Source organism: Nonomuraea sp. NPDC051941 (assembly GCF_044593615.1).
The window spans coordinates 56,548-114,218 of the sequence record NZ_JBIUCF010000047.1; the positions used below are offsets into that span (position 1 = coordinate 56,548).

Sequence of the window (57,671 nt, forward strand, 5' to 3'; positions counted from 1 at the left end):
CGGGCGCGGCACCCCTGGCCGGGGCCCCGAGTTCGAGCGGTCCGTGCTGAACGACCTGGCGACCCCCGCGCTCGACGACCAGATCGACGCCCTGCAGGGGGTGGCCGAGCAGTATCCCGACGATCTCGACCTGACGAGGGTGGCCATTCGCGGCTGGTCGTTCGGCGGCTTCCTGGCCGCGCTGGCGGTGCTGCGGCGACCGGACGTGTTCCACGCGGCGGTGGCGGGGGCGCCGGTGACCGACTGGCGGCTGTACGACACGTGCTACACCGAGCGATACCTGGGCCATCCGGACGAGCAGCCCGAGGTGTACGAGAACTCTTCGCTGTTCGCGGACGCGCCCAAGCTCGAACGCCCGCTGCTGCTGATCCACGGCCTGGCCGACGACAACGTGGTGGCCGCTCACACGCTGCGCCTGTCATCCGCCCTGCTCGCGGCGGGCCGGCAGCACAGCGTGCTCCCGCTCTCCGGGGTGACGCACATGACGCCCCAGGAGGTCGTGGCAGAGAACCTGCTGCTGCTCCAGGTCGACTTCCTGAAGAAGTCGCTGGGCTGACCCACTGACGCGGGAGCTTCACTGGCTCGGGACTTCACTGGCTCGGGGCTACCGACACCGTGCTCTACCGGCGCGGGCTCTACCGGCGCGGGCTCTACCGGCGCGGGCTCTACCGGCGCGGGCTCTCCAGCACAGGGCTTCACCGACGTAAGGCTTCACCAGCACGAGGCGTTGCCGGGACGGCGCGTTGCCGAGACGGCGCCTTACCGGCACGGGGCTTCACTGACGTAAGGCGTCGAGCGCTCGGGACACGGCCAGGCCGGCGATCACGACGCCACCCAGGACGATCATGATGACGTACGTGGGGACCGCCAGCAGGGTGAGCTCACCCTGCACGATCGCCAGGATGAGCACGGCGAGCAGGGTGCCGGCGACGCCCCCACGTCCCCCGTCGGCCACCGTGCTCACCGCGCCGGTGCCGTTCAAAGGGCTCGAAAGGCTCGGAAGGCCCGTGCCTCCCAGGAGAACGGCCGCCAGCGCGAACACCATGGTGAACAGTCCCTGAGAGCCCGGCTGCGCCGCTCCCAGCCGCAGCAGCAGCACGAACCCACCCAAAGCAGCGAGCACGCAGGATCCGGCCAACCCGACGAGAGGGCCGGCCCACCCCTTGGTCAGCCACTGCCGGAACTCCCGCCGGGCCCACAACAGCCCGCCCGCCACCGAGACGACGGCGAACACCGCGAACCCCACCACGGGCGAGAGCGACGGCGCCACTGGCAGGAGGATCGTCCTGGCCTGGGTGAACGCGAGCGACAACGCGTCGCAGACCACGGCGGCGGCGAGCGTGACCGCCCAGGCCGGCGCCTCCAGCAGCACCGTGAACGCCCCCATGACCAGCCCCGAGAGCGCGGCGAGCAGGATGACGAGGAGCACCCCGACGACCAGCGGCATGCCGAGGACGACCACGACGGAGGCGATGAGCACTCCGGACAGCGCGGCGACCGAGCCCACGGCCAGGTTGGGCGTGCCGACGCGCATCGACAAGGAGAGCGCCACGGCGACCAGGCCGAGCGGCGCGGAGGACGCGAGGATGTTCAGCAGGTGCCCGCCGGGAGCGGTGAACAGGACCATCCCCAGCCCCAGCACCGTGACGACCCCGAGCGCGCCTTCCCAGACCCACTGCCATCTGCCCACGCCGTCGATCGTGACAACGCCACCCCACCACCGCAAGACCCACCCCACCACCGCAAGGGCCCGTCTTGGCCGCCTTCGACTCCAGGCCGAGCCCGGCGGGCGCTGGGTCGAGCGTCCCCACAGACCCTCTCCAACCGGTCGGGGCGTGCAGCAGTCTGACAACCCCTGGTAGGACCCGCACCCCCAAAAGACCAAACCCTGGTCCGACGCGCTTCCACCTCCCCCTCCGGCATCGTGAACGCCATGCTCAAGCCCCTCACCATCACCCTGGCCTTGCTGGGCATGGGGACCTTGCCGACCACCTCGGCGTCCGCGGCGGCCATCGCCGGCGGGCCGCAGCAGTGGCAGACCTGCCCCAATGACAAGATCGGCATGGAGTGCAGCGACCTCCAGGTCCCGGCCGACTGGCAGAAGCCGGACGGCCGCAAGATCACCCTCAAGCTGGGCCGGCTGAAGGCCACCGGCAAGTCCGAAGGCTCGGTCCTGATCGCCTACGGCGGCCCCGGCGGCCCCGGCATCGGCATCACGCAGTCCGCCTCCGACTGGTGGACCAAGCTCCGCGAACGCATGGACATCGTCACGTGGGACACCCGCGGCTACGGCGAGCAGTTCGTGGGCCTCAGCACGGGCCTGCAGTGCGCCTGGACCCGCGTCCCCATCCCCGACTCACCCCGCGACGACGCCGACTTCGGCCGCCTGTCCGACACCAACCGCGGCTACGCCGAGGCCTGCCGGCTCAAGGACCCCGAGCTGTTCGCCAACATGAGCTCGGCAGACCAGGCCAGAGACATGGAGGCCATCAGAAAGGCCCTCGGCGACGACAAGCTCAACTACTACGGCGCCTCCTATGCGGGCTTCTACGGCCAGGACTACGCCCGCCTCTTCCCGGACCGGATCCGCACGATGGTCCTCGACGGCACGTGGAGCCACAGCGCCGCCGACTGGGAGCGTGAGCTGGAGGAGATGGCCAAGTCCAACGAGCAGTTCCTGCGACGCTTCTTCACCTGGTGCGCCTCCAACGACTGCGCGGACGTCCCCGCCCTCTGGCGCACACTGATCGCCCGAGCCGACCGCACCCCCATCCCCACGAAGACCGCCAACGTCGCCTACAAGACACGCGACCTCCAGAGCTTCGCCCTGGGCCTGGCCCGCCAGGGCACCGCCGCCTGGCCCAAGCTGGCCCAGGCGATCCGCAAGGCCGCCGACGGCGACGCCTCCGACTTCGTCCCGCAACGCGGCGCCCGCTACCCCGACCAGGCCACCGGCGTCACCGAATGCGCCGACTGGCCCCGCTTCGCCAACCGCAAGGAGATGACCGCCGCCATCAAGCGCCTGCAACGCGTGGCCCCCAACACCGGCACGGCCAACACCCTCGCCTCAGCGACCCTGGGCTGCATCGGCTGGCCCCAGCCGGTCACCAACCCGCCCACCCCTCTCCCCAAGGGCCTCCCACCCATGCTGGGAGCAGGAGCCTGGGGCGAGTCCGACGCGGTGACCCGCGTCCTCTCCCAGGTGCCCGGCAGCGCCACCATCCGCCACAACGGCCCCGGCCACACGCTCTACGGCGCCAACCCCTGCGCCCGCGACCACATCAACCGCTACTTCACCGACCGCACCATGCCCCCCACCAAAACAGAATGCTGACCACATAACCCTGACCCCACAACCGGACGCCCTCGTGGCGGTTGGGATAACTCGAGCAGGCAGCACGCCAGCTGGGCCGCACGCTCAGCGGTTAGGACAACTCGGACAGGCGACCTGCCAGCTGGGCCGCCTGCGCGGTGGTTGGGACGACGCGGGTGCGTAACGCGTCGAGGCGGACGTCAACCGGAGGGGGAGTTGCTCCGGCTATCGCGCCACCCGCTTATCGCACCACCCGCGTGAGGAGGTCGTTGAGGGCGGCCTGCTCTTCCGAAGTGAGCCGGGCCAAGGGTGAGGCCTCGGTGAGCAGGTCGATCAGTCGCTCGCGGAGTGCGACGCCTTCGGAGGTCAGGACGAGTTGCTTGGCCCGGCGGTCACCGGGATGAGGGCGCCGTTCGACGATGCCCTGCTCCTCCAGCCGATCGACGACGAAGGTGGCGTTCGACGGCTCGCAACTCATCCGATCGGCCAGGTCGCGCATGGTCATCGGGCCGGTGAGTTCGCGCAGCGCCACCGCCTGGGCCGCCGTCAGGTCCAGCGCGGCCGCCCGCTCCCTGATATGGCCCTCGATCTGCTTGGCCAACGCACCGACGAGGCCACACAGGTTCCGCTCGGCAAGGGCACGCTCCGCGCTGCCGGCAGCGCCACCACTGGTGGCATCCACACGCGTGACACCCGCACCGGTAGCGCCACCGCTGGCGGTGGCAAGCCCGGTGGCGCCACCGCTCGTAGCGTCACCGCCGGCGGTGGCAAGCCTGGTGGCGCCACCGCTGGCGGAGTCACTGCTCGTGGTGGCAGGGCTGGCGGCGTCACCGCTCGTGGCGGCAGGGCTGGCAGTCGTGGCGGACTCGGGCGACTTCACAGGGACAGAATAGCTCAAGCATGCATATTTGCAGCTTTAATAGTTCTAGTTGTAAGTTTCTCTGCCATGAACAGCTACGAAGAGCGTCTGCGTCGGCCGTCCTCTGTCCGTTCACTGCAGCTCGGCGAACTCAAGATCAGCTATGTGCCTGACGGCGCGGTGCAGCTCAAGCCGTACGGGTGGCTGCTTGAGACGACAGAGCAGGATTGGAAGGACAACGCCGCCTTCCTCGACCACACGGGGAACCTCGTGGGCAGCATCGGTGCGCTGTTGGTGGAGTACGGCGAGAGGGCCTTGTTGATCGACGCCGGAGTGGGGCCGGTGTCCGTACCCGACGATCCGGAGAACCCGAAGATCGGCTCCATCCGTGGTGGCGAGTTGCTCGACAACCTCGCCAAGCTGGGTCGGCGGCCCAACGAGATCGAGGCGGTGGCCTTCACTCACCTGCACCTCGACCACCTCGGCTGGGCCTGGCACCCCGCACCCGGCAGCCACCGTCCAGCGTTCACCGAGGCCGACTACCTGATCTCCGAGCCCGAATGGGAGCAGCGGCAGCTGAGCCTCGAGCAGGGGACGACCGACGAGATGCTCGCCGCGCTGGCGCCCCGGGTCCGTACCGTCCGGGACGACGAGGAGATCTTCCCGGGGGTGCGGGTGGCGCTGGCTCCCGGGCATACGTTCGGGCACGCCACGTACACGATCACGTCCGGCGGCCAGCGGTTGATCGCGTTCGGCGATGCTCTGCACTCCTCAGCCCAGATCCGGCATCCCGACTGGTTCGCCGGTTCGGACCTGGACTCCGTGGAGTCGACGGTGCACCGGCACCGGCTGGTCAACGAGCTGCAACGTCCGGACACGATCGGCTTCGGCGTGCACTTCGCCGACGTGGTGTTCGGCCGCGTCGACCACACCGCCGACGACGACGGCCCGACCTGGGTGCCCGTAGCATGACCCCCCATTTGCCCAACACCCGCGCGTCGCCATCTGACGCCGCCGGTGCAGCGCCTGGACCACCTCACCGCCCGATGTCCCGGCGCGGCGCGTAGCCCCCACCACCCGACACCCGAGTGCAACGCGAACACCGCCACACCACCCGACATCCAACGCAGCACCACCCAACGTCCCGGCACGGCGCATAGGCCTAACCACTAAAGTCCCGGCGTCGCGCTCAGACCCCCGCCACACGTGTACGTCGCCGGGAGGGTTATGGCTTCACGAGATGCTCCAGGCTGAGGGCCGGTGGGGGCGCAGCAACCGTGCTCTCTGCTCCGTTGGTGTGGCGCGATGGCCCATGTACGCCCGCGTCCTTGAGGGGGCCATACGTGCGCCAAGCGAGGTCGTCGCCTTCGTTGGCCGAATACAGCAGCAGCGTCGGGCCGCCAGGGGTGAGTTTGTCGGCTACCGGGAAACCCACGGACGCTTGGCTCTGCGGTCATCGCGCCTTGAGGGCTTGAGGGGTGGCGCACACCGTCCGGCTCTCGGTGCGTTCGCTGAGCACCTCCACCGACACACCTTGCCGGCGGGCGACCAGCACCGTTGTCGCGGCGTCCGACGTCTCCCGAACCAGCGGCCCCCACCCGATCAGCCGTCGACGATGAGACAACCGGCGCCGACGCCAGCAGGAACGGAGCCACCAAAGAAGAAATGACCGCTGGGATGCCACGCCGGCGTACGGCATCCGGCAAGGACGCATAACGGCGGCGATGAGATCAGACGAATCCGTCATCCCTGATGACCGGCGCCCGCCCCGAACCCGAGGATCTGGGCGAGTACGCCGTCCCCGCACGTCGCGTCGTTCCCTTTGTCACGAAGTAGCCCGCGCCACCACGCCCCGTTCGATCTCACGTCACCGGCATTGACCGGGGAGAACGAGCGCGCGGTCCTCGAAGGAGTCACTGCGGGCTTTGCGCGGGCTTTCACCGCTGGACGTGGCGCTATCAACAGAAAGATCCACATCTTGCGGCATTCGCGTTGACAACGGCTTTGTTTCGACCGATGCTTTCTTCGCTGCACGCCCACTTTTTGACCATCACGCCCAATATTTGGGCATCCGGAGAAGCCGACGCCGTGTTCGCGATGCATCGCTTGAAACCCGAGTTCGGACGCGCCGCAGCCGCCGCAAGGCGGCCCATGCAGGGCGGCGTGGGATCGGAAGCGTCCGACGACAGGAACGTCACGCAATGCCCTGGTGGCGTATTGACCTGTCATTTACCGCCAATCACAGCGGGGGCGCCGTGAATGTCGCCACCGAACTTCAGAGCCGGCTGCTCTCCCGCTGGTGCGATCTGCCGCGCTCGCCGATCGCGTCATCCATCGCCCGCCGCTGGGTGTCGACGATGCTCGCCTCCTGGGATCTGCCTCTCTCTCCCGCGCATGAGGCGACGATCGCCGAACTGACCAGCGAGCTGGTCACAAATGCAGTCCAACACGCGGTCCCGCCCGCTTGCGGATCTCCCGACATAAGGATCAACGTTCGAGTGGGGGGCGCCACGATCTGGCTGGCGGTATGCGACCACGATCCGACCCTCCCGACGCGGCGTGCCCCTGACTTCCTCGCCGAAAGCGGGCGTGGGCTGTTCCTGGTTGAGGCGCAGGCCGACCAGTGGGGCACCGTCCAGCATGCAAGCGGCAAGTACGTCTGGTTCAGCCTGGACTGCGTCGGCGGCACCGGACGTGCGGGTGAGATGCCGCCCGCCACGGCATCCGGCGACTGCTCCGCATCCGACGCCACGAACGCTAAGGAGAATCCGTCATGTCCCCCGTCGTCCTTCCCCATGACGTCCTCGGTTCCGGGCCCCACCGCGTGATCGCGTTGCATGGCTGGTTCGGAGATCGCGGCTCCTTCGGGAAGATTCAGCCCTACCTGAACGGCGAGGCCTTCACCTACGCCTTCCCCGACTACCGGGGGTACGGCGAGGCTCGCGATCTCACTGGTGAATACACTCTCGCTGAGATCGCCGCCGATGTGACGGCGCTCGCCGACAAGCTGGAGTGGGAGACCTTCTCCTTGATCGGTCACTCGATGGGCGGGACGGCGATGCAGCGGGTGATGCTGGACGCGCCCGGCCGGGTCCGCAAGCTCGTGGGCATCTCTCCGGTGCCGGCCTCGGGCGTGCCGTTCGACAACGAGGGGTGGGCGCTGTTCTCCGGCTCCGCCGAGGAGCCCGCCAACCGTCGCGCGATCATCGATCTGACCACCGGCAACCGGCTTCCGGATGCCTGGCTCGACGAGATGGTCGACAACTCGCTGCGGACGTCCACGGTGACCGCTTACCGGGCCTACCTGGACGCCTGGGCCCGCACCGACTTCCACTCCGAGGTGGTCGGAGCCACCACGCCAGTGTTCGTCGTCGCCGGCGAACACGACCCCGCGCTGTCCGCCGATGTCATGCGGGGCACATGGCTGCAGTGGTACCCGAACGCCGAACTGCTGACATTCGCGGACGCCGGCCACTACGCGATGGACGAGACGCCGTTGGCTCTGGTTTCCGCCATCGAACGCTTCCTGGCCGCCTGACGATCTCTTGGAGGGGCTGCCCGTGACCGGCATGAGTACGACGGCCAACGTGTTCGACCCGCGTATCTACGCACAGGGCATCCCGCACGAGACGTATCGCCGGCTGCGTGACCACGACCCCGTGCGCTGGCAGGAGGAGCACCAGGTTGGGAACTGGCCGGCGGGGCCCGGTTTCTGGGCGGTGACCCGTCACGCGGATGTCGTGCGCGTACTTCGCACGCCGACCGAGTTCAGCTCCTGGCTCGGCGCCACCCAGATCCGCGACCCGGACCCCGCCGACCTGTCGTTCATCCGGCAGATGATGCTCAACCTTGATCCGCCGGACCACGGCTGGCTCCGGCGGATCGTCTCCGGCGTGTTCACCGCCAGGCGCATCGAACGCTTCACCACCGGTATCGCGGCACGAGCACGGCTGCTCATCGACGAGATCGCCGAGCGAGGCGAGTGCGACCTGCCGGCGGACGTGACCGATGACTACCCGATCCACAACCTCGCGGATCTCCTCGGCATCCCGTCCGAGGATCGCGGCCGGATCCTGGAGTGGACGAACCGCGTGATCGGCTACCAGGATCCCGATCACGCAAGCGCCGTCCACGGCCCGGATGGCAAACCGGTCAATCCACGATCCCCCGCCATGCTCACCGACATGTTCGAGTACGCTCACTCACTCGCCGCCTACAAACGCCGGAATCCGGCAAGCGACGTCATGACCGCGCTCGCCACGGCCGAGGTGGACGGGCGGCGTCTCACCGATCCCGAATTGTCGATGTTCTTCTTTCTCCTGGTGATCGCGGGCAACGACACCGTACGTTCGGCTCTGCCAGGCGGGATACTCGCCCTGCTCGACCACCCTGACCAGCATCGTCGCCTGCTGGACCACCCCGATCTCCTCGACTCGGCCATCGAGGAGATGCTGCGCTGGCATCCCCCCGTCCTCAGCTTCCGCCGCACCGCCGTACACGACACCGTCCTGGCCGAACGGCGCATCGCCGCAGGCGACAAGGTCGTCGTCTTCCATGCTGCCGCCAACTTCGACGAGCGCCGCTTCCCCGACCCGACGCGTTTCGACATCGCGCGCTCGCCCAATGACCACGTGTCGTTCGGCGACGGACCGCACGTGTGCCTCGGCTCCCGTTTCGCCCGGCTGCAACTCCGCGTGTTCTACCGGGAGCTGCTCTGGCGGCTGCCGGACGTGCAACTCGCCGGGCCGCCCGTCCGGCTGGTGTCGAACTTCATCGGCGGCATCAAGCACCTGCCCCTGCGCTACACCCCCGCACCTTCCCTAGGCATCGAATGACCCCTGACCAGCAAGACCCGGCCCCTGACCAGCAAGGCCCGGCTGCCTCCACGACCGGCTCGAAAACGATCGACACCGGCCTGCGACTCCTGGAGATTCTCAAGGACCATCCGGACGGGTTGACGATCACCGAACTCGCCCAGCTCGCCCGGATCCATCGCAACGCCGTCTCCCGTCACTTGACAGCGCTCGGCAACCACAGGCTGACCGCCCGGGTCGGCACCCGCTTCACCCTCGGCCTCGGCATCGTCGAACTCAACGCCGCCGTCCAGCACAGGCTCCGCAGCGCGGCCTCCGCAGCACTCCAGGTGCTCGCCGACGCCTGCAACGCCACCGCTTTCATCACGGTGCTCGACATCGACGAGAGCCAGGCGGTCGTTCTGACCGTGACCGAGCCGCGCGTCTCGCAGATCCACGTCAGCTATCGCGCCGGCACTCGGCATCCGGCGAACCGCGGCGCCTCAGGGATCGCCATCCTGGCCGGCCGCCCGCCCCTCCCCGGGGAGCGCTCGGAGATAACGCAGGCCCGCGCCACCGGCTACTCGGTCACGGCAGGGGAGCTACAGCCAGGGGCATGGGGCATCGCTGCCCCGATCGTCGCAGCAGGGCGCCCGGCCGACGCAAGCGTGGGCGTGGTGACCATCGGGACGCGGGACGAGAACGAGATCGCCCCACGCGTACGGCTCGCCGCAACCGAGATCGCGCGGCTCCTCTGACTTCCTCGCCTGCGGACGCCAAGCCGGGGAGCCGACGTGACGATCCTCGTTCAGGAGCGGGTGGTGGTCGGAGTGCCGTGCCAGCTGGTCCAGAGGGCGGCATAGGAGCCGCCCTCCGCCACCAGGTCATCGTGGGAGCCCAGCTCGCTGATCCGGCCGTCCTCCACGACCGCCACCCGGTCGGCGTCGTGGGCCGTGTAGAGGCGGTGGGCGATCGCGATCACGGTGCGGCCGTCGAGGACGGCGGCCAGCGAGCGTTCGAGGTGGCGGGCAGCGCGGGGGTCGATGAGGGAGGTGGCCTCGTCCAGGACCAGGGTGTGCGGGTCGGCGAGCACCAGGCGGGCCAGGGCGAGTTGCTGCGCCTGGGCGGGTGACACCGCCAGGCCGCCGGAGCCCACCTCCGTCTCCAGGCCCTCAGGCAGGGCGAGGACCCAGCCCAGGGCGTCCACTGCTTCGAGCGCCTGGCGTACGGCCGCGTCGGAGGCGTCCGGGCGGGCGATCAGCAGGTTGTCGCGCAGCGAGCCCTTGAACACGTGGTGCTCCTGCGTCACCAGCGCCACGTGCCCCCGCAGTTCGTCCAGCGGCAGGTCCACGAGCGGGACCCGGCCCACGGACACCGAGCCGGTACGCGGCCCGTGGATGCCCGCCAGCAGCCGGCCCAGCGTGGACTTTCCGGCCCCCGAAGGGCCCACCATGGCGAGTCGTTCGCCGGGCCGGACAGTCAGGGACACGCCGTGCAGCACGTCCCGGCCCTCCCGGTACGCGTACCGGACGTCGGACGCCTCCAGCAGTTCGCCCGAGGGACGCGTGGAGCCGGCCGCACGGTCGTCGGGGACGTTGGCCACGCCCAGGAGCCGGGCCATGGACGCCCCGCCCACCTGCAGCTCATCGATCCACATCAGGAACCTGTCCAGCGGGTCGATCAGCTGCTGCGCGTAGAGCGTGGCGGTGGCCACCTGGGAGAGCGCCACCCAGCCGTTGGTGTAGAACAGGCCCCCGACCAGCAGCGTGGCCACGACGGGGATCACGTAGCCGAGCTCGACGGCGGGGAACCACACCGTGCGGAGCCCGAGCGTGTAGCGCTCGGCGGCGAAGGAGCGGCTGATGTCGTCGTCGGTACGCGATCGGCGGCGCGCCTGCAGGCCGAGCGCCTCCACGGCACGGGCGCCCTCGACGGTTTCGGCCAGCCCTTCCGTCATGTCGGCATAGGCGGCGTTCTCGCGGAGATAGCCGTCTCGTGCCCGCTTCAGGTACCAGCGCGTGGAGACCCAGATCACCGGCCCGGCGATCAGCATCGGCAGCATCAGCAGGGGGCTGACCAGCAGCAGCGCGCCGATCGTGATCAGGAAGGTGACCAGGGCGATCAGCGTCTCCGGGACGGCGTTCCGTACGGTGCGGGACAGTGAGTCCACGTCGCGGGAGGTACGGGTGATCAGATCGCCGGACCCGGCCCGCTCGACGGTGGACAGCGGCAGCCCGAGCACCCGGTCCACGAACTCCTCGCGCAGCTCCGCCAGCACCTTCTCGCCGAGCTTGGCGGAGGCCAGCACCGCGAACCGCATGAGCGCACCCTGCAGCAGCAGGAAGCCTCCGATGGCGGCGGCCACCACGGCGACGTTGACCTCGACGCCGTACTGGACGTCCTCCACCAGCCCGCCGAGCTGCCACGGCACCGCCAGCCCCGCGACGGCCGCCAGACCGTGCAGGGTCAGCGCGATCGTGAGCTGTCGCGGGTAGCGGAGGGTGAGCCGCCTGGCGTAGGCACGCACCTGTTTTCGATCGGCGACCGGCAAGATCTCGCGGGCCATCCTGCTTCACCCCTTCCGAACGAACGAGCGAGCGAGCATTCCGAATGTGCACCGTGCCCGTCGGTGGTCCCATCCGTCCCGGAGTCGAGAGCCGAGGGTGGGCAGGGGGCAGCGCTTCGCGTGGGTCCGGGGCATGAGGTCAGTCCTCTCCGCGGGTCACGGTGGCGGCGTAATGTGGCGAGCTGTCCAGCAGCTGCCGGTGCGTGCCCTCGGCGAGCACCCGCCCGTCCTGCACATAGACGACGTGGTCGGTACGGTCGAGCACCAGCGGGCTGGTCGTGCAGATCAGTGTGGTCTTGCCGACCCGGGCCTTGGCGAGGCGTTCGGCGATGCGGGCCTCGCTGTGGGCGTCGACGGCGCTGGTGGGTTCGACCAGGATGAGCACCTCCGGGTCGGCCAGCAGCGCCCGGGCCAGGCGCAGCCGCTGCTGCTGCCCGCCCGAGAACTCCCGCCCCGCCTCGGCCACCGTGGCGGACAGCCCGTCGGGCAGCGCCTCCACGATGTCCTCGGCGCAGGCCGCGTGCAGGGCCTCGCGCAGTTGCGCGTCGGAGGCCTCGCCGCGCACGTCGAGCTCGTCGCGCAGGCGGCCGGTGAACAGCCGGGCGCCGTTGTCGGCGACCAGGATGCGGGCGCGGACCTCGTCGATGGGCAGCGTGGACAGGTCGACCGGGCCGAACGTGACGTCGCCGTCGGCGTAGCGGCCGAGCCGGTCGGCGATGGCGATGGCGTCATCGGGGGTGTCCGCCGCGACCGCCGTGAGGCAGCCGGGCTGGAGGGTCACGCCACTGTACGAGTCGCGCAGGACGCCGCCCGCGCTGGTGCCGGTGCCGCCGGTGACCTCGGGCTGGATGGCCAGGATCCGGATCACGCGTCCGGCTGCCACGTGGCCCTTGGTGAGCTTGTCGGCGGCCTCGGTGAGCGTCCGCATGGGGCCGATCAGGAAGACCGCGTAGAGGTAGAACGCGACGAGCTGCCCGGTGGGAATCTCCCCGGCGACGGCGAACGAGGCGCCGACGCCGGTGACGGCCGCGATGAGCAGGCCGGGCAGCACGATCTGGGCGCCTTCGAGCACGGACTCGACCCCGGCCACGCTCACCCCGGCCCGCCGGACCCGCTGCGACTCGGCCCGGTAGCGGTCGGCGAAGACCTGCTCCCCGCCGATCCCGCGCAGCACCCGCAGGCCCGCCACGATGTCGGCGGCCCTGGTGGACAGGTCGCCGGACAGCTCGCGCTGCCTGGCCTGGCGCCTGTGCAGAGGCCTGAGCAGCGGCCCGACGGCCGCGGTCATGAGCGGCACGCCGAACAGGACCAGCAGCCCGAGCGGCAGCGAGGTCGAGATGAGGATCACCGTGACGGTGACGATGGCCACGATGGAGCCGGTGCCGCGCAGCAGGATGTCGATGGAGTTGCCGATGTGGGCGATGTCGGAGTTGCCGACGCTGACGATCTCACCGGTCGAGAGCCGCTTCGGCAGCGTGGCGCCCAGCCTGGCGGACTGCCTGGCGGTCAGCTGCACGGTGCGGTACGCGGCGGCCAGCCAGTTGTAGACGGCCATCCGGTGCCGCATGATCCCGGTGAACGCCTGCATCAGCCCCAGGCCGAACAGGACCGAAGCCCAGAGCAGCAGCCCCCCGGTGTCCTTGGCGGTGACGGCGTCGATGCCCTTCCCGAGCGCCGCCGGCATCAGCGCCTGCACCAGCCACCACAGGGTGGCGAAGCCGATGCCCACGAGAAGGTGTGCCGACTGCCGCCGCGCGTTCCACCACAGGTAGCGGAACGGGCTGCGAATGTCGGGCACGCCGGGATCGGCTTCAGGAAGGGATCGCATGGCCTGACAAGGTTGACAAGGCGCACCCCGGCTCGGCAAACGGTTTTCGAGCAGCTGGAACGTACGAAAACCCGCCACTAGAGCGTCCGGAATGCCCGGTATGTGTACGTGAGCGCCGCCAGCGCAGTCACCGCCAGCAGCAAATACCCCACCGTGTACGCCCCCGTAGCGGTGAAGACGACCCCCATCACCAGGGGCGGGAAGTACCCGCCCAGCCCTCCGGCGGCCCCGACGAGCCCGGTCACCGTCCCCACCCTGGACGCCTCGACCAGCCTGGCCACCAGCGCGAACACGCCGCCGGTCCCGAGGCCCAGGAAGGACGCCATGAGCACGAAGCTCACCCCGGCGGGCACCTCCGGGGGCGGCCTCAGGGCCAGCACCAGCGCCATCACCACGGTCCCGCCGAGCGCGACGAACAGCACCCTGACCGGCCCGATCCGGTCGGAGAGCGCCCCGCCCAGCGGTCTCGACAGCACGGCCGCGATCGAGAACCCGGCCGTACGCAGCCCGGCGTCGGTCTGAGCGAAGCGGTACACGTTCTGCAGCAATGTCGGGAGATAGGTGGAAAAGGCTACGAAGCCGCCAAAAGTCACCGCATAAAGGAATGCGCACTGCCAGGTCGCCTTGATCCGCACCGCCTCCCGCATCCCACGCACCGCGGCCGCCCCCGCGACCGATCCGGCCGGCGCCCCCGCGACCGACCCCGCTGACACCCCTGCGGAGGACCCCGCAGGCGACCACGCGGGCGAGTCCCGGCTGCCGCCCAGCATGATCACCCCCATCAGCGCCAGCACCGCCGCCATCAGCACATGAGCCCCCGCCCGCCCGACCTCCTCCACCAGCCGCGGCGTGCAGAACGAGGACAGCGCCGTGCCACCCATGCCCGCCCCGAAGACCCCGGTCGCGAACCCCCGGCGCGCGGGCTCGTACCAGGCGTTCACGAACGGGATGCCGACCGCGAACGACGTCCCCGGAATCCCCAGCAGGAACCCCCAGAACAGCAGCCACGCGTACGAACCGGACCACCCGACGAACAGCACCGGCACGATCGACACGAAGCAGACGGCCGCGAACATCCGCCGCCCGCCGAGCCGGTCGGTGAGCACCCCCACCGGGATCCGCCCCAGCGCCCCCACCACCACCGGGATCGCCACCAACAGCGAGGTCTGGGTCGGCGACAGCCCCAACTGCCTGCTGTAGCTCCCGGACAGGGGCCCGATGAGGTTCCACGCCCAGAACGTCACCGCGAACGCCGCAGTGGCCAGGGCCAGGTTCGACACCTGACCTTTACGAAGCTCACCCATACACCCTGTGTAACAGAGAGTCACTATGTGTGATGAAGTGGGGGTATGAGTGTGGAGGAGCTCCTGCTGAAGACCGGTCGCTATCTGCGCAGGTCGGCCACCAGCACCGATCTGCACACCCTCTACCTGAAAGGCGGCGTCGAAGGAGACACCTTCTACCGTGACCGGTGGAGTCACGACAAGGTGGTCCGCTCCACGCACGGCGTGAACTGCACGGGTTCGTGCTCGTGGAAGGTGTTCGTCAAGGACGGCATCATCACCTGGGAGGCGCAGGAGACCGACTACCCGAGCGTGGGTCCCGACCGCCCCGAGTACGAGCCGCGCGGCTGCCCGCGCGGCGCCGCCTTCTCCTGGTACACCTACTCGCCGACCCGGGTCCGCTACCCGTACGCCCGACGCGTCCTCGTCGAGATGTACCTGGAAGCGAAGAAACGCCTGAACGGCGACCCCGTGGACGCGTGGGCATATGTCGTGAAAAACCCGTTGAAAAGGCGTCGCTACCAGTCCGCCCGAGGCACCGGCGGCCTCGTCCGCGTCACCTGGGACCTCGCCACCGAGATGATCGCCGCCGCCCACGTCTACACCATCCAGCGGTACGGCCCCGACCGGATCGCCGGCTTCTCCCCCATCCCCGCCATGTCGATGGTCTCCCAGGCGGTCGGCTCGCGGTTCCTGTCGCTGATCGGCGGCGCCATGCTCTCCTTCTACGACTGGTACGCCGATCTGCCCGTGGCCTCCCCCCAGGTGTTCGGCGACCAGACCGACGTGCCGGAGTCGGCCGACTGGTGGGACGCCGCGTACCTGATCATGTGGGGCGCGAACGTCCCGGTCACCCGCACCCCCGACGCGCACTGGATGGCCGAGGCCCGCTACCGGGGCCAGAAGGTCGTCGTGGTCTCCCCCGACTACAGCGACGCCGCCAAGTTCGCCGACGAGTTCGTCAGCGTGCGGCCCGGCACGGACGGCGCGCTGGCCATGGCCATGGGGCACGTGCTGCTGAAGGAGTTCTTCGTCGAGCGCGCGACGCCGTACTTCACCGACTACGTCAAGCGCTTCACCGACCTGCCCTTCCTCGTCCGGCTCGAGGAGCGTGCGGGCGCGTACGTGCCCGGCAGGTTCCTCACCGCCAAGGACCTGGGCTCCCAGGAGGAGGCGGCCGAGTGGAAGACCGTGCTCATGTCGGAGGCCGGCGAGCCCGTCGTGCCGAACGGCTCGGCCGGCTTCCGCTGGACCGAGTCCGGCAAGGGCCGCTGGAACCTCGACCTCGGCACCGACCCCAAGCTCACCCTGTACGGGGGCGAGCCGGCCGAGGTCCTGCTGCCCCGCTTCGACGGCGGCGGTCCGGTACGCAGGGGCGTCCCGGTGACCAGGGTCGGGGAACACCTGGTGACCACGGTGTTCGACCTGCTGCTGGCCCAGTACGGGGTGGCGCGCGACGGGCTCCCGGGTGTCTGGCCGGCGGGCTACGAGGACGCCGGGGAGCCGTACACGCCGGCCTGGCAGGAGGGGATCACGGGCGTGCCCGCCGGGAGGGCGGTGAAGATCGCCAGAGAGTTCGCGAGGACGGCCGAGTCGACCCGGGGCAGATGCATGATCATCCTCGGGGCGGGCACCACGCAGTGGTTCCACGGCGACACGATCTACCGGGCGTTCCTGTCGCTCCTCCTGCTGACCGGCTGCCAGGGCCGCAACGGCGGCGGGTGGGCGCACTACGTGGGCCAGGAGAAGTGCCGGCCGCTGGGCGGCTGGGCGCTGCTGGCGGGCGCCCTCGACTGGGCGCGGCCGCCGCGGCAGGTCCCGGGCACGCCGTACTGGTACCTGCACACCGACCAGTGGCGCTACGACCACTTCGACGCGGGCGACCTGGCCTCGCCCCTCGGCCCCGGCACGTTCCGCGGCAAGCGCACCGCGGACCTGGTGGCGGAGGCCGTCAGGAACGGCTGGATGCCGATGGCCCCGACGTTCGACCGCAACCCCCTGGAGCTGGGTGACGCCGACGACCCCATCGCGTACACGCGCGAGGAGCTCCGCTCGGGCCGGCTCGGCTACGCCGCCGAACGCCCGGACGACCCGCGCAACTGGCCCCGCGTGCTCACGCTCTGGCGCTCGAACCTCCTCGGCTCCTCCGCCAAGGGCAGCGAGTACTTCCAGCACCACCTGCTCGGCGCCATCTCGAACCTGGAGGACCCCGACAACCGGGCCCCGAGCGGCAAGCTGGACCTCCTGGTCACGCTCGACTTCAGGATGACGTCCTCGACGATCTTCTCCGACATCGTGCTCCCGGCCGCCACCTGGTACGAGAAGCACGACCTGTCGTCCACGGACATGCACCCGTTCGTGCACGCGTTCAACCCGGCGATCAGCCCACCCTGGGAGACGAAGACCGATTTTTCGGCCTTTCATGCCATCGCTCGCACCTTCAGCAAGCTCGGCGAGAAGCACCTCGGCATCCGCAGGGACGTGGTCGCGACGGCGTACCAGCACGACACCCCGGGCGAGCTCGCGATGGGCGGCGGGCCCGAGCTCAAGGTGGTCGAGCGCGACTACGGCGCCATCGCCGAGAAGCTGGCGGCGCTCGGCCCCCTCACGGAGAGGCTGGGGATCCCGGTCAAGGGCGTGACGTTCATGCCCGACGAGGAGGTGGCCTGGCTGGGCCAGGCGTGCGGCCTGGTGCCGCGCGGCGCGGCCAAGGGCCGGCCCGAGCTCGACACCGACGCCAAGGCGTGCGAGGCGATCCTGGCGCTGTCGGGTGTCAGCAACGGCAGGCTGGCCGCGCAGGGCTTCAGGCAGCTCGCCGAGCGTACGGGCACCGACTTCGAGGACCTGGTCAACGTGTGGCACCGGATCGTCTTCTCCGACACCCAGGCCAGGCCGGTGCAGGTCACCGCCAGCCCCGAGTGGTCGGGCAAGGAGTCACACGAGCGCCGCTACTCCCCTTTCACGATCAACGTCGAGAACGGCAAGCCCTGGCACACGCTCACCGGCCGCATGCACTTCTTCCTCGACCACGACTGGATGCACGAGTACGGCGAGTCGCTGCCGATCTACCGCCCGCCGCTGGACCTGGCGGCGCTGTTCGGCGAGGCCGGCACGCTGCGCTACCTGACCCCGCACAGCAAGTGGTCGATCCACTCCGAGTTCCAGGACAACCTGCTCATGCTGTCGCTGTCGAGGGGCGGCCCGACGATCTGGATGTCGGTCGAGGACGCGGCCGGGCTCGGGATCGCGGACAACGACTGGATCGAGGCGGTCAACCGCAACGGCGTGGTCGTGGCCAGGGCGATCGTCTCGCACCGCATGCCGAAGGGCACGGTGTACATGTACCACGCGCAGGAGCGCCTGATCGACGTGCCCAAGTCGGAGGCGACCGGCCGCAGGGGCGGCATCCACAACGCGCTGACGAGGGTGCTCATCAAGCCCACCCACATGATCGGCGGCTACGCCCAGCTCTCGTACGGCTTCAACTACTTCGGCCCCACCGGCAACCAGCGCGACGAGATCACCACCATCCGCCGCAGATCACAGGAGGTGCGCTTCTGATGGCCACGATCATGGCCCAGATCGCCATGGTGATGAACCTGGACAAGTGCATCGGCTGCCACACCTGCTCGGTCACCTGCAAGCAGACCTGGACCAACCGGGCGGGCGTCGAGTACGTCTGGTTCAACAACGTCGAGACCCGCCCCGGCCAGGGCTACCCGAGGCGCTACGAGGACCAGGAACGCTGGCGTGGCGGCTGGACGCTGGACAGGAGGGGCAGGCTCAAGCTCAGGGCGGGCGGCCGCCTCCACAAGCTGCTCACCATCTTCGCCAACCCCCTCATGCCCGCGCTCCGGGACTACTACGAGCCCTGGACGTACGACTACGAGAACCTCATCAAGGCGCCCCTCTCCGAGGACGTCCCCGTCGCACCGCCCAGGTCGCTCATCAGCAACCGGCCCACCAAGATCGAGTGGAGCGCCAACTGGGACGACGACCTCGGCGGCGACCCATCGCCCGACCCCGTGCTCGCCAAGGTGTCGGACCAGGTCAAGCTCTCCTTCGAGCAGGCGTTCATGTTCTACCTGCCGCGCATCTGCGAGCACTGCCTCAACCCGTCGTGCGTGGCTTCGTGCCCGTCGGGCGCCCTGTACAAGCGGGCCGAGGACGGCATCGTGCTCGTGGACCAGGACAAGTGCCGGGGCTGGCGCATGTGCGTGACGGGCTGCCCGTACAAGAAGATGTACTTCAACCACAAGACCGGCAAAGCGGAGAAGTGCACGTTCTGCTACCCGCGCGTGGAGGTCGGGCTGCCGACGGTCTGCTCGGAGACCTGCGTCGGGCGCCTGCGCTACCTCGGGGTCCTGCTGTACGACGCCGAACGCGTGGCGGCGGCCGCCTCGGTGGCCAATGAACGCGACCTGTACGAGGCCCAGCTGGACCTGTTCGTCGACCCGTACGACCCGGCGGTGGACGCCGCGGACCTGCCCGCCGACTGGGTGGAGGCCGCGCGGCGATCCCCGGTGTACGACCTGATCAAGAAATACCGGATAGCACTGCCGTTGCACCCGGAGTACCGCACCCTCCCGATGGTCTGGTACGTCCCGCCGCTCTCCCCCGTCGTGGACGCGCTCGCCGAAGGCGGCCACGACGGCGAGGACGCGGTCAACCTGTTCGCCGCCATCGAGTCGCTCCGCATCCCCGTCGGCTACCTGGCCGAACTGTTCTCCGCCGGCGACCCGGCGCCCGTGACCGCCGCGCTGCGCCGGCTGGCGGCGATGCGCTCGTACATGCGCTCGGTCAACCTGGGCGAGCCGCCCGTCCTGGCGGAGACGGGCCTGTCGGAGGAGCAGGTACGCGACATGTACCGGCTGCTGGCGCTGGCCAAGTACGACGAGCGGTACGTGATCCCGACCGCCTACGGGAACATCCCTCCCGGGATCGTGGAGGAGGGCGGCTGCAGCCTCGACTACGACGGCGGGCCCGGGATGCAGGGCCCGTTCGGCGAGGGGTCGGGCCGGCCCGTCCCGGTCGCGGTGGAGATCTTCCACGGCCTGAAGCAGCGCCAGACCGGCGACGAGGTCACCCACGATCGGGTGAACCTGCTCAACTGGGACGGCCGCGGCACCCCCGCCGGCCTGTTCCCGACCAAGAGGAGAAGACCATGAGCAGCGCCGTCGTGGGGGCCGTCGTCTGGCAGGCCGCCGCCCACCTCCTCGCCTATCCCGACGAGCGGTTCTGGCACCGGCTCCCGCTCATCAAGGAGGCCGCCGAGCCGCACTTCGGGACGTTCCTGTCGCGTGTCTCCGACCTCGGGCCCGGCGAGCTGGCCGCGCACTACGTGGAGACGTTCGACCTGCACCGGCGCTGCTGCCTCTACCTCACCTACTACACCGACGGCGACACCCGCCGCCGCGGCCGGTCGCTGGCCGCGCTGAAACAGCGCTACCGCGCGGCCGGGTGGGAGCTGATGGACGACGAACTGCCCGACTTCCTGCCGGTGCTGCTGGAGTTCGCCGCGCTCGATCCTTCGGGCGCCGAGCTGCTCAGGGAGCACAGGCTGGGGCTGGAGCTGCTGCTCACGGCCCTGACCGACCGTGACTCGCCGTACGCGTACGTGATCGGCGCGGTGTGCGCGGCCCTGCCGCCGATCACCGCCGCCGAGCGGCTCCAGGCCACGCGCCTGGCCCAGGCCGGGCCGCCGGCCGAGACCGTGGGAGGTTACCTGTGAGCTGGGCGGAGAGCACGCTCTGGGTGGTCCTGCCGTACCTGACCCTGGTGGTCTTCGTGGGCGGGCTGATCTGGCGCCACCGGTACGACAAGTTCGGCTGGACGACCCGCTCGTCCCAGCTCTACGAGAGCCCGCTGCTGCGCGTGGCCAGCCCGCTGTTCCACTACGGCCTGGTCTTCGTGATCGTCGGCCACGTGACCGGCCTGCTCATCCCGGCGAGCTGGACCGACGCCATCGGCGTCTCCAACGCCGCCTACCACCTGAACGCCCTCATCTGGGGCGGGCTCGCGGGCCTGGTCACGTTGGTGGGGCTGGCCCTGCTGATCTACCGCCGCCGCGCCACCGGCCCGGTGTTCATGGCGACCACGGCCAACGACAAGGTGATGTACGCGGTGCTGGCCGCCTCGCTCGTGGCGGGCGTGGTGACGACGGTCACGGGTTACGTGCCGAGCGACGTCAGCTACCGGACCACGGTCGCGCCCTGGTTCCGCGGCATCTTCATCCTCCAGCCGGACGTCGCCGCGATGCGTCAGGCCGACGTCCTTTACAAGGTGCACACGCTCATCGGGATGGCGCTGTTCGTACTTTTCCCGTTCAGCCGCCTGGTGCATGCTCTTTCCGCCCCGTTGGGCTATTTGTTCCGTCCTTACATCGTGTATCGGAGTCGCACGCGATAGCGTGCCGAGGCGTCTGGCAGGGGTCGGAGTAGGCCAGAATCGACCCTTGTGAAGCACGGGTACACCAACAGCACAGTCGGCGACGGCACCCTGGTCGTGAAGTGTTACCAGGGCCCGGAGGCGGCGTTCCGGCTGGGCACGGAGAGCAGATACCTGCGCCGGCTGCGCGGCCGGCTCCCGGTCCCCCGCGTTCACCAGGTCACCTCGACCAGCCTGACCACCCGCTTCGTCTCCGGCGCCCACGGCCAGGACCTCATCGACGAGGGGCACGGCGCCGAGGTGCTCGCCGAGTGCGGCCGGGCCCTGTCCGGCATCCACCGGCTGGGCATCGTGCACGGCGACTTCGGCCCGCAGAACATGCTGTTCGACCCGGCCACGTTCCGGACGACCGCGATCCTCGACTGGGAGTGGGCCCACCCCGGGCGCCCGGTCGAGGACCTCGCGTGGTGCGAGTGGATCATCCGCAGCCACCACCCGGAGCACGTTCCGCTGCTCTCGCGCTTCTTCGCCGCCTACGACGGGGCCGTCCCCTCGTGGGAGGAGCGCCGGGAGGCCATGGTGGCGCGCTGCCGCGACCTGATCGACTTCTGCGCCCGCTGGGAGCCCGGCGGGGCGAGCGAGAAGCTCTGGTACGAACGCCTAGAAACCACGGCCGCCTGGACGGAGTAGCAGCGCCTCAGCCCGCCCCAGGGAGCCGCAGGCCGCGGATCAGCTCCACCGCCGCGTCCACCAGCCCGGCCTCCCGCTCGGTGAGCGCCCCGTCGGCGGCCCGGCGCGCCCCGGCCCGGTCGAGCCCTTCGCCGAAGTCCATGGCGGAGCCCAGCCCGGCGACCAGCGCGACAAGACCCCTCCGCGCCACCTCGGCGAACTCGACCTCGTCCACGGCCGCCTGCGCGAAGATCACCGCGGACATCGCGCAGTCGAACCCGGGCGGCCCGTCCTGGCTGTTGCACCAGTCGATCACGACCGGGCCCCGCGGCGTCAGCATGACGCTGTCGGGGTGCAGGTCCAGATGCAGCACCCGGTCGCCGGGATCGGCGGGCGCCAGCGCCGGGATCTCGTGCAGCCGCCGCAGCAGCCCCGCGATGATCCCGCCCGCCTCCTCGGCCGTGATCTCCCCGTCGAACAGCGCCCGCAGCATCGTCGGCCCCGACAGCCGCCCCATCACCAGCTCGGTGGCCGCCCCCGCGTCGGGGTAGAGCTCGGGCACGGGGTATCCGTGGCCGGCCACGTGCGCGATGACCGCCGCCTCCCGCCGCGCGTCGATCGGTATCCGGTAGCGGCGTAGGACCCGCTCGTCGTCGATCGCGTACACGTCCGCGGTGCGCCCGGACCCCAGCAGCTCGCCGACCTCCATGCGGCGCAGCCTACCGACGCTGGCCGTAGACGTGGACCGGCTGCCCTCGGTACTCGGTATCGCGCAGGTGGGAGTGGCCGATGCGTTCGGCGACGGAGACGGACCGCGCGTTGCCGGGCAGGATGAGCGAGATCACTTCCGTCGCGCCGAGCGTGCCGAAGCAGTAGTCGAGGGCCGCCCGTGCCGCCTCGGTGGCATAGCCCTTGCCCCAGTGGTCGCGGGCCAGGCACCAGCCGACTCCCAGCCCCGGGAAGCCGTAGGGCCGCCAGGGCCCCGCCCGCCCGGCGAACCGGCCCGTGGCCTTCTCGACCAGCGCCCAATGCGAGTAGCCGCGGATCTCCCTGTGCCCGATGAACGTGGCGAGGCTCCGCCAGGCGTCGGCCCGGGAGGTCCCCACGCTCTCCGCCAGTCCGTCCGCGACCTCGGGATCGGCGAGCATCCTGGCGTAGTCGTCGAAGTCATCGCCCGTCAGCGGCCTCATGACAAGTCGTTCCGTCTCGAGCACGACCATGACCAGGAGTATGCCAAAAAATCCGTGGCCCGCCCGCGGGCAGCCGGGCTACTTTCCGTCCATGGCCGAGATCCATGGTGTGTGCGAGGACCGCTTCGGCGAGGTGCGCGAGCTGCTGGCCGCCTCCCTGGACAAGGACGACGTCGGCGCCTCGGTGGCCGTCCACGTGGACGGCGAGCCGGTGGTGGACATCTGGGGCGGGTACGCCGACGCGGCCCGTACCGTCCCCTGGGAGCGCGACACCATCACCAACGTCTGGTCCACCACCAAGCCGATGACGGCGCTGTGCGCGCTGATCCTCGCCGACCGGGGCGAGCTCGACCTGGCCGCGCCGGTAGCCGCCTACTGGCCGGAGTTCGCCGCCGCGGGCAAGGAGCGGGTGCTGGTACGCCACCTGCTCTCCCACACCGCCGGCCTGCCCAGCTGGGACGAGCCGATGACGGTCGAGGACCTCTACGACTGGCGGCTGGCCACGACGCGGCTGGCCGGGCAGGCGCCGCGCTGGGAGCCGGGCGCCGAGGCCGGATACCACGCGATCACCCAGGGTTTCCTGGTCGGGGAGGTCGTCCGCCGCGTCACCGGGCGCAGCCTGGGCGCCTTCTTCGCCGAGGAGGTGGCCGGGCCGCTGGGAGCGGACTTCCACATCGGCCTCGCCGCCGGGCACGACCCCAGGGTCGCGCCCGTCATCCCGCCCCCGACGCCCATGGAAGCCCCGCCCGACCTGCCCGCCAATCCCGTGCTGCGGCCCGAGGAGGCCAACACCACCCCCTGGCGGCGCGCCGAGATCCCGGCCGGCAACGGGCACGGCAACGCCCGCTCGGTCGGCCTCGTACAGTCGGTCCTGGCCTGTGGCGGGACGCTGCGCGGCGTGCGGCTGCTGTCGGAGGAGGGCTGCGCGCGGGCCGTCGAGGAGCAGTTCCGGGGCTTCGACCGGGTCCTGGGCACGCGGATGTGGTACGGCATGGGCTACGGGCTGCTCGAGCCGCGTACGTGCTTCTGGGGCGGGATGGGCGGCTCGCTGGTCGTGATCGACCTCGACGCCCGCATGACGGTGGCGTACGTGATGAACCGGATGCTCAGCCAGGGCGACGACCGCGGCATGGGTTTCCTGCTGGCCGCCTACCAGGCGCTGTCCTCCTGACGCATTTGTGGCCGCTCTATAGCGGTCTTGTAGGGCCTTCCATGATCGTTGTATGCGGAACCCCCCGGAGGAAGGGAAGATCACGCATGCGCGTTCGTGCAGGTATCGTCGCCGCTGGTATCGCGGCGCTGGCCGCCATCGGCATCGCCGCCCCCGCCCAGGCGGCCAGCTGGACATACATCGGCGAATACACCAGCTACAGCAAGTGTGTGGACATGGGCCAGTCGTATCAGCGTGAGGGCTGGGACGAGTACAAGTGCACGCTCAACGGCACCGGCTGGTACTACCTCTGGGTCAGGTAGTCCCCGATTCCCGGCGGCGCCTCCTCGCGAGAGGGGGCGCCGTTCGCGTGCCGGGACGCCGCGCTAGGAGACCTGGCGGGACTCGTCGTTCGCGCTGCTGCGGATCTGCTGGATGCGCTGCTTGGTCAGGCCGAGCAGCTCGCCGATGTCCCCGTCCGACAGGCCGAGCTCGTGCATGTGCTTGACGCGCTTCTTGAGCGTGCGCGTGTAGTCCTCGGCGATCGCGGCGGCCTGGCGCTGGAGGGCGGCGAAGTCGTCGAGGTCCTGCTCCGACAGGCCGGGCAGCGCGTAGTGGTAGACCGGCTTGGGCGCCTGCGGACGGTCGGCGAAGAGGAACGGCAGCCCCTCGGCGACGTCCCCGTGCAGTTCCTTCAACGTGCGGGCGGACATGCCGCCGGCCACGCCGTCCACCTGGGCCAGCCACAGGCTGCCCGCCAGGGTGATGTGAACGTCAACGCGGTCCGCGGTCATGGATCCTCCAGCCAGTCGTCACCGAACAGGTGCGCGAGCCCCCGTTCGAGGGAGTCCACCAGGTGCGGGGTCTCCCCAGGGTAGAGCGGGACGATCGCGCGGGCCGCGACCCGGCCCTCGGCGTCCCACAGCAGGAGGAATCGCTGGCGTTTCGTCGTTTCCGCCCAGTCGCAGCGCAAGCCATGGGTGTGGGAGAGCCCGATGATCCGATCGCGGATGGCCGCATAGTCGTCTCGTTCCACCACACGAGGCAGACTATATAGCTTGCCCGCTACCGACAAGGGACCTTGTCGGCGAGATTAGTCAGCACCCCAGGCGTCGAGGAACGCCCGGACCGCGGCGCGGGCCAGCTCTCGCAGCTCGCCTTCCGGGATCGTACGGGTGCCCATCTGGGAACGGGCCTCCAGCGGGCCGACGAGCAGAGCCATGAACTGCTCGGCCGCGATGTCGGGATCGGCGGCGCGCAGGCGCCCCGCGAGCGCGAGCCGGGCCATCCGGTCGGCGAGGGCCTGGTTGAGGCGGTCCGGGCCGCTCTCCTTGACGATGTCGAGGATGTCGGGAAAGCGAAGGATCTCCGAGTAGAGCAGCCGGCGCAGCGCGCACGAGCGCCCGTCGGTGTGCAGGCGCAGCAGCTCATCGGCGACACCCTCCAACGTGGCACGCAGGTCCTCGCCCGGGTCGGCCAGCGGCTCCAGGGCGGCCAGGCGGGCGTTCAGCGTCATCTGCGCGGCGGCCTCGACGGCGCTCCTGAACAGGGTGGCCTTGTCCGTCATGTGGTTGTAGACCGTCGGCTTGGCCACGCCCGCCTCATCCGCGATGTCCTGCACGCACGCCTGCGCGTAGCCGAGCCGGGCGAACACGGCGAACGCGCCCTCCAGGATCGCCTGCCGCTTGTCGATGCGCCCGCGTGTGGTGGTGGCCATGCCTCCGAATTGTACCCGCCAGTTCAACTTCATGGACGTACGGGTTGCGAGCGAACGCATGAGATAACTAGTTTGAACCCATGAGTTCAAATTCGCCGGACGACCGGCTGGACGCTCGGCTGCTGGGCATGATCGGCGTGATCCTGCTCGGCGGCCTGCTGGGCATCCTCAACAGCACGATGGCCGCCGTCGCCATCGACACCCTGGCCGCGACCTTCGAGACCTCGCTGAGCACGATCGGCTGGACGTCCACCGGGTTCCTGCTGGCCGTGACGGCCACCATCCCGTTCACCACCTGGGCCGTCGACCGCTTCGGCGGCAAGCGGCTGTGGCTGGCCGGGCTGGCGCTGTTCCTCGCCGGATCGCTCGGGGCCGGGGTGGCCTGGGACGTGGGCGCCCTGATCGTGTTCCGCGTGGTGCAGGGGTTCGGGGCCGGGCTGCTCGATCCCCTCGTGCTGATCCTGCTGGCCCGCGCCGCCGGGCCGCGCCGGGCCGGGCGGGTGATGGGCCTGATGGGCGTGGTCCTGTCCCTGGGGCCCGTGCTCGGGCCGATCGCGGGCGGCGCCGTGCTGGCCGGCCTGTCGTGGCGGTGGATGTTCCTGCTCAGCGTGCCCGTCGGCCTGGTGGCGCTGCTGCTCGCGCTGCGCGTGATCCCCGTCGACGAGCCGTCCGAGGGGGCGTCGGCGCGGCTCGACGTCGCGGGGCTGGCGCTGCTCGGGCCCGGGTTCGCGACCGTCGTCCTGGCCCTGTCGCAGACGGCCGAACAGGGGGCGTTCACCGCCTGGCAGGCGCTGCTCCCGCTGGGGGCGGGCGCGCTCCTGCTGCTCGCCTACGCGGCGCACGCCCTGCGCGACCGTCGAACTCCACCGCTGATCGACCTGCGGCTGTTCACCAATCGAGGCTTCACCGCCAGCGTCGCGATCATGGGCCTCGGCGGGCTGGCCCTCTTCGCCGCCCTGTTCGCCCTGCCCCTGTACTACCAGCAGGCCCACGGGCACGGCGTGCTCGCCGCCGGGCTGCTGATGGCGCCACTGGGGCTCGGCGGCGCGCTCGCCATGCCGCTGGCCGGACGGCTCTCGGACCGCCTCGGCGCCCGCGGCCTGGCCACCGGCGGCGCGCTCCTGGCCGGGCTCAGCGCGCTGGCCTTCACCCGGATCGGCGCGGACACGCCCGAGATCTGGCCGGCGCTGGCGGCGTTCACGATCGGGCTGGGCAGCGGGTGCTTCAGCGCGCCCACGATGGGCTCCCTCTACCGGTCCCTGCCGCCGTCCATGGTGGCGCAGGGCAGCTCGGTGCTCTACATGCTCAACCAGCTCGGCGCGGCGCTCGGCGTCGCCGTGGTCACGCTCATCCTCCAGACCTCCGGAGACGTGATCAGCGGCTTCCACGGCATCTTCTGGCTCGTCGTGGCGGTGATCGTGATCATCCTGGCCGCCGTCCCGCTCCTGCCGGGCCGACCCCGTACGGAACCCGTGACGGAAGCGGAGCCCGCGAGGAGCGCGTCATGAGGACACTGGTGATCAGCGGCGGCACGGACGGCATGGGACGGGCCCTCGCCCGCACCTACCTCGAACGGGGCGACACCGTGGCCGTCATCGGGCGCGACAGGTCCAAGGCACTGCCCGGAGCGGTGTTCATCCCGGCGGACCTGAGCCTGATCAGCGAGAACCGGCGGGTGATCGCCGAAATCAACGCCGAACTCCCAGCCGTGGACGCGCTCGTGCTGTGCGCACGCTACTTCCGCACGCACCGGTTCGTGACGGCGGAGGGCCTGGAGGGGACGTTCGCGCTGGACTACCTGAGCCGCTTCCTCCTCAGCCACGGCCTCACCGCGCCCCGCCTCGTCGTGAACGTCTCAGGCCCCGGACAGCCGACCGGCCTCATCCGCTGGCACGACCTCATGCTCGAACGCGGGTACGACGGCATGGCCGCCCAGTTCCAGGCCGGCAAGGCGAACGACCTGCTGGGCGTGGCCTTCGCCGCCCGGCACGGCAGCCGTACCCGCTACGTCCTCATGCATCCCGGAGGCGTCTCGACGAGCGTCGCCGGCGAGTACGACGCGGCGACCGCCGCGCACGTGGAGGCGCTCAAGAAGCACGGACTGCCGGTCGAGGAGGGCATCAAGCCGATCGTCGCCCGCATCGACGACCCGCCCGCCGAGCCGCTCAGCGCCTTCATGCGAGAGCGCCGGATCGCCCTGGACCCCGGGTCCTTCGACCCGGCCGCCGCGGAACGACTCCACGAGCTCACGCTGAAGATGATCGGCTCGGCGGGAGGGGACCGAGTGTCCTACCCCTTGTAGTTGAAGATCTGGCGGAGCGTGTGCTGGACCTCCACGAGATCCTGCTGGTCCGCCATCACCTGGTCGATCGACTTGTATGCCTCGGGGTGCTCGTCCACCAGCGCGGCGGCCCGATCCGCGTTCCAGGTGCGGCCGCCCATCGCCGCCTTGAGCGAAGCCGCGGACAGCTCCCGCTTGGCCTTGGTACGCGACATGCGGCGGCCCGCGCCGTGGGAGCACGAGTTGTACGACTCGGGGTTACCGCGACCGCGCACGATGTACGAGCGCGTGCCCATCGAGCCCGGGATCACGCCCTCGTCACCGGTGTCGGCCTTGATCGCGCCCTTGCGGGTGATCCACAACGTCTTGCCGTAGTGGGTCTCCTGCTGGGTGAAGTTGTGGTGACAATTCCGGGTAAGGATGTTGTCTTCCAGCGCGAAGGCGTGGGTGCCGTCCACCACGGCACAGAACACCTCTTCGACCCGGTCGGTGTCCTCGACCGCCAACACGGTCCAGCCCCGCCGTTCCACCGCACCGCGACCCGCCTCGAAGCGCTCCCGATGTTCCGGGATGAGGAAGAACGAAGGGTCGAGGTCCCCGCGCATCAGCCCCAGCAGATAGAGCGAGGTCGGCTTGGTTCCATAGCCGACACGCTTGTGCTCGCGGATCCCGTACGTGCCGACACCAATCAGGTTGCAGATTACGCGTACCTGCTCGAGGTGCTTGCGGGAAGCCGAAGCGAGAGTGGGCCGTCCGGTCCTACCGACGTCGCCATCGGCAGCGAAGTATCCGGCCAGCCAGCCATACAGGTAAGAAGGTGCGCTGTCGAGGGGTGGCATGCTCGTCTTCCAATCGACGGGCAAGCCGTTGATCACCTTCATATTGTCGTACGTTCGCAGCGGTCTGCCGATCCCCTCGAAGAGTTCCAGCAGGTGGAGGTCCTTCTCGCCACAGAAGGTCGCACGGGACCTGTTGGGGGACGACACCGATCCGTCACCGAAGACGAAACCCCGGGCCGCACCTGTCCTGTCCACGCCCATGCCAGCTGGTCTCTTGGCGAAGGTCCAAGCGAGACGGTCGCCTCCCTTCAGCTGGGCCGTTGTCATCTCAGCGGGCCGCTTCCCCCAGTACCGAGTGCCGCCGCTGCTGTGCGTCCGGAGAAGCCACCGATGCTCAGGGGTGGCGTAGACGACCTTCTCGACGCCGTTCCGCGACAGCCGTACGCGCATGAGCTTCTGATGGCCGAAGGATCGGACAGGAGCCTTGACCCATTCACCATCGGTACTGAGCAACTCATGGACGCCGCCGGACAGTTCGGCGATGGGCCGCACGCCTCCGCTCGTCATCACCCCGGTTTCGCCGGCGAAGCAATTGATCGTACGGACCCGCTCGCCCTTGCCGACGACCCCGAACAGGGCGTTGATCAAGACCCGGTCCATCCGCGCCCGCGAGGCCATGGCGTAGTGCTGCGCCCACAGCATGTCCTCGATGTACGCGGTGAACTCCGGCGTGCTCTGCACGAGATACGCCAGGTCCGGGTCCTCCAGGCCGACGGTCTGCTCCTTCATCAGCTTCTTCGCGCCAATGATGTGCATCTGGGCGAGCTGGTTGCCGATGCCGCGCGACCCCGAGTGCAGCACCGTCCAGACGTGGTCCCGCTCGTCCAGGCAGACCTCGACGAAGTGGTTGCCCGAGCCGAGCGTGCCGAACTGGTCGCTCACCTTCTTGGTCTGCTTGGGGGTGAGGTCGGTGTGCGGGAGCCCGAGGTCGCTGAGCGCACGGTCGACCGCCGGGTCTTCGTGCCCCTTGCCGACGCCGGCGGGGATGCGGTGCTCCACCATCGGCATCAGGGCGGCGAGGGTCTCGGGCAGGTCGGCGGCCGTGAGCGTCGTCTCGGTGGCCACCATGCCGCAGCCGATGTCCACGCCGACGGCGGCCGGGATGATCGCGTTCTCCGTGGGGATCACCGAGCCGACCGTCGCACCGATGCCGACGTGCGCGTCGGGCATGAGAGCGACGTGGCCGGAGACGAACGGCAGGCGGGCGGTGCGCGCGGCCTGCGTGATCGCGCCTTCGTCGATCTCGCTGGCCCACGACAGCAGGTTCGGTGCGGGCTGGTTAGGCATGGGATGAAATCTCCTCACTGGTTCTTGATCAGTGTGGCGTGACCAGCAGAGATTTCCCACCCATTTTGTCGAAGCCGGGTTTGACGGGCGGCGAATGTCAATCGCCTGAATACATGCGGTTCAGGTCCACGAGCTCAACGTCCGCGCGCCCGCGTGCCGCCTCCACCAGATCGTCGGTGAATCCGGAGCGTGCGAGCAGCAGTAGTTTGGGCTGCGTGCCGATCCGGGCGTCGGGAAGCAGCGCGCGCAGGTGATCCAGCCGCTGAAGCTGGGAGACGTCCATGGGCATGAGCGTGGCCTTGGCCTCGCCGATCGCGATGATCCGATCGGTGGCGAAGGAGTTTGTCTCGGTCACCACGATGTCGAGCTCATGTCCTTTGTGGTGCGCTCGGCAGGGGATTTCGCTCGGGCGTACGGCACTGGCCATTCCACCGAGCGTGTCGCTGGAGGCATGAAGGAAGCACCATTCCCGGGCGAGGTCTTCGAAATGGGGGCCGTAAATCTTCGAGGCCACCGTGTCGGCATTGGCACGCCAGACGCGGGCGGCCTGACCGCTGACGAGCTCGGGCTCGCGGCGCTGCGTGATCAACTGGTGCAGGCGGACGATCGGCTCGGCGATCCGGAAAACGCTTCGCTTGTCACGCAATGCGTCGTCGACCTGCTCGACGAGGCCGATGCTCCGCAGACCGTTGAGCAAATGTGCCAGCGCGCTCACGGGACGGCCGAGGGCGGCGGCGATCTCCGAGCGGCGCCGGTTGCCCGCGCTGATGGCGCTCAACGTGGCCGCGTACGAGGTGGGATCGGAGATCGAGGGCTCCTCCCGGAGCAGCAGCCCGCCTTCGCGAAACATCGCCGAGGCGGGATTCAGCAACCGCCGCTGCACCCATCGATCGAACCCGTCCAGGTCGGCCGGACCTGAGCCGCCACACATCTCCAGGTAGGCAGGGGTACCGCCGACGAGGGAATGCACCCGGAAAGCCAGCTCCGGGTCGCCGGTCAGGCCCCAGAAAGCAGCGGCATCGCGGAACCCGAAGGGCCGCACGATCAGCTCGAGCACCGCTCGGCCTCGTAGCGGCGCGCCTCCGCCCAGCAGCTGAGCCATCGTGGTCAACGCGCTTCCGCAGAGAATCAAACGGGTACGAGTGTGCTCCTTCGCGTGCCCCGTCGGGCTCAATGCCTGCTGCAGGTACGACGGCAGCGCCGGGGTCGCGGAGACCAGGTAGGGAAATTCGTCGACGATCACTGGCGTCGCCCGCTCCTCGCCGAGCCGGAGCAGTTCGTCGAGCCCTTCCCGCCAGTTGCCGAACGAGACCGGCTGCCGCAGCCCGCGATAGGCAGCGTAGGCGGCGCCGAGATCGGCCAGGTTCTGTGCCTCTGTCTGCTGGGTGGCGGCGAAAAGCAGGGCGCCGGTTTCCTGGGCGAGCAGTTCGAGCATGAGGGTCTTGCCCTGGCGCCGACGCCCGTAGACCAGCCCCAAGGTGGCACCGTTCGCGGGAGCACCGGCGAAGTCGGCCAACTCCTCCCACTCCGCGTCACGCCCGAACAGGCGCTCCGGCTTGATCAGCATGGCCGCCACCTCCAGCAGACAATGATAGGCACAACTATGATAGTTCAAACTATCATAGTCGACGGCGATCGGAGATCTTGAGAGGGCACGGCCTGCTGATCACGCGGTCTCATCATTGAGACCGACTGATGGAGTCGGTCTCACGGGCCGTCGTGCGCGGATCTCGCCTCCGCCTTGGTCTCATTGATGAGACCAGGATCGCGCTCATCGCCAGACGTCCAGCAGTTCATCCGGCGTGATGTGCGTGATGCCCGCCACGTCGCACCCGCTTCGGGAGACCGCGTAGAGCGGCGTGGATGTGTCTGTTCCTGGCGTTTTCGACTGATGGACGATGAGCTCCTTCAGATCGTGCTGATCAAATGGCCGGTTCTCCAGCCACTTGATGGAGCCGAGCATGGTGATCCGCTTCGCGATCGGCTCCCGGTCGGCGCCGACGATGTCGATCTCCGGATCGTTGCTGCGTGTCCAGTAACCTCCGATGGCGCCAGTCGGTTCGGGCAACCCGTCCATGCGGCGGAAAGACTCCTGGATCAGGGGCTCGATGGCCATTCCTCGCCACGATGTCCATGACAGGCGGATCCGATCCAGGACTTTGTCTCCACGGCCGCGCTCGATGTCGGTCAGGCGGAATCCGATGAAGGGAATCCAGAACCGCAGATGCGAGTCGATCACGCGATATCGGGAGTCCCGCGATGGGCGCGTAGAGAGCGGTCTGTCCACGGCGATCATGCGCTTTTCCAGGAGGAGCAGGAGTGCGCGATTCATCGTCGCACGGGGGATGTCCTGGGTGGCGGCCGCGATATTGGAGTGCGTGCGTTGCCCGGAACCGATGGCGTTGAGGATTTGATGAGCGTGCGCTTCAGGCGGGCACTCAGCAGCCAGAGCGCGCTCTCCGCTGACTATCAAGGCCGAGAGCGGGTCCTCGACCGCCTGCTCCAAGTACGTCCAGAGAGAACCGCCCTTGGGCCACTCTTCACAGATCATCGGCAGCCCGCCCGAAACCAGATGCGCGTCGAACGCCTCCGCGGGGGGAAGGTCCAGCGCCTGTCCGACGTCATATGGCGTCAGAGGGTGGACCACGAAATCGGCGGCCCGCTGGTAGAAGGGACGGCTGTAGGTGTTGATCGCCTCCATCATGGATAGGTCGGAGCCGATGAGGAGCAACAGGACGGGCCGTCTGGAGAACTCCTTGTCGAAGAGCTTCTGGAGCACGCCCTCCAACGTGGGGTCCGCCTTGATGAGGTAGGGAAGCTCGTCGATGACGACGATGCTGGGGGAGTCCTCTGGCAGAGCCCGAGCCAGGAGGGAGAGAGCGTCATGCCATGACCCGGGTTGCTTGTCATCGAAGACCGACGCCGCGGGCAGGCTCGACGCGCGCGCCTCCTCGGTGAAGGTGCGGAGTTCCTCGCCGAGCGTCTGGCCGGTGGCCGTGTAGTAGACGTGGGGCAACTGTGCTTGCCGGATGAACTCCTCTGCCAGCCTGGACTTCCCGACCCGGCGTCGCCCCCGTATGAGCAGCGCACGCCCAGGTCGGTCGAACCGCTGACGCTGCGTCTTCTCAAGGGCCCGCCGCAGGATGGCGAGCTCTCGTCGCCTGCCGATGAACGGTTCCATCGATCCTCCCGAAAGTCTCATGAATGAGACTAACTGAAGCGTTGGTATCAATGCTCGGTCTCCGCGACCCTCCTCCATCCATTGGTCTCACAGATGAGACCTAAAGCGCCTCCCAGCCCTGCTCAAGACCGACTCCGGCACAACCAAATTTGGCTGTACCGACGTTGGCCGTCTCAATGATGGGACCAAACAAGCGACTCATCAGCGAGAACGGCCCACAGACCCGGAGAAGGCGCTGGATATAGTCAATATTGGTGACAATTATCTTAGATGGCCGAATAGAGGCCATGCGGGCACCGCCTACCGCTGCCCGCCTGTGGGGCGCCCGGCTCTGTGCTGCCTGGGTCGGCGGTCATCGTGGCTGGGTATCGGCCGGCGAAGACCATTCCAACGCATTGTCGAATCGCTTCAAGGTATGACCCGGCTAGGCGAAGACCTTGGTCCGGGTGGGCTCCAGCAGGCCCAGCCGGTAACCGGGCAACGGGCGGGCCCGACCAGCCGCCGAAGGCGTGGGGTGCGCCGATAGGCGCCTTTATGGAAACAGCCTGAGCCCCGAGCGCGAAGCGCTCCCTTGGGGAAGCCCTTTTTGCTCGGGGCGGGCATCAGGCGGCCCACTGGGTGGAGCCGCGCGACCTGCTACTTGGCGTTGGCCTTCAGGTAGTCGGTGTTCATGCGGGCGATGGTGTCCAGAGGGATGCCCTTGGGGCACACCGCCGTGCACTCTCCCGTGTTCGTGCAGCCTCCGAACCCCTCCGCGTCCATCTGGTCCACCATGGCCTTGGCGCGGGACAGGCGCTCCGGCTGGCCCTGGGGCAGCAGGCTCAGGTGGGTGATCTTGGCGGCGGTGAACAGGGAGGCGGAGCCGTTCGGGCAGGCCGCCACGCACGCGCCGCACCCGATGCAGGTCGCCGCGTCGAAGGCCGAGTCCGCGTCCTCCTTGCGTACGGGGATGCTGTGGGCGTCCGGGGCCGAGCCGGCCGGGACCGAGACGAAGCCGCCCGCCTGGATGATCCGGTCGAAGGCGCTGCGGTCCACGACCAGGTCCTTGACGACGGGGAAGGGGGCGGCGCGCCACGGCTCGATGGTGATCGTGGCGTCGTCCTCGAAGTGGCGCATGTGCAGCTGGCACGTCGTCGTCGCGCGCTGTTCGCCGTGCGCGACGCCGTTGATGACCATGCCGCACATGCCGCAGATGCCCTCGCGGCAGTCGTGGTCGAAGGCGATCGGGTCGTCGCCCTCCAGGATGAGACGCTCGTTGAGGACGTCCAGCATCTCCAGGAAGGACATGTCCGGGGAGACGTCCTCGACTCGGTAGGTCACCATCCGGCCGGCATCGGTAGGGCCGCTCTGGCGCCAGACCTTGAGGGTCAGGTTCACTTGTAGCTCCGCTGGCTCATCTTGACGTACTCGTACTCGAGCGCTTCCTTGTGCAGCACCGGCCCGTCGGGCGTGGACTCCCAGGCCGACACGTGCGCGAAGTGCTCGTCGTCGCGCAGCGCCTCGCCGTCGGCGTCCTGGGACTCGGCGCGGAAGTGGCCGCCGCAGGACTCCGTGCGGACCAGGGCGTCCAGGCACATGAGCTCGGCCAGGTCGAAGAAGTCGGCGACGCGGCCGGCCTTCTCCAGGACCTGGTTCAGCTCCTCCGCCGTGCCGCTGACCTTGACGTTCTGCCAGAACTCCGCGCGCAGCTCGGGGATGCGCTCCAGCGCCTTGCGCAGCGACTCCTCGGTGCGCTCCATGCCGCAGTAGTCCCACATGAGCTTGCCCAGCTCGCGGTGGAAGGAGTCGGGGGTACGGGTGCCGTTCACGGCCAGGAGCCGGTCGATCTTGTTCCGGACCTTGATCTCGGCCTCCGCCACGGCCTCCTCGTCCACGTCGCCGAACGGACCGGCGGCCAGGTAGTCGCCGAGGGTGGTCGGCAGGACGAAGTAGCCGTCGGCCAGGCCCTGCATCAGCGCCGAGGCGCCGAGGCGGTTCGCGCCGTGGTCGGAGAAGTTGGCCTCGCCGACGACGAACAGGCCCGGGATCGTGGACTGCAGGTCGTAGTCCACCCACAGCCCGCCCATCGTGTAGTGGACGGCCGGGTAGATGCGCATCGGCACGTCGTACGGGTTCTCGCCGGTGATGCGCTCGTACATCTCGAAGAGGTTGCCGTACTTCTTCTCCACGGCGTCGCGCCCGAGACGCCCGATGGCGTCGCGGAAGTCCAGGTAGACGCCCAGGCCGCCGGGGCCGACGCCGCGGCCCTCGTCGCAGACGTTCTTGGCGGCGCGGGAGGCGATGTCACGCGGGACCAGGTTGCCGAAGGCGGGGTAGATCCGCTCCAGGTAGTAGTCGCGCTCCTCGTCCGGGATGTCCCCGGGGGCGCGGGTGTCGTTCTTGCGCAGCGGCACCCAGACGCGGCCGTCGTTGCGCAGCGACTCCGACATCAGCGTCAGCTTCGACTGGTACTCGCCGGAGACGGGGATGCAGGTCGGGTGGATCTGCGTGTAGCAGGGGTTGGCGAAGTACGCGCCGCGCTCGTGCGCCCGCCAGATCGCCGTCGTGTTGCAGCCCTTGGCGTTCGTGGACAGGAAGAACACGTTCCCGTAGCCGCCCGTGGCCAGCACCACGGCGTCGGCGAGGTGGCGCTCGATCTCGCCGGTCACCATGTCGCGCACGATGACGCCGCGCGCCCGCCCGTCGGAGACGATCACGTCGAGCATCTCGTGCCGGGTGTGCATGGTCACGGTCCCGGCCGCGATCTGCCGCTCCAGCGCCTGGTACGCGCCCAGCAGGAGCTGCTGGCCCGTCTGGCCGCGGGCGTAGAACGTACGGGAGACCTGGGCGCCGCCGAAGGAGCGGGTGTCGAGGAGGCCGCCGTACTCGCGGGCGAAGGGGACGCCCTGGGCCACGGCCTGGTCGATGATGTTCACCGAGACCTGGGCCAGGCGGTAGACGTTCGACTCGCGGGCGCGGAAGTCGCCGCCCTTGACCGTGTCGTAGAAGAGCCGGTAGATGCTGTCGCCGTCGCCGCGGTAGTTCTTGGCGGCGTTGATCCCGCCCTGCGCCGCGATGGAGTGCGCGCGGCGCGGCGTGTCCTGGTAGCAGAACGACGTGACGTTGTAGCCCAGCTCACCCAGCGTCGCCGCGGCCGAGCCGCCCGCCAGGCCGGTGCCGACCACGATCACGTTGAGCTTGCGCTTGTTGGCGGGGTTGACCAGCTTCGCGCCGAACTTCCGCTTCTCCCACCGCTCCTCGATGGGCCCGGCCGGAGCCTTGGTGTCCCGGATCTCCGGGCCTTCCGTGAACTTCATTACTTCACAACTCCGAAGGTGATCGCGAGCGGCGGCGCCAGGAACCCGATGACCAGCACGGCGGACACCAGCCCGGCGACCGGCCGGAGGGCCTTGTTCCGCGTGCGGTTGGCCCAGCCGAGGGTCTGGAAGGCGCTCCAGATGCCGTGTCGCAGGTGCAGGCCGACCATGACGACGGCGACCACGTAGATCAGGGTCACCCACCACCGGGACGCGTCGAAGCCGGCGATCATCCGGTCGGCGGGCGCGGAGTCGAAGCCCTTGGGGTTCACGACGCCGAAGGTCAGGTCCAGCAGGTGCCAGACGAGGAAGAGCAGGATCGTGAGGCCGCCGAACCGCATGATGTGCGTCGCGTAGCCGTTCGCCTGCGACTTCTTGGCGACGTACTTGACCGGCCTGGCCTGGCGGGCGCGGCGGGCCAGCGAGATCGCGGCCCACATGTGCAGGACGACCGACACGACGAGGCCGATCTCGAGGATGGTCAGCACCGTCCGATAGGGCGCGATCGGCTCCAGGAGCGTCCGCAGCGCGTGGGCGTACTCGTTGAACGAGTCCTTGCCCAGGAAGATCTTGAGGTTGCCGAGCATGTGGAGGACGAGGAAGAGCACCATCACGGCCCCGGTGACGGCCATGACGGCTTTCTTGCCGTTCGACGAGCGCAGGAACCCGCCGGGCCTCCTGCTCGTTGGAGCGTTCTTGGGAGCGGTAACAGGCGCGGTGGCTGCGCCGCGCTCTATCGTGGCAGTCACGCCTTCAAACGCTAGGTATCCAGCAATCATCCGTCCAAGTCATCACGGGCCTGGTTTCGATAGCCACCGGCTATGATGTCTGGTTTGTACGGTCGCCCCACGGAAACGACGCCGCTCGGTGCGAGGAAAATCACATGCAGTTGCAGCAGCTCGCGTACTTCGTGGCGGTCGCGGAGGCCAGGCACTTCACCCAGGCGGCCGAGCGCATGAGGGTCGCGCAGCCGTCGCTCAGCAAGCAGATCAAGGCCCTGGAGGCCGATCTGGGCGCCCCGCTGTTCTCCCGGGCCCGCGGCAACGTCACGCTGACGCCGGCCGGTGAGGCGCTGCTGCCGCTCGCCCGCAGGATCCTCGCCGACGCCGACACCGCCAGGCAGGAGGTGGCCCAGCTCGCCGGGCTCCGCCGGGGCCGGGTGCGGCTCGGCGCCACGCCGTCGCTCTGCGCGGGGCTGATGGCCGACGCGCTGGCGCGCTTCCACCGCGCGTACCCGGGGATCGAGCTGCTGGTGGAGGAGGGCGGCTCGCGTGACCTCGTCAGGGCGCTCGCGCGCGGGCAGCTCGACCTGTCGCTGATCATCATGCCGCTGCAGAGCGACGACCCCTCGCTGGTGACCGAGGAGATCCTGCGGGAGAACCTGGTGGTGGCCGCGCCCTCCCACGAGCGGCCGAAGGGCCCGTACATGGAGATCGAGGCCCTGCGCGGGCGCCAGATGGTGATGTTCAGGCGCGGCTACGACCTGCGGGAGGCCACGCTGGCGGCCTGCCGGCAGGCCGGGTTCGAGCCCAGGTTCGCGGTGCAGGGCGGCGAGATGGACGCCGTGCTGCGGTTCGTGGAGGCGGGGCTGGGCGTGGCCGTGGTGCCCTCGATGGTGCTCGACGGGCGCCCCGGACTGTCCGGCACGCCGCTCGCGCCGCCGGGCCTCAGCCGTACGATCGCGCTGGCCCAGCGCAAGGACGTCGAGCCGACCAGGGCCGCCCAGGCGTTCAGGGAGACCCTGCTGTCGTTCGTCGTGGAGGCCGGTCACGAGGGTACGCTTCCGCAAGGGGTGGATCTCATCGCAGAATGACCTGGACGGACCGACCCCCCTGGTGAGGCGTTTTGACGGCACATCTTTCGGAGACGCTGACGTTGCTCCTGATCGAGGACGACGACGGTGACGCCTTTCTCGTGGAGGAGCTGCTCAAGCAGGCCCCCGCGCCGCCGAAGATCTTCTGGGCGCGCAGCCTGCAGGAGGCCAGGGCCAAGCTGACGTCCCAGATCCAGTGCGTGCTGGTCGATCTCTCGCTGCCCGACGCGAGCGGCCTGGAAGCCCTGGAGGAGGTGCTCGCGCTGGCGCCGCACACCGCCGTGCTGGTGCTCACCGGGCTCAGGGACTCGCACGTGGGCGTGGCCGCCGTCCAGGCCGGCGCGCAGGACTACCTGGTCAAGGGCGACGTCGACGCGCGGCTGCTGGCTCGGGCGATCCACTACTCGATGGAGCGCAAGCGGGCCGACCTGGCCCAGATCAGGCTCGTGCAGGCGGAGCTCACGGCCAAGGAGAACGCCAGGCTGCAGGGCGCGCTGCTCCCCGGCCCCCTGCTGCGTACCGAGGTGATCGAGCACGTCACCCGCTACCTGCCGGGCAGCGGCGGCACGCTGGCCGGCGACTTCTTCGACACCGTGCAGACGGCGGACGGCTCGGTGCACATCGTGGTCGGCGACGTGTGCGGGCACGGCCCCGACGAGGCGGCGCTCGGCGTGGCGCTGCGCATCGCCTGGCGCACGCTGGTCCTCGCCGGCCAGACGGACGACACGCTGCTGCGCACGATGGACGCCGTGCTGCGGGCCGAGCGCAACACCCCCGAGATCTTCACCACCCTGTGCATGGCCACGATCAGCCCCGACCTGCGGCACGCCAGGATGCGCGTGGTCGGGCACCCGCCGCCGGTGCTGGTGCGCGACGGCGCCGTCCAGGTGGTCGACGGCGCGCCCTCCGGACCGCCGCTCGGGATCTTCTCGGACGCGGAGTGGTCGGTGATCGACGTGCCGCTGGGCGACGAGTGGTCCATGATGCTCTACACCGACGGCCTGATCGAGGCCGTGGTGGGCGAGGGCCAGGAGCTGCTCGGCGTGGAGGGCCTGCTCGATCTCGTACGCGAGCACGGCGCCATCGACCTCGACCGGCTCATCAAGCACGTGGGCACGCTGAGCGACGACCTCGCCGTGGTCCTGGTCCGGAGGAGGAGACGATGAGCATCAACCCGCTGCCTCCCCCCAAGGAGCCGACCGGGCTGGGCAGGCTGCCCGTGGCCCGCTGGTTCCTGGTCATGGGGCTGGTGGCCGGCGTCGTGCTCCTGGCCGGGATCGTGGTCGCGATGATGTTCAGCGCGCGGGCTCGCGCGCTGGCCCAGGTGCCCGCCGTCGAGCAGCAGCTCGACCAGCTCAATCTGGCGCTGATCGTGCTCTTCGCGGTGATGCTCGCGTTCGGCATCGCGCTGGCCTTCGTCATCCGGTACGTCGTGCTGAAGCCCATCGACCAACTGACCCAGCAGGTCCGCACCGTGGCGGCCGGCGACTTCGACCACACCCTGCACGTCGACAGGCCGGCGGAGCTGGCCGAGCTGTCCAGCCACGTCGACTCCATGCGCGGCCGCATCGTGTCGGCCTGGCGGACCGCCGACGACCAGGCCGAGGAGCTGCGCAGGTCCAACGGGGAGCTGGAGCAGTTCGCGTACGTGGCCAGCCACGACCTCCAGGAGCCGCTCCGCAAGGTCGCCAGCTTCACGCAGATGCTGGAGCAGCGCTACGGCTCCCAGCTCGACGATCGGGCCAAGCAGTACATCCACTACGCCGTCGACGGCGCCAAGCGCATGCAGCTGCTGATCAACGACCTGCTCGACTTCTCCAGGGTCGGCCGGGTGACCGGCGGGCGGACCACGGTCGACGCGGGGAAGGCGCTCGACACGGCGCTGGAGAACCTGTCGGCCACGATCGAGGACACCGAGGCCACGGTCACCAGGGACGAGCTGCCCGCCGTCAGGGGCAACCGGGTGCAGCTCACGCAGCTGTTCCAGAACCTGATCGAGAACGCGATCAAGTTCCGCTCCGAGGCGTCCCCGCGCATCCACATCGGGGCCACCAGGTCCGGCGACCTGTGGGAGTTCAGCTGTTCCGACAACGGCATCGGGGTCGAGCCCAAGTACGCCGACCGCATCTTCCTGATCTTCCAGCGACTCCACCCCCGCGACGTGTATCCGGGTACTGGCATCGGGCTGGCACTTTGCCGCAAGATCGTCGAGTACCACGGCGGACAGCTCTGGCTCGACGGCGATGCCGAGGGCCAGGGCGCGACGTTCCGCTGGACACTGCCGGCCGCGGGAGACGACGATGAATGAGGGGCGCCCCATCGAGGTGCTTCTGGTGGAGGACGACCAGGGTGACATCCTGCTCACCAAGGAGGCCTTCGACTTCAACAAGGTGCGAAACCGGCTCAACGTGGTCAACGACGGTGAGCAGGCGATGGCGTACCTGCGTAACGAGGACGGATACACCGACGCGCCGCGGCCCGACCTCATCCTGCTCGACCTCAACCTGCCGAGGATGAGCGGCATGGAGGTGCTGGCCGAGGTCAAGGCCGACGCCGGGTTGCGGTCGATCCCGGTGGTGATCCTGACGACCTCTGAGGCGGAGGAGGACATCCTGCACAGTTACCGGTTGCATGCCAACGCGTATGTGTCCAAACCGGTGGATTTTGAGCAATTTATCCGGGTTGTCCGGCAGATAGACGATTTTTTCGTGACTGTGGTTAAGTTGCCCGCCCAAGGGCAGCGCCCCTGACGGGCGTACGTGACAGGAATCACAGCTAAGCATCGAAATTGTGAGTGACCCCGCTCACAAATTCGCATGCTGTCGTCGTAACGTATCCCCCACCAACGCGCGCCTGAGCCGTCGCTCGCCGCCGCGCGCCCAGCGAATACGAAAACCACGGACCCCCTGCGCGACACGGGTCCGCGGGAGGTGGAGAGGTCCGCGATGACCCAGACTACGCCCGACGCTCCGGTCAGAAGGCAGCGAGCGCAAGTCAAGGTGCGCACCCTGCGTACCGACAGATGGTGGCTTGTTCCGCTGCTGACGTTCCTCGGGCTCAGCTCATTCCTTGTCTACGGCGTGTGGGCGATCATCGACAACAGCTATTTCGTCGATCCCTACATAGCGCCGTTCTCGTCGCCCTGTCTGGCGACGTCGTGTCCCGAGGGGGCCCGGCTGTTCGGCCTGGCGCCGTTCGGCGACTGGTACGCACTGCCGCCGGGGCTGCTCATTCTCGGCCTGCCGGGCGGTTTCCGGCTTACCTGCTACTACTACCGCAAGTCCTACTATCGCTCCTTCTGGCTCTCGCCTCCGGCGTGCGCCGTCCAGGAGCCGCACGGCAAGTACACCGGCGAGCGGCGCTTCCCGCTGATCCTGCAGAACGTGCACCGCTACTTCTTCTACGCGGCCATCGTGATCGGCCTCATCCTGGCCTACGACGCCGTCCTGGCGCTCGTCCACAAGCCGATCGGCCTGGGCACGTGGATCCTGGTCGTCAACGCCGTCCTGATCAACGCCTACACGCTGTCGTGCCACTCCTGCAGGCACATCACCGCGGGCAGGCTCAACCACTTCTCTCGCCACCCGCTGCGCTACCGGGCCTGGACGTTCGTGTCCAAGCTCAACGCCAAGCACCAACCCCTCGCGTGGGCCTCGATGTTCTCCGTCATGGGCGCCGACCTGTACGTCCGCCTGGTGGCCAAGGGCATCATCGCCTTCCCGTACGCGTAAGGACCAGCTTCAGTGGATAACTCGCTTAACACAGAGCGTCACGAATACGACGTCGTCGTCATCGGCGCGGGCGGCGCCGGCCTGCGGGCCGCGATCGAGGCCCGCCAGCAGGGCAAGAAGACGGCGATCGTGTGCAAGTCGCTGTTCGGCAAGGCGCACACCGTCATGGCCGAGGGCGGCGCGGCCGCCGCGATGGGCAACGTCAACCCGGCCGACAACTGGCAGGTGCACTTCCGCGACACCATGCGCGGCGGCAAGTTCCTCAACAACTGGCGGATGGCCGAGCTGCACGCCAAGGAGGCGCCCGACCGCGTCTGGGAGCTGGAGGCCTGGGGCGCGCTGTTCGACCGCACCAAGGACGGCAAGATCAGCCAGCGGAACTTCGGCGGGCACGAGTACCCGCGGCTCGCACACGTGGGCGACCGTACCGGCCTGGAGCTGATCCGCACGCTGCAGCAGCGCGTCGTCGCCCTCCAGCAGGAGGACTACGAGAAGCACGGCGACTACGAGGCCTACATCAAGGTCTTCGCCGAGTGCACGATCACGCGGCTGCTCAAGGACGAGGAGCGGATCTCGGGCGCGTTCGGCTACTGGCGCGAGACCGGAAACTTCGTGCTTTTCGATGCGCCCACCGTGGTCCTGGCCACCGGCGGCATCGGCAAGTCGTACGTCGTCACGTCCAACTCCTGGGAGTACACCGGCGACGGCCACGCCCTGGCCCTGCTCGCCGGCGCGAACCTGATCAACATGGAGTTCATCCAGTTCCACCCCACCGGGATGGTCTGGCCGCCCTCCGTGCGTGGCATCCTCGTCACCGAGTCCGTCCGCGGTGACGGCGGCGTGCTGCGCAACTCCGAGGGCAAGCGCTTCATGTTCGACTACATCCCGGACGTCTTCAAGGACAAGTACGCGACCACGGAGGAGGAGGGCGACCGCTGGTACACCGACCAGGCCAACAACCGGCGCCCGCCGGAGCTCCTGCCGCGTGACGAGGTGGCCCGCGCGATCAACGCCGAGGTGAAGGCCGGCCGCGGCTCACCCCAGGGCGGCGTCTTCCTCGACGTCTCGACCCGGCTGCCCGCCGAGGAGATCAAGAAGCGGCTGCCGTCGATGCACCACCAGTTCAAGGAGCTGGCCGACGTCGACATCACCGCCGAGCCCATGCAGGTGGGCCCGACCTGCCACTACATCATGGGCGGCGTCGAGGTGGACGCCGACACCGGCGCGGCGGCCGTGCCGGGGCTCTTCGCCGCGGGCGAGGTGTCCGGCGGCATGCACGGCTCCAACCGACTGGGCGGCAACTCGCTGTCCGACCTGCTGGTGTTCGGGCGCCGGGCGGGCGCGGGCGCGGCGGCGTACGTGGACTCGCTGGAGGCCAGGCCCCGGGTCCTGCCCGAGCTCGTGGAGGAGGCCCGGCAGGAGGCGCTGGAGCCGCTGGGGCGCGACGGCGAGAACCCGTACGAGGTCCACCACGAGCTCCAGAGGACGATGAACGACCTGGTCGGCATCATCCGCAAGGCCGAGGAGGTCGCCGAGGCGCTCCAGGTCGTGGAGAAGCTCAAGGAGCGCGCCCAGGTGGTCGGCGCGGCCGGGTCCCGCATCTACAACCCCGGCTGGCACCTCGCGATCGACCTGCGCAACATGGTGCTGGTCTCGCAGTGCGTGGCGCGCGCCGCGCTGCTGCGCGAGGAGAGCCGCGGCGGGCACACCCGCGACGACTTCCCCGGGATGAACCCGGAATGGCGCCGCAAGCTGCTCGTCTGCTCCACCGAGGACGGCTCCACGGTCAAGGTCGAGGAGAAGCTCCAGTCGAGCATGCGCGACGACCTGATCACCCTGTTCGACCGGGACGAGCTGAAGAAGTACCTCACCGACGAAGAGATGACCGAGTTCGACGGGATTTCGAAATGAGCTACAAGGCGAAGTTCAAGGTCTGGCGCGGTGAGGGCGGTGAGGGCAAGCTCGAGGACTTCACCGTCGAGGTGAACGAGGGCGAGGTCGTCCTCGACATCATCCACCGGCTGCAGGCCACGCAGGCGCCCGACCTGGCGGTGCGCTGGAACTGCAAGGCCGGCAAGTGCGGCTCGTGCAGCATGGAGATCAACGGCAAGCCGCGGCTGGGCTGCATGACCCGGATGTCCACCTTCGAGGAGGACGAGACCATCACGGTCACGCCGATGCGGACGTTCCCGGTCATCAAGGACCTGGTGACGGACGTGTCGTTCAACTACCAGAAGGCGCGGGAGATCCCGTCCTTCACGCCGCCGGCGGGCGTCCGGCCCGGCGAGTACCGGATGCAGCAGGTCGATGTCGAGCGGTCCCAGGAGTTCCGCAAGTGCATCGAGTGCTTCATGTGCAACAACGTCTGCCACGTCATCCGCGACCACGAGGAGAACAAGGCCGACTTCTCCGGCCCCCGGTTCCTCATGCGGATCGCCGAGCTGGACATGCACCCGTACGACGTGGCCGACCGCCAGGAGGCGGCGCAGGACCAGCACGGGCTCGGCTACTGCAACATCACCAAGTGCTGCACCGAGGTCTGCCCCGAACACATCAAGATCACCGACAACGCGCTGATCCCGATGAAGGAGCGCGTGGCGGACCGCAAGTACGACCCGCTGGTGTGGCTCGGCAACAAGATCTTCAAGCGCGCCAAGTAGGCACGTACGAATGAGGGGGGCTGGATCTCCAGCCCCCCTCATTTCGTGTCCCGGCTACTTCTTGCGGCCCCAGCGCCTGCGCTTGGGGTCCGGCATCTCCTTGGTCTGCTCCGGCTGCCCGGGCTCCGGCGGCAGCGGCTGGATGACGGTCGCCTCCGCGTCGGGCGCCAGGTAGGGCGGCGGGTCGTACGCCTGCTGCTCCTGGTTCCGCTCCGGCGGGTCGAACAGGGACTGGCTGCCCTGCCACGGCTCCGAGTCGCCGGACTCCGATGCCGAGACCGGGCCGAGCGGGCGCTCCTGGCCGGGGACCTCGTACGGGTCGCCGCCGCCCGGCGGGATGTCCGCCGGCGGCGGGTCCGCCGGGACCAGCGGCTCGAACGGGTCGCGGAACTCCTTGGGCTTGGGCGGCTCGTGGTTGAAGGAGTCGAACTCGTCCGGATGCAGCACCATGGGCTCCGCCACCGGCGGCGGCGGGGGCTCCTGCGCGTAGCCCTGGGGCGGGTATTGGTGCTCCTCGTAGCCGGGGACCGGGCCGCTCGGATACGTCTGCACGGGGACGAAGCTGATGATCGGCGCGTACGCCGTGCCGCCCGGGTAGCCGGGCGCGGGGAAGCCCGCCGTGGCGTAGTAACCGGGCCCCGCGGGATACCCGCCGCCCGGAGGAGGCGGAGGCATGTCCGGCCGGCCCATCGGCGGCCCGGCCTTGCGCACGGCCGCCGCGTGGGCCATCCGGCGGAGGCGTCCCTCGAAGATCAGGACCGCGAAGAGCGCGAGCAGGACCAGCACCAGCGCCGGGATGCTGAGCTTCTGCGTCAGCGACTTCTGGTCGAACTCCGGCGCCGCGTTCCGCAGCTCCAGCGGCACCTCCTCGGAGGAGGCGGGCTGCGTGTCACTCGGCTGCACCGACGGCGCCGTGACCGGCTCGGAGGACGCGACCTCCGGAATGTCGATGGACTGTTCGGGGGTGCTCTGCGCGGAGGTCGGGGGCGTCTCGACCGTCTGGGTGGGCAGCGGCTGGGGGTTCTGGTTCTGCGGCGGCGGTGCGCTGGTGGTCGCCGGAGGCGTCGTGCTCTTGGTCGGCTTGGGGGTCTTGCTCGCCTTCGTCGGAGACGAGGTGACGGTCTTGGTGATCGTCGTCTCCGGCTCCTCGGGCTCCGGCGTGCCCGCCGTCTCGGTGACCGTGACGGTGGTCTCCGGCGTGGTGTCGCACACCTCGCCGATGTCACAGGGCTCGACCGGCTGGTACGCCGACACGGACGCACTCGCGCTCTGTACGATGAACGGTGTCGCTCCGACGCCGGCCAGGCCCAGCGCCAGGACGACAGCGGACGCGGCCGTCGCTCGCGTGCGTGCCACCGGTGCCCTCCGACGTATCCCGGAACCTTGGTCAAGGGAATACTAGTCGGGTCAAAGTAACAGTAAAGCCCGAATTAACCTACGTTTTGCTTTTTCGGCGTCTTTGCACCGTGCCAATCAGCCACAGGGCTCCCAGCAACGCTCCGATGCTTCCGGCGACCACCGGCAACCCCTTCGGACCGTCCAGCGGGCTCGCCCACGCGACAGGGCGGGCGTGCTTCCGCGCCGCGGCCACGTTCCACGGCAGCGGCACCACGCCTTCGGCGCCGCGCGCGGGCTGCCCGGCCGCTCCTGGAGCGGCTTGCGGCGCCGCCATGCCGGGCAGGAGAGGCGCGCCCCCAAGCGAGGGCGACGCGCCGGGCAGGACCAGCGCGGGCGGAGCGCCGGGCACCGGCTGCGGCACGGCCTCCGGCAGCCGCTGCAGGCCCTGAGGAGCCTGCGGCAGACCTTGGGGCAACTGCGGCACCTGCGGCAGCCCCTGAGGCAGCTGCGGGAGGCCTTGAGGTAGCTGCGGCGCGGCCTGAGGCAGCCGCTGCAGGCCCTGGGGCAGTTGCGGCACGGCTTGAGGCAGCCGCTGCAGGCCCGGGGGCAGTTGCGGCACGGCCTGAGCCAGCCCGGGCGCCTGCGGCGCAGCCTGGGGCAGCTCAAGGCCCGGGGCGCCCTGAGGCCACTGCGGCATCATCTGGGGCTGCCGGGGCGCCTGCGGCACGCCGCCCTTCAGCCGGCGCGCGGTCCCTCCGGCCGCCTCACGCCGCGGCGCGGCCGCTTCGGCGGGCCACTGCCCCTCGAGCAGCACGCCGGCCCCGGCCAGCAACCGGCGTCTGGCCTGCGCCCCGGCGACCTCCGGCGCCTCCGCGTCGGCTTGCACCTTCGCCCAGGCCCGTGCGGGCGGGGCGGGCTGTTGCAGTTGAGCGAGGAGTCGTTCCTTCGCCTCGGCGTACTCGCGGCTCTTCCCCGGAGCCGCGCCGGGCACGCCGGGCAGAGGCTCCTCCGGGCTCACGCGGACCGCCGGGCCGCTGAACCCCGCCTCCTCGTCCATGACGCGCGTGGCGGCCGTCTTGGTCTTGGTCGTCAGCGGGCCGCCCGCGTCGGCCCGCATCCCGGCCACCGCCGCGAGCACCACCTGCTTAGCCCCCGACGGCGTGGTGAGCGTCACGTCCACTTCCCGCTCGCCGGCGAGGTCGCCCAGCTCGCACACCCGCGTCCCGGGCGGGACCGCGCTCGGCAGCACCGAGCCGCCCGTGACGCTCAGCGCCTGGGCCGCCAGCGCCCGCGCGGCCCGCACGCCGCCCCGAGCCGCCCCCAGGCCCGCCTCCGCGGCGGGCGCGGGCGCGAAGGGCGTGCCCGGCGCCGCCGAGGCGCAGGACACCTGCGTCAGCGCCGCCGCCGGGCTGGCCGCGATCGCCACCTTGACCCCGTCGGCCATCCCGTTCAGCCGCACCCGGAACCGCTGGACGTCGCCCGTCCTGATCCACACCCCGGGCGTGCTCACCCGCTCCAGCACCAGCGACACCCGGGAGGCCGCCAAAGGCACGGAGGGCACAGCCGCAAGGATCAGTGCACCCGCAATGATCCAGCCACGCCGCATCACTCCCAACTCCCCCGTTGCGACAGATGTCACTCTTGGTAGTCATTCTGTCACACAGAGGAGGCACCTAATCCCGCGAAAGGAGCAGATTCTCCACAGTCTTCATAACGGGCAGATCCGCCCCGAGCCACTCGACCGAGTAGTACTCGCCGGGCCCCAGCCACCGCAGCGCCAGGTGCTCCCGAGCCTCCGGGACCCCCGAGGCCAGCGAGCACAGCCAGACGCGCAGCACGTACCCCTCGGAAAGCTCCCAGTCCCCGCCCACCTGCTCACCCACCGTGACCTCCACGCCGAGCTCCTCGCGGCACTCGCGGACGAGCGCCGCCGTCTCGCTCTCGCCGGGATCCACCTTCCCGCCAGGGAACTCCCAGCCACCCGCGAGCGCCGGAGGCTCGGCGCGCTGGGCGGCCAGCACCCAAGCGCCCGGCGCGACGATCACCGCGGCCACCACGACCGTGTCGAAATCATTCACAGGGTAGGATTCTGCAGCTTCTTCAACTGCTCGAGCACGTCGGGGTTCTGCAGGGGGCGGGTGAAACCGAGGCGGTTGTCCCGGGCCTTGTAGCTGGTGACCTTGATCGGCCCGCACAGCCGGCACCGGGCCTCCAGCATCTTGCCCTTCGACACGACGAGCCCGACGTGGCCGGGGTTGTCGGCGGACGTGCCCGGACCGGCGTTGAAGAACACCAGGTCACCGGGCTGTTCCTGACCGTCTAAAACCTTCACGCCGAACGGCCACTGCCCGAACGTCGTACGCGGGATCATCAGCCCCGCCTCCCGATACGCCGCGAAGATGACGCCCGAGCAGTCGAACGCGTCGGGCCCCGTCCCGCCCCACAGATACGGCTTGCCGCGCTGCGCCAGCGCGTATTCCAAAATCTTGGCCACGATGTCGCTCGGCGCGGCCTCCACCAGCGAGTCGTCGCATTCCTCCGAAGCCTGCGGCGGCACCTTGACGTCGCCCGACTTGGCGTACTTCCTGGCGATCGCCTCGACCTGGTCCACGTACCACCAGGCCCGGTTGTAGACGAACAGCGCCTGCCGTACGTTCTCCGGGGCTCCGTTGCGCTTGAGCATCCGCGCGGCGCCGAGGATCGCGTCGGCCGGGTTGTAGATGTCGCCCACCCCGTCGCCGTCGCCGTCGGAGGCGTACCCGGTGAACTTGGACGACATCGCGACCCTGGCCTTGCCGCCCCACGTGGAGATCAGGAACTGCATCGGCCCGGCCGCGCCCGCGTAGTTGGTGCCGCTCTTGACGCCCGGCAGGTTGGAGCGGCCGTGGTCGGTCTCGCGCTTGCCCACGGCGGCCAGGATGTTCCACTGGACGCCGATCTTCTTGCCGTACTGCTTGTAGAACTCCAGGTATTCGGAAGGGATGTCCGACGTCGCCGAGTCGGACACCTCCTCCACCTGCGTGTTGTCGTTGCAGTCGGGCGAGGTGCCGCCGTCGCTGAGGAACGACGGCATCGAGATCAGCAGCATCGGCGACACGACGACCGCCACCAGGAGCAGCACGCCGGCGGCGCCGATGATCAGCGCCAGCCGGGTACGTGAGAGCTTCACCCCGAGGTGTCCCCCTCCTGGCCCTCCGTGGCAGGCCGGATGTCGAAGATCCGCCAGTCTGCTCCCGACTGGGTCACCGTGACCGCGTACTCCTCCTGAGCCGTCTGGTTACCGCTCTTGGCGGTGACCTGCCTCGCCGAGGCGACCACGAAGATGATGGAGTTCTTCTCGATCTGCCTGATCTCCTTCAGCCTGGCCGTGGCCTTGGAGACGATCTGGTCGTTGCGGTTCTGCTCGACGGTGCCCGCCGAGGTCATGGTCCTGGTCAGCTCGTTGCCGAGCTCGGCCGTCGTGTACGCCTTCACGCGGGTCGCGTACGCCGCCGGGTCCTCGTCGTACCTGAAGGTGCCGTAGTCGGCGGTGAACCGCTCGGCCAGGTCCGCCGTCGCGGCCAGCTGCTCCTTCTTCATCGGCAGGAACGAGTAGATGTCGAACGGGGCGGCGCTCGCGGTCGCCAGCGGCGTGCTCGACGGAGCCGGCGCGCTGACGACCCTCGCCGGCTCCTGACCGGGCCCGGCCTGCTCCTCCGGGTCGGGCCACATGGTCAGGTAGATGCCGACCGCGGCGATGACCACGACGACGACGGCGAAGGCCACCCCCCGCCTGTCACCTCCCTGCACCATGTTCGTTCAGTCCTTGTCCGGGTTGTTCGGCTTGAGCCAGAACGGCACATCCGGGCTGTCGCCTCCGGAGCCGCCGTTGCGGCTGCCGCGCAGCCAGAGGGGAGGAGCCTCGGAGGTGCGGGACGAGGGCTCGTCCGAGCCGAAGATCCGGGGGCCGGACGAGCCGCCGGACGGCCTGGAGCCGCCGCCCGACCGGGTGGCGCCGTTGGACCTCGAACCGCCGCCGCCGAACAGCCCGCCGCCCGAACCGCCACGCGAACCGCCGCCCGAACCGCCACGCGATCCGCCGCCGGAACCACCGGAGCCACCTGAGCCGCCGCCGAACAGCCCGCCGCCGCTCCCGCGCGAACGCGTGCCGCCCGAGCCGCCGAACCGGGAGCCGCGCGACCCGCCGGACGAACTACGCGACCCCGACGCCGAACCGCCGCGGGACGCCCAGCCGCCGCCGGACCGGCCGCCGAACCAGCCGCCGCCCGAGCCACCTGAGCCACCGGAGCCGCTGGAGGCCGTGCCACCGGCCGCGCCGGCCACCCGGGGTCCGCCCGCCGCGGGACCGCGCGTGCGTGTGGGCGTCGTGCCCAGGTTGAGCGGCGGCGCCGTACCCCTGCGCGGCTCCATCGGAGCCCTGGCGCCCGCCTTGCCGCCCTGCTGGTCGGTGTCCAGCGGCGCTGCCGTGGCCGGTACGCGGGTGCCCAAGGGAACGCCCTCGCCCTCCTCGGCGCGTACCCGGGCCTGCCCCGCGGTGGCCGCCGCCGTGGCCGCGGCGCCCGCCGCGTTGGCCGCGCCGGCCGCCCTGATGATCGGCTCGGCCTTGCGCAGCCCCCAGCGGCCGATCCTGGCCGAGGCGACCGGCGGCAGCGCGCCCGCGGACCGCTCGAGGACCGACGAGCTCGCCGCCTCGCCCAGCATGCGGGTGGTGACCGTGTGGCCGTTCATCGAGGCGAACAGGTGCTGGAACGGCCTGCGGTAGAAGAACACCGCGATCGTCAGCAGGGCCATGAACAGCACCTGCAGGCCCCATGGCATGGCCGTGGAGATGATCAGCGCGTACCCGTAGACGAGGACGCTGAGCACGAGTGTGAGCACGGCCTGCCTGAGCAGCGTGCCGACGAGCATCTCCACCCAGCGCATGGCGACGATCCGGCCGCTGCCCGGATGGACGCCGATCAGCAGGAACACGGGCCCGAGGATCAGCAGCAGCAGGAAGCCCACCTTCAGCACCAGCAGCGAGACCGCCACCAGGAAGATGAGCAGGCCGGCCACGATCGCCGCGATGAACGCGCCGACCGCCACACCGAGCCGGTTGGACCAGTCACGGCCGGAGAAGACGGTGTAGACGGGGTCGTTCTTGAGCTTGTCGGCCAGCGAGGCGTACTCCGACTGGCGGGCGCCCACGTCGGGCGCCGGCTGGCCGGCCACGGCCCGCGGGACCGACTGCATCTCCAGCACCTTGCGGCCCCAGTCGCGCACGATCGGCTGCTGCGGGTCGGCGGTGCCGAACAGGCCCACCAGCCACGGCTTGCAGACCAGCGTGGACCACAGCGCGTCGGCGTTCTGGTCGACGCCCGGCGTGCCGGTCTGGGCGTAGCCGCCGGCCTGGACCTTCGCGTCGGCGCCGCCGGGCGGCGGCAGGCAGGAGGCGCCGCCCGCGCCCGGCAGGCCGGAGAAGGCCGAGTTGACGACCTCGCCGGTCTTGTCGGTCACGACCTTGCCCAGGCCCGTGAAGTCGCCGGGACGGCTGAGGAACCAGACCGCCACGGTGACCGCGAGCACCATCCAGATCACGCCCTCGGCGGTCGTGGTGGCGCGCTTGCGGATCAGCCCGTACCAGGCCAGCCAGATGGCGCCGAGGATGACGATCGGCTGGAGGAAGGGCCAGTACATGGCCTTGGAGAGGTTCGTGATGATGTCGTCGACCACGTCCTTGATCGCCTGGAGCGGTCCCTCCGTCGCCGCCGCCTGGTACGTGGTGATCGTCAGCCGGTCGATGGCCTTGGCCGCGGTGAAGATGCCGTTGGCCCACATGTTGCCGAGCACGGCCACGTAGTCGGAGCAACCCAGGTCGTGGGTGTGCCAGAACTGGCCGCTCATGCCGAACTGGGAGTAGTTGGTGGTCGGCGTCTGCGGCCCGCCTTCGACGGCCGGCGCCTGGATCAGGCCGTCGGTGCCGCCGCCGACCATCTCCGGGTTGAGCGGGCCCGACAGGTCACAGGGCGCCGCGGCGGCCGGGGCCGACAGCCCGCCCACCACGATCGGCATCACGAGAATGCTCGTGACGAGCGCCAGTGCCAGTGCGAGCCGTCGAGACAGCCGGATCTTCATGACCGTACCTCCTGCGCCCTGCCCACGCCCCCCTGAAGATCATCATGCCCGCTGCCGTCGGGTTTGTCGTGCGTCGGGTTCGTGTCGAGCCAACGGAGAAGATCCTCGGAGATCAGGTCTACTCCGATCCGCCCCGCCCTGCCATCCAGATCACGGAATACGCATTCGCCGTTGCCGAGCGAGCGCAGCACGGCCTTGTGCTCCTCCGACGGCTCCACCCCGAGCAGGGACATGACGTGGTCCACCTCCACCCGTTCGGTGGACCTGAACGCGAAGACGGACGACAGGCAGTTGGTCACCTGCTCGTTGAGCAGGTCGCCCGCGTTCTGGGAGACCAGCACGAGGGCGGTGTTGCGGGAGCGGCCCATCCGGCTGACCTCGGGCACCAGCTTGGCGCCCTCGGGCGTGGAGGTGATCGCCCACGCCTCGTCCAGGAAGATCGCCTTGGGGGCGCGCCGGTCGAGGCCGTTCATCAGCCTGCGCGCGAACTGGGAGACCAGGTAGAGCAGCGCCACCGACAGCCGCTGCTCGTAGGAGTAGTCGTCCCTGGTCGTGGCCACGTCGGGCAGGGTCAGCCCGCCCAGCGTGAACACGGTCGTCCAGCCCTCGCTGTCGATCTGGTCGCCGCCCGAGGGGTCGAAGCAGAGCCTGGCCAGGTGCATCTCCGACATGGAGCGCAGCACCGCGCCCAGGTTCTTCGAGGCGGGGTCGTCGGCCTGCTCCAGGAAGTCGACGACCTTGCCCAGCGACGGGTCGGGCGCGTTGGAGACCGCGGCCACCGCCTGGATCATGGCCGACTCGCGCTCCTCCGACATGCGGGGCAGCAGCAGCCTCAACGTCTCGGTGGCCATGGTCTTCTTCGCCGCGATGTCGTCGCCGAACGAGAACGGGTCGAGCAGCCCCGGCGCCGCCGACCCCAGCGGGATGATGCGGGCCTTGCGGCCCCGCTTCTCCAGCAGCCGCACCAGCGACTCGGCGTCGCCCTTCGGGTCGATCACCGCGATCGTCACGCCCCTGAGCGCCATCTGGTAGATCATCAGCAGCGCGAGCGTGGTCTTGCCGCCGCCGGGCTCGCCGGTGATCGCGATGGCGGTCGGCCGGTTGCGGGAGGCCGCCAGCAGCGGGTCGAAGTGCACGATGCTGCGGGCCCTGCCGACGGTCTCGCCGATGTACGGGCCGAGCCAGCCCTCGGTGCCGTCGCCCAGCCGGTCGCCGAGGTCGACGGTCGCGGTGGCCATGCCGCCCGCGATGGTGCGCAACGGCTGCCGCTGCGCGTAGGCGTTGACGCGTACCTTCTCGCCCGGCAGCGTCTCGCAGAACAGCGAGAACTGGTCGCCCGTCGAGTTGACCACGTCGATGCCCATGTCGCGGTAGTGCTCGACGACCGCCTCGACGCGCTGCACGCAGATGTCCTCGGTGGGGGCCGACACGATCAGGCGGTGCCAGCCGTACACGAAGGGCAGCCGTTCCTTCGTGATGCCGTGCTCCAGCATGCGGGCCGCGTCGATCTGCTCGGCCAGCGCCAGCGGCGCCTCCGCGCCGGCCTCGCGGATGTGGTGGTCCATGTCGCGGGCGTGCGCGAGCTTGCGCGCGACGTCCTTGGACGCCTTGACCGGCGGGATCAGCCGCATCCGCGACGAGATCTCCACGGGGAAGGCGAGCTGGTCCGCGAAGTGCATCCACGGCTCGCCGTCCGGGAACGGCATGAGGTCGGGGAACCTCGCGAACGACAGGTAGGCCACGTACGAGTCGCCCTGCGGCTGCACGATGCGCAGCAGCGACCTGCCGTTGTGGATCTCCCCCTCGACCAGCGACTCGATCTCGCCCTTGCCCCAGCGCCGCTTCGGGCTGGCCGAGGGCGGCGGGTCGCCGAGCGCGCCGGAGGCCGCGTGCTGGAACAACCACGCCACCTCGACGGAGGTGGCGTGCCTGGCGTACAGGGCGCTCGACGTGAGCGCCCTGCCGAGGCGTTCGGCCTGCTCGGTCCAGCGCCCGATCTCGCTGTCGGGGACGTGGTCGTCCTCCATGCCGAGCGCCTTCTCGGTCTTCTGGTAGAAGCCGAAGAGCTGGGACAGCACGCCGGCGCCGAGCTGCTTGCCGCGCGGGCCTAGCCGCACGCCGAGGAAGACCTCCTTGGACCAGAAGTCCTTCGCCCAGACGTGCCGGTACATCTCCTCCAGGTAGTCGCGCCAGCCCGGCCCCTCGTCGGAGGTGGCGTTGAGCGCCATGGCCCACTCGGCGGCGGGGTACGTGCGGTGCGCGACCCTCAGGTGGACCTCGGCGTCGGGCATCCTGATCGCGGCCAGCGCGATCGTGATGTTGGTGGCCAGGGCCTCGCGTTCGTCGGGTGTGACGAACTCGTAGCTGACCGTCGGAAGGCGGAAGTACGCCCATGCGGAGGTGTCCGTGAGCAGGATGCGGTCGTCGAAATACCGGACCGCCAGGCGCTGGTGCGCTCGTGCCGCCCTGCTCATGCCGCCCCCTCGGCGCATGAACGGGCCAGACCTGCTCGCTTGTTCACTTATCGCTCACCGATTCTCGTGCCCGGGGGGTCACTCGCCAACTCCTCTTCGCTCGGTCGGACGGTCTGTGCCTGTGCCGCGAAGCCCGCGATCACGACGCCGGCGAGGGCGAGATAGGCCCGTTTGCCGGCCGTGCGCAACTGCCCTGGGTCGACGACCTCCGCGCCCTCGGGCGCCAGACCGTCCTCCCAGGGGACCCTGACGATGGCCCGGCACCTGCCCCTGGCCACCGACTCCGCCTGCTCGACGTCGGCCATCGAACGCCTGCTCACGCCGTTGACCACCATGACCGCACGCCTGCGCAGCTCCGCGCAGCCGTGCCCGTCGAGCCACTCGTACGTCATCGCCACCGCCTCCGACGCCTCCTCGCTCGCGGGGACCACCAGGACGAGCTGATCCGCGTACGGCAGGAGCCTGGCCGCCAGCGCGGCGGCCGGGTCGATGACGGCGAGCTTGTAGTGGCGGTCCAGAAGGCGCATGGACTCGCCCAACCGATGGTCGGAGAAGAACGACCGGTCCGCCAGCCGCTGCTCGGCGCCCGCGTCGCTGTCCGCGCTGATCACCTCGAGCCCCGAGGCGGTCCTCGTGGTGTACCCACGCATGGTGAGATACCCGCTGACGCGGTCGAGCCCGGACAGCAGCGAGGTGAGAGTTTCGGGCGTCTCCGGCTGGATCTTGCTCGTCAGGGTGCCGCCGCCGGTGTTGGCGTCGACGGCCACGACCCTGTCATCGCGGTATCTGGCGAAGGTGTGGCCCAGCATGAGCGCCGTCGTGCTCTGACCGGCGCCGCCGGTGCAGCCCAGGACCACGATCCTGCGGCTGCCGCCGAACACGCCCCTGGCCCTGGCCTCGTCGATCTCGGACCCGTCGGTCCGGACCCCGCCTCCGCCGACGACCACCTGCGCGATCCTCCGCCACCCGCCGGAGTCCCGCCCCACCACGGACTCGACCCGCCGCACCCGGCCTTCACCTGGGCGGGGGACGGGCACGGGAGCGACGAACTCGCCCCCACGCTCCTGCGACGCCCCGACACCCCGACCGTCACCGGCACTCGCCGCACCCCGGCCATCTCCGGCCTTCGCCGCCGCGCTCCGGGGGTCACCGGCATTCGCCGCCGCAACCCGGCCGTCCTCGGCGCTCGCCGCCACCCGCCGATCACCGGCCGCCGGACCGCGCGCGTCGGGCACACCCGCACCCCGGTCACCACGCGTGCCGGGGAAGGACCCGCTCCGGTCACCACGTGTGCCAGGGACCGCCACACCTCGGTCACCACGCGTGCCGGGCACGCCCGCGCCGGGCGCATCGCCCTTCGCCGCGAGCCGCCGCACCGTCGACCGCTCGGGCCGATCAGCCGTCGACCGCTCAGGCCGGGCAGCCGTGGACCGCTCGGGCCGCTCATCGGCCGCACCCGGCTCCTGCGCATCGGGCGTCTGCATATCGGGTGTCTGCGTATCGGGCGTCTGCATATCGGGCGCCTGCGTATCGGCAGCGCCGGGCACTTCGGCGGCCTCAGCGACCGGCTGCGGCGTATCGCCCTTCGGCGCCGCGACCCGCGCACTCGGCGCACTTACGCCGTCGCGCATCTCGGCAGCATCGCCAGCCGTAACGTCGTCGGCCTTCTCCCGTGCGTCGGCCTTCTCCCGTGCGTCGGCCTTCTTCGGTGTGTCGCCCTTCGGCCCGTCATCCGCCGTAGCCGGGGCGTCCACGCCACTGCGCGCATCCGTGACCTCGGCCACCGGCTGCGGCACGCCCGCGTCCGGCGCGTCACCGACCGCGCCCGGCATGTCGCCCGATGCGTCGGGCACGTCAGCCGTCGTGCTCAGCGGACCCGGAGCGTCGGCCGTCGTGCTCGGACCCGATGTTCCGGCCGTCGCACTCGGCGCACCCGGCGCGTCGGCCGTCGTGCTGGGCTCATCGCTCGGTGCACCCGGCGTGTCGGCCCTTGTGGTCGGTGCCGTGTCCTGCTGGGGCGGGGCGGTGGAGGTGGTGTCGGGGGACTCTGTGCCGGGCCTGGTGGCGGCGGGGCGGGGCAACGGCTTGGCGTCGGGGTTGAGCGGCGGCCAGACGCGCTGCGGGCCGGACAGCACCAGCGACGGGCCCAGCCGCGGCGGCTGCCCCTTCCGGTGCTGGTCCCGCGCGACCTCGTCCTCGCGCCGTTCCCCGCGCCCTGCCTCGCGGCCTTCCCCACGTCCTTCCTCGCGCCGTTCCCCGCGACCCTCCCCGCGTCGTTCCTCGTCCCGCTCCCGGTCCCGCCGCTCGCCCTCCGCAGGACCCGAAAGTTCGGCGGGGGCGTCGGCGCTCGCCGCGAGCCGGCGCAACCGCCGCAGCGCCTCGGTGTCGATGGGCTTCCCCGCGGCAGGCTTGTGGGTCTCCGTCTCGCTGACCGCCCCGGCCGCCTCGCGGTCGGCACGCGACTCGTCGGGCGATCCCGAGCCGAGCCCCTGAACGTCCCCGTTCCGGCCCGCGGCCTCCTGGCCCCGTACCCCGGCCGCGGCTTCGCGGCCCCGCGTCTCGACAGCGGGCTCCTGGGTCCCGACGTCGGCCAGAGCGGCGGCGGTCTCTCCCCGCCCCATGCGTTCACGGCCGGCGGCATCCCTCGCGTCCCCGCGATCCCAAGCCGCAGCGTCCTCGGCGTTCCCGCGATCCCGAGTCGCGGCATCCCGCGCGTCCACGAATTCCCGGGTGGGAGGCTCGGAGCTCTCATGGCCGCCGGGCGGCAGACCGTCCTGGCGGCGTCCAGGGCCGCCTGGAAGGGCCTCCTCGCGCCGCAACGCACCAACCCCGGACCTCGGTGCCGAAGGCGGGGCCGTCTCGCGTACTCGGGCCTTGAGGGCGGGCGCGGTGCCGCGGCGGG

At 69.9% G+C, this 57,671-nt stretch carries 47 protein-coding genes (2 of these 47 only partly in view); 23 read left to right on the forward strand and 24 right to left on the reverse strand.

Annotated features, from left to right (window positions below):
• Positions 1 to 556 carry the 3' portion of a prolyl oligopeptidase family serine peptidase gene (locus tag ACIHFD_RS51905; protein ID WP_397373209.1) on the forward strand. Its footprint begins 1,508 nt before the window's first position, so 556 of the gene's 2,064 nt are visible here — the last part of the coding sequence; the start codon falls outside the window, past its left edge; the stop codon is at positions 554 to 556.
• Between the two features lie 219 nt (positions 557 to 775).
• On the opposite strand, the gene ACIHFD_RS51910 is transcribed toward ACIHFD_RS51905, so the two are convergent.
• The gene (locus tag ACIHFD_RS51910; RefSeq protein ID WP_397373210.1) at positions 776 to 1,690 is read right to left on the reverse strand and encodes a hypothetical protein; all 915 of its coding nucleotides are present in this window, start codon (positions 1,688 to 1,690) and stop codon (positions 776 to 778) included.
• Between the two features lie 243 nt (positions 1,691 to 1,933).
• On the opposite strand from ACIHFD_RS51910, the gene ACIHFD_RS51915 reads away from it, so the two are divergent.
• On the forward strand, positions 1,934 to 3,334 hold the full coding sequence (locus ACIHFD_RS51915; protein ID WP_397373211.1) for an alpha/beta fold hydrolase: 1,401 nt from the start codon (positions 1,934 to 1,936) through the stop codon (positions 3,332 to 3,334).
• 220 nt (positions 3,335 to 3,554) lie between these two features.
• Here ACIHFD_RS51915 and ACIHFD_RS51920 read toward each other — a convergent pair whose 3' ends face one another.
• Positions 3,555 to 4,193 carry a MarR family transcriptional regulator gene (locus ACIHFD_RS51920; RefSeq protein WP_397373212.1) on the reverse strand — a complete coding sequence of 213 codons (639 nt, stop codon included), beginning with the start codon at positions 4,191 to 4,193 and terminating at the stop codon, positions 3,555 to 3,557.
• Between the two features lie 66 nt (positions 4,194 to 4,259).
• Between ACIHFD_RS51920 and ACIHFD_RS51925 the strand changes: the two genes are divergently transcribed.
• The 5 genes from ACIHFD_RS51925 (at position 4,260) to ACIHFD_RS51945 (ending at position 9,723) form a co-directional block, all read left to right on the forward strand.
• Positions 4,260 to 5,144 (forward strand): MBL fold metallo-hydrolase, encoded by an 885-nt coding sequence (locus ACIHFD_RS51925; RefSeq protein ID WP_397373213.1) that lies wholly within the window; start codon positions 4,260 to 4,262, stop codon positions 5,142 to 5,144.
• Positions 5,145 to 6,373: 1,229 nt separating this feature from the next.
• Positions 6,374 to 7,000, forward strand: a complete 627-nt coding sequence (locus tag ACIHFD_RS51930; protein ID WP_397373214.1) for an ATP-binding protein — start codon at positions 6,374 to 6,376, stop codon at positions 6,998 to 7,000.
• Positions 6,946 to 7,710: an alpha/beta fold hydrolase gene (locus ACIHFD_RS51935; RefSeq protein WP_397373215.1), complete on the forward strand. Its 765-nt coding sequence runs from the start codon at positions 6,946 to 6,948 to the stop codon at positions 7,708 to 7,710. Before ACIHFD_RS51930 ends, ACIHFD_RS51935 begins: the two co-directional genes overlap by 55 nt.
• 31 nt (positions 7,711 to 7,741) lie before the next feature.
• Complete coding sequence (locus ACIHFD_RS51940; protein WP_397373247.1) at positions 7,742 to 9,007, forward strand: cytochrome P450; 1,266 nt, start codon at positions 7,742 to 7,744, stop codon at positions 9,005 to 9,007.
• The gene (locus ACIHFD_RS51945; RefSeq protein WP_397373216.1) at positions 9,004 to 9,723 is read left to right on the forward strand and encodes an IclR family transcriptional regulator; all 720 of its coding nucleotides are present in this window, start codon (positions 9,004 to 9,006) and stop codon (positions 9,721 to 9,723) included. The genes ACIHFD_RS51940 and ACIHFD_RS51945 overlap by 4 nt, the downstream gene beginning before the upstream one ends.
• A 50-nt stretch (positions 9,724 to 9,773) precedes the next feature.
• On the opposite strand, the gene ACIHFD_RS51950 is transcribed toward ACIHFD_RS51945, so the two are convergent.
• From ACIHFD_RS51950 to ACIHFD_RS51960, 3 genes are all read right to left on the reverse strand, one after another.
• Positions 9,774 to 11,531, reverse strand: coding sequence for an ABC transporter ATP-binding protein (locus tag ACIHFD_RS51950; RefSeq protein WP_397373217.1), 1,758 nt, complete (start codon positions 11,529 to 11,531; stop codon positions 9,774 to 9,776).
• A gap of 139 nt (positions 11,532 to 11,670) precedes the next feature.
• Positions 11,671 to 13,359 carry an ABC transporter transmembrane domain-containing protein gene (locus ACIHFD_RS51955; protein ID WP_397373218.1) on the reverse strand — a complete coding sequence of 563 codons (1,689 nt, stop codon included), beginning with the start codon at positions 13,357 to 13,359 and terminating at the stop codon, positions 11,671 to 11,673.
• A gap of 77 nt (positions 13,360 to 13,436) precedes the next feature.
• Positions 13,437 to 14,663 (reverse strand): nitrate/nitrite transporter, encoded by a 1,227-nt coding sequence (locus tag ACIHFD_RS51960; RefSeq protein WP_397373219.1) that lies wholly within the window; start codon positions 14,661 to 14,663, stop codon positions 13,437 to 13,439.
• A 45-nt stretch (positions 14,664 to 14,708) separates the two neighbouring features.
• Here ACIHFD_RS51960 and ACIHFD_RS51965 point away from each other — a divergent pair, with 45 nt between their 5' ends.
• From ACIHFD_RS51965 to ACIHFD_RS51985, 5 genes are read left to right on the forward strand one after another with little or no spacing between them, the layout of a single operon-like run.
• A complete protein-coding gene (locus ACIHFD_RS51965) occupies positions 14,709 to 18,203 on the forward strand; it encodes a nitrate reductase subunit alpha (RefSeq protein ID WP_397373220.1) in 3,495 nt (1,164 codons plus the stop codon).
• Complete coding sequence (gene narH, locus ACIHFD_RS51970) at positions 18,203 to 19,810, forward strand: nitrate reductase subunit beta (RefSeq protein ID WP_397373221.1); 1,608 nt, start codon at positions 18,203 to 18,205, stop codon at positions 19,808 to 19,810. Before ACIHFD_RS51965 ends, narH begins: the two co-directional genes overlap by 1 nt.
• Positions 19,807 to 20,373: a nitrate reductase molybdenum cofactor assembly chaperone gene (narJ, locus tag ACIHFD_RS51975; RefSeq protein WP_397373222.1), complete on the forward strand. Its 567-nt coding sequence runs from the start codon at positions 19,807 to 19,809 to the stop codon at positions 20,371 to 20,373. Before narH ends, narJ begins: the two co-directional genes overlap by 4 nt.
• The gene (gene narI, locus ACIHFD_RS51980; RefSeq protein ID WP_397373223.1) at positions 20,370 to 21,050 is read left to right on the forward strand and encodes a respiratory nitrate reductase subunit gamma; all 681 of its coding nucleotides are present in this window, start codon (positions 20,370 to 20,372) and stop codon (positions 21,048 to 21,050) included. Before narJ ends, narI begins: the two co-directional genes overlap by 4 nt.
• A 48-nt stretch (positions 21,051 to 21,098) precedes the next feature.
• Positions 21,099 to 21,719, forward strand: coding sequence for a phosphotransferase (locus ACIHFD_RS51985; protein WP_397373224.1), 621 nt, complete (start codon positions 21,099 to 21,101; stop codon positions 21,717 to 21,719).
• A 7-nt stretch (positions 21,720 to 21,726) separates the two neighbouring features.
• Here ACIHFD_RS51985 and ACIHFD_RS51990 read toward each other — a convergent pair whose 3' ends face one another.
• Complete coding sequence (locus ACIHFD_RS51990; RefSeq protein ID WP_397373225.1) at positions 21,727 to 22,407, reverse strand: phosphotransferase; 681 nt, start codon at positions 22,405 to 22,407, stop codon at positions 21,727 to 21,729.
• Between the two features lie 10 nt (positions 22,408 to 22,417).
• Positions 22,418 to 22,918: a GNAT family N-acetyltransferase gene (locus ACIHFD_RS51995; protein ID WP_350725569.1), complete on the reverse strand. Its 501-nt coding sequence runs from the start codon at positions 22,916 to 22,918 to the stop codon at positions 22,418 to 22,420.
• A gap of 61 nt (positions 22,919 to 22,979) precedes the next feature.
• Here ACIHFD_RS51995 and ACIHFD_RS52000 point away from each other — a divergent pair, with 61 nt between their 5' ends.
• Together ACIHFD_RS52000 and ACIHFD_RS52005 are read left to right on the forward strand one after the other, a co-directional pair.
• A complete protein-coding gene (locus ACIHFD_RS52000; protein WP_397373226.1) occupies positions 22,980 to 24,059 on the forward strand; it encodes a serine hydrolase domain-containing protein in 1,080 nt (359 codons plus the stop codon).
• Positions 24,060 to 24,145: 86 nt separating this feature from the next.
• On the forward strand, positions 24,146 to 24,361 hold the full coding sequence (locus tag ACIHFD_RS52005) for a hypothetical protein (protein WP_363970866.1): 216 nt from the start codon (positions 24,146 to 24,148) through the stop codon (positions 24,359 to 24,361).
• A 63-nt stretch (positions 24,362 to 24,424) separates the two neighbouring features.
• Here ACIHFD_RS52005 and ACIHFD_RS52010 read toward each other — a convergent pair whose 3' ends face one another.
• The 3 genes from ACIHFD_RS52010 to ACIHFD_RS52020 are packed head-to-tail and all read right to left on the reverse strand — an operon-like array spanning position 24,425 to position 25,755.
• On the reverse strand, positions 24,425 to 24,832 hold the full coding sequence (locus tag ACIHFD_RS52010; RefSeq protein WP_350725575.1) for a hypothetical protein: 408 nt from the start codon (positions 24,830 to 24,832) through the stop codon (positions 24,425 to 24,427).
• A complete protein-coding gene (locus ACIHFD_RS52015; protein ID WP_185068507.1) occupies positions 24,829 to 25,077 on the reverse strand; it encodes a hypothetical protein in 249 nt (82 codons plus the stop codon). The genes ACIHFD_RS52010 and ACIHFD_RS52015 overlap by 4 nt, the downstream gene beginning before the upstream one ends.
• Before the next feature lie 54 nt (positions 25,078 to 25,131).
• Positions 25,132 to 25,755 carry a TetR/AcrR family transcriptional regulator gene (locus ACIHFD_RS52020; RefSeq protein WP_363970864.1) on the reverse strand — a complete coding sequence of 208 codons (624 nt, stop codon included), beginning with the start codon at positions 25,753 to 25,755 and terminating at the stop codon, positions 25,132 to 25,134.
• A gap of 80 nt (positions 25,756 to 25,835) precedes the next feature.
• Here ACIHFD_RS52020 and ACIHFD_RS52025 point away from each other — a divergent pair, with 80 nt between their 5' ends.
• Both ACIHFD_RS52025 and ACIHFD_RS52030 read left to right on the forward strand, forming a co-directional pair.
• The gene (locus ACIHFD_RS52025; protein WP_397373227.1) at positions 25,836 to 27,263 is read left to right on the forward strand and encodes a DHA2 family efflux MFS transporter permease subunit; all 1,428 of its coding nucleotides are present in this window, start codon (positions 25,836 to 25,838) and stop codon (positions 27,261 to 27,263) included.
• Entirely contained in the window at positions 27,260 to 28,057 is a 798-nt protein-coding gene (locus tag ACIHFD_RS52030; protein ID WP_397373228.1) for an SDR family NAD(P)-dependent oxidoreductase, read from the forward strand. The genes ACIHFD_RS52025 and ACIHFD_RS52030 overlap by 4 nt, the downstream gene beginning before the upstream one ends.
• Here the strand turns inward: ACIHFD_RS52030 and ACIHFD_RS52035 are convergent.
• The 6 genes from ACIHFD_RS52035 to ACIHFD_RS52060 all read right to left on the reverse strand — a co-directional run bounded on the left by ACIHFD_RS52035 (position 28,045) and on the right by ACIHFD_RS52060 (position 37,388).
• Entirely contained in the window at positions 28,045 to 30,162 is a 2,118-nt protein-coding gene (locus tag ACIHFD_RS52035; RefSeq protein ID WP_397373230.1) for an RtcB family protein, read from the reverse strand. The genes ACIHFD_RS52030 and ACIHFD_RS52035 overlap by 13 nt on opposite strands.
• 97 nt (positions 30,163 to 30,259) lie before the next feature.
• Positions 30,260 to 31,729 (reverse strand): ATP-binding protein, encoded by a 1,470-nt coding sequence (locus tag ACIHFD_RS52040; RefSeq protein WP_397373231.1) that lies wholly within the window; start codon positions 31,727 to 31,729, stop codon positions 30,260 to 30,262.
• Between the two features lie 204 nt (positions 31,730 to 31,933).
• Complete coding sequence (locus tag ACIHFD_RS52045) at positions 31,934 to 33,343, reverse strand: ATP-binding protein (protein WP_397373232.1); 1,410 nt, start codon at positions 33,341 to 33,343, stop codon at positions 31,934 to 31,936.
• A 636-nt stretch (positions 33,344 to 33,979) separates the two neighbouring features.
• Positions 33,980 to 34,720 (reverse strand): succinate dehydrogenase/fumarate reductase iron-sulfur subunit, encoded by a 741-nt coding sequence (locus ACIHFD_RS52050; protein WP_350725586.1) that lies wholly within the window; start codon positions 34,718 to 34,720, stop codon positions 33,980 to 33,982.
• Complete coding sequence (locus ACIHFD_RS52055) at positions 34,717 to 36,639, reverse strand: fumarate reductase/succinate dehydrogenase flavoprotein subunit (protein ID WP_350725588.1); 1,923 nt, start codon at positions 36,637 to 36,639, stop codon at positions 34,717 to 34,719. The genes ACIHFD_RS52050 and ACIHFD_RS52055 overlap by 4 nt, the downstream gene beginning before the upstream one ends.
• On the reverse strand, positions 36,639 to 37,388 hold the full coding sequence (locus ACIHFD_RS52060; protein ID WP_397373233.1) for a succinate dehydrogenase cytochrome b subunit: 750 nt from the start codon (positions 37,386 to 37,388) through the stop codon (positions 36,639 to 36,641). Before ACIHFD_RS52060 ends, ACIHFD_RS52055 begins: the two co-directional genes overlap by 1 nt.
• Before the next feature lie 134 nt (positions 37,389 to 37,522).
• Between ACIHFD_RS52060 and ACIHFD_RS52065 the strand changes: the two genes are divergently transcribed.
• From ACIHFD_RS52065 to ACIHFD_RS52095, 7 genes are all read left to right on the forward strand, one after another.
• Positions 37,523 to 38,452 (forward strand): LysR family transcriptional regulator, encoded by a 930-nt coding sequence (locus ACIHFD_RS52065; protein ID WP_185068521.1) that lies wholly within the window; start codon positions 37,523 to 37,525, stop codon positions 38,450 to 38,452.
• A gap of 32 nt (positions 38,453 to 38,484) precedes the next feature.
• On the forward strand, positions 38,485 to 39,618 hold the full coding sequence (locus tag ACIHFD_RS52070) for a SpoIIE family protein phosphatase (RefSeq protein WP_397373234.1): 1,134 nt from the start codon (positions 38,485 to 38,487) through the stop codon (positions 39,616 to 39,618).
• The gene (locus ACIHFD_RS52075) at positions 39,615 to 40,760 is read left to right on the forward strand and encodes an ATP-binding protein (protein WP_397373236.1); all 1,146 of its coding nucleotides are present in this window, start codon (positions 39,615 to 39,617) and stop codon (positions 40,758 to 40,760) included. Before ACIHFD_RS52070 ends, ACIHFD_RS52075 begins: the two co-directional genes overlap by 4 nt.
• Positions 40,753 to 41,202, forward strand: coding sequence for a response regulator (locus tag ACIHFD_RS52080; protein ID WP_397373237.1), 450 nt, complete (start codon positions 40,753 to 40,755; stop codon positions 41,200 to 41,202). The genes ACIHFD_RS52075 and ACIHFD_RS52080 overlap by 8 nt, the downstream gene beginning before the upstream one ends.
• 195 nt (positions 41,203 to 41,397) lie before the next feature.
• Complete coding sequence (locus ACIHFD_RS52085) at positions 41,398 to 42,183, forward strand: hypothetical protein (RefSeq protein WP_350725598.1); 786 nt, start codon at positions 41,398 to 41,400, stop codon at positions 42,181 to 42,183.
• 12 nt (positions 42,184 to 42,195) lie between these two features.
• Positions 42,196 to 44,094: a fumarate reductase/succinate dehydrogenase flavoprotein subunit gene (locus ACIHFD_RS52090; RefSeq protein WP_363970845.1), complete on the forward strand. Its 1,899-nt coding sequence runs from the start codon at positions 42,196 to 42,198 to the stop codon at positions 44,092 to 44,094.
• Positions 44,091 to 44,843 carry a succinate dehydrogenase/fumarate reductase iron-sulfur subunit gene (locus ACIHFD_RS52095; RefSeq protein WP_350725602.1) on the forward strand — a complete coding sequence of 251 codons (753 nt, stop codon included), beginning with the start codon at positions 44,091 to 44,093 and terminating at the stop codon, positions 44,841 to 44,843. Before ACIHFD_RS52090 ends, ACIHFD_RS52095 begins: the two co-directional genes overlap by 4 nt.
• Before the next feature lie 54 nt (positions 44,844 to 44,897).
• On the opposite strand, the gene ACIHFD_RS52100 is transcribed toward ACIHFD_RS52095, so the two are convergent.
• From ACIHFD_RS52100 to ACIHFD_RS52135, 8 genes are all read right to left on the reverse strand, one after another.
• On the reverse strand, positions 44,898 to 46,199 hold the full coding sequence (locus ACIHFD_RS52100; protein ID WP_397373238.1) for a hypothetical protein: 1,302 nt from the start codon (positions 46,197 to 46,199) through the stop codon (positions 44,898 to 44,900).
• A gap of 79 nt (positions 46,200 to 46,278) precedes the next feature.
• Positions 46,279 to 47,742 (reverse strand): hypothetical protein, encoded by a 1,464-nt coding sequence (locus ACIHFD_RS52105; protein WP_397373239.1) that lies wholly within the window; start codon positions 47,740 to 47,742, stop codon positions 46,279 to 46,281.
• 112 nt (positions 47,743 to 47,854) lie between these two features.
• The gene (locus ACIHFD_RS52110) at positions 47,855 to 48,259 is read right to left on the reverse strand and encodes a (deoxy)nucleoside triphosphate pyrophosphohydrolase (protein ID WP_397373240.1); all 405 of its coding nucleotides are present in this window, start codon (positions 48,257 to 48,259) and stop codon (positions 47,855 to 47,857) included.
• Positions 48,256 to 49,350 (reverse strand): NlpC/P60 family protein, encoded by a 1,095-nt coding sequence (locus ACIHFD_RS52115; protein ID WP_355197288.1) that lies wholly within the window; start codon positions 49,348 to 49,350, stop codon positions 48,256 to 48,258. The genes ACIHFD_RS52110 and ACIHFD_RS52115 overlap by 4 nt, the downstream gene beginning before the upstream one ends.
• A complete protein-coding gene (locus ACIHFD_RS52120) occupies positions 49,347 to 49,973 on the reverse strand; it encodes a hypothetical protein (RefSeq protein ID WP_363970838.1) in 627 nt (208 codons plus the stop codon). The genes ACIHFD_RS52115 and ACIHFD_RS52120 overlap by 4 nt, the downstream gene beginning before the upstream one ends.
• A gap of 6 nt (positions 49,974 to 49,979) precedes the next feature.
• Positions 49,980 to 52,295 (reverse strand): type IV secretion system protein, encoded by a 2,316-nt coding sequence (locus ACIHFD_RS52125; protein WP_397373241.1) that lies wholly within the window; start codon positions 52,293 to 52,295, stop codon positions 49,980 to 49,982.
• Positions 52,292 to 54,769 carry an ATP-binding protein gene (locus ACIHFD_RS52130; protein ID WP_397373242.1) on the reverse strand — a complete coding sequence of 826 codons (2,478 nt, stop codon included), beginning with the start codon at positions 54,767 to 54,769 and terminating at the stop codon, positions 52,292 to 52,294. The genes ACIHFD_RS52125 and ACIHFD_RS52130 overlap by 4 nt, the downstream gene beginning before the upstream one ends.
• A gap of 47 nt (positions 54,770 to 54,816) precedes the next feature.
• Positions 54,817 to 57,671 carry the 3' portion of a TcpE family conjugal transfer membrane protein gene (locus ACIHFD_RS52135; protein ID WP_397373243.1) on the reverse strand. Its footprint extends 532 nt past the window's final position, so only the last 2,855 of its 3,387 coding nucleotides appear in the window; the start codon falls outside the window, past its right edge; it ends in the stop codon at positions 54,817 to 54,819.

Excerpts from the sequence above, each read along its gene's own strand:
- ACIHFD_RS52020 (WP_363970864.1), bottom strand. The coding sequence starts at position 25,755 with ATGGCCACCACCACACGCGGGCGCATCGACAAGCGGCAGGCGATCCTG.
- ACIHFD_RS52025 (WP_397373227.1), top strand. The coding sequence starts at position 25,836 with ATGAGTTCAAATTCGCCGGACGACCGGCTGGACGCTCGGCTGCTGGGC.
- ACIHFD_RS52085 (WP_350725598.1), top strand. The coding sequence starts at position 41,398 with ATGACCCAGACTACGCCCGACGCTCCGGTCAGAAGGCAGCGAGCGCAA.
- narH (WP_397373221.1), top strand. The coding sequence starts at position 18,203 with ATGGCCACGATCATGGCCCAGATCGCCATGGTGATGAACCTGGACAAG.
- ACIHFD_RS51955 (WP_397373218.1), bottom strand. The coding sequence starts at position 13,359 with ATGCGATCCCTTCCTGAAGCCGATCCCGGCGTGCCCGACATTCGCAGC.
- ACIHFD_RS51940 (WP_397373247.1), top strand. The coding sequence starts at position 7,742 with ATGAGTACGACGGCCAACGTGTTCGACCCGCGTATCTACGCACAGGGC.
- ACIHFD_RS51950 (WP_397373217.1), bottom strand. The coding sequence starts at position 11,531 with ATGGCCCGCGAGATCTTGCCGGTCGCCGATCGAAAACAGGTGCGTGCC.
- ACIHFD_RS52125 (WP_397373241.1), bottom strand. The coding sequence starts at position 52,295 with ATGAAGATCCGGCTGTCTCGACGGCTCGCACTGGCACTGGCGCTCGTC.
- ACIHFD_RS52010 (WP_350725575.1), bottom strand. The coding sequence starts at position 24,832 with ATGACCGCGGACCGCGTTGACGTTCACATCACCCTGGCGGGCAGCCTG.
- ACIHFD_RS52130 (WP_397373242.1), bottom strand. The coding sequence starts at position 54,769 with ATGAGCAGGGCGGCACGAGCGCACCAGCGCCTGGCGGTCCGGTATTTC.
- narJ (WP_397373222.1), top strand. The coding sequence starts at position 19,807 with ATGAGCAGCGCCGTCGTGGGGGCCGTCGTCTGGCAGGCCGCCGCCCAC.
- ACIHFD_RS52095 (WP_350725602.1), top strand. The coding sequence starts at position 44,091 with ATGAGCTACAAGGCGAAGTTCAAGGTCTGGCGCGGTGAGGGCGGTGAG.
- ACIHFD_RS52035 (WP_397373230.1), bottom strand. The coding sequence starts at position 30,162 with ATGCCTAACCAGCCCGCACCGAACCTGCTGTCGTGGGCCAGCGAGATC.
- ACIHFD_RS51990 (WP_397373225.1), bottom strand. The coding sequence starts at position 22,407 with ATGGAGGTCGGCGAGCTGCTGGGGTCCGGGCGCACCGCGGACGTGTAC.
- ACIHFD_RS52055 (WP_350725588.1), bottom strand. The coding sequence starts at position 36,639 with ATGAAGTTCACGGAAGGCCCGGAGATCCGGGACACCAAGGCTCCGGCC.
- ACIHFD_RS52120 (WP_363970838.1), bottom strand. The coding sequence starts at position 49,973 with ATGGTGCAGGGAGGTGACAGGCGGGGGGTGGCCTTCGCCGTCGTCGTC.
- ACIHFD_RS52045 (WP_397373232.1), bottom strand. The coding sequence starts at position 33,343 with ATGGAACCGTTCATCGGCAGGCGACGAGAGCTCGCCATCCTGCGGCGG.
- ACIHFD_RS52065 (WP_185068521.1), top strand. The coding sequence starts at position 37,523 with ATGCAGTTGCAGCAGCTCGCGTACTTCGTGGCGGTCGCGGAGGCCAGG.
- ACIHFD_RS52030 (WP_397373228.1), top strand. The coding sequence starts at position 27,260 with ATGAGGACACTGGTGATCAGCGGCGGCACGGACGGCATGGGACGGGCC.
- ACIHFD_RS52040 (WP_397373231.1), bottom strand. The coding sequence starts at position 31,729 with ATGCTGATCAAGCCGGAGCGCCTGTTCGGGCGTGACGCGGAGTGGGAG.
- ACIHFD_RS51945 (WP_397373216.1), top strand. The coding sequence starts at position 9,004 with ATGACCCCTGACCAGCAAGACCCGGCCCCTGACCAGCAAGGCCCGGCT.
- ACIHFD_RS51930 (WP_397373214.1), top strand. The coding sequence starts at position 6,374 with ATGCCCTGGTGGCGTATTGACCTGTCATTTACCGCCAATCACAGCGGG.
- ACIHFD_RS51960 (WP_397373219.1), bottom strand. The coding sequence starts at position 14,663 with ATGGGTGAGCTTCGTAAAGGTCAGGTGTCGAACCTGGCCCTGGCCACT.
- ACIHFD_RS51965 (WP_397373220.1), top strand. The coding sequence starts at position 14,709 with ATGAGTGTGGAGGAGCTCCTGCTGAAGACCGGTCGCTATCTGCGCAGG.
- ACIHFD_RS51935 (WP_397373215.1), top strand. The coding sequence starts at position 6,946 with ATGTCCCCCGTCGTCCTTCCCCATGACGTCCTCGGTTCCGGGCCCCAC.
- ACIHFD_RS51915 (WP_397373211.1), top strand. The coding sequence starts at position 1,934 with ATGCTCAAGCCCCTCACCATCACCCTGGCCTTGCTGGGCATGGGGACC.
- ACIHFD_RS52005 (WP_363970866.1), top strand. The coding sequence starts at position 24,146 with ATGCGCGTTCGTGCAGGTATCGTCGCCGCTGGTATCGCGGCGCTGGCC.
- ACIHFD_RS52000 (WP_397373226.1), top strand. The coding sequence starts at position 22,980 with ATGGCCGAGATCCATGGTGTGTGCGAGGACCGCTTCGGCGAGGTGCGC.
- ACIHFD_RS51995 (WP_350725569.1), bottom strand. The coding sequence starts at position 22,918 with ATGGTCGTGCTCGAGACGGAACGACTTGTCATGAGGCCGCTGACGGGC.
- ACIHFD_RS52075 (WP_397373236.1), top strand. The coding sequence starts at position 39,615 with ATGAGCATCAACCCGCTGCCTCCCCCCAAGGAGCCGACCGGGCTGGGC.
- ACIHFD_RS52080 (WP_397373237.1), top strand. The coding sequence starts at position 40,753 with ATGAATGAGGGGCGCCCCATCGAGGTGCTTCTGGTGGAGGACGACCAG.
- ACIHFD_RS51925 (WP_397373213.1), top strand. The coding sequence starts at position 4,260 with ATGAACAGCTACGAAGAGCGTCTGCGTCGGCCGTCCTCTGTCCGTTCA.